46 protein-coding genes, 2 tRNA genes and 3 pseudogenes (1 of these 51 cut by a window edge) are annotated in these 57,671 nt (G+C 72.7%); 43 read left to right on the plus strand and 8 right to left on the minus strand.

What is annotated here, in order from left to right; all coding sequences use genetic code 11:
• Positions 1-34: 34 nt before the first annotated feature.
• From rplU to ACH4E8_RS10630, 11 genes are all read left to right on the plus strand, one after another.
• The gene (gene rplU / locus ACH4E8_RS10580) at positions 35-355 is read left to right on the plus strand and encodes a 50S ribosomal protein L21 (RefSeq protein ID WP_361965498.1); all 321 of its coding nucleotides are present in this window, start codon (positions 35-37) and stop codon (positions 353-355) included.
• A gap of 14 nt (positions 356-369) precedes the next feature.
• Complete coding sequence (gene rpmA / locus ACH4E8_RS10585) at positions 370-624, plus strand: 50S ribosomal protein L27 (RefSeq protein WP_361532186.1); 255 nt, start codon at positions 370-372, stop codon at positions 622-624.
• Positions 625-823: 199 nt separating this feature from the next.
• Positions 824-2,263 (plus strand): GTPase ObgE, encoded by a 1,440-nt coding sequence (gene obgE, locus ACH4E8_RS10590; protein ID WP_398446450.1) that lies wholly within the window; start codon positions 824-826, stop codon positions 2,261-2,263.
• 254 nt (positions 2,264-2,517) lie between these two features.
• A complete protein-coding gene (locus tag ACH4E8_RS10595; protein WP_398446452.1) occupies positions 2,518-4,677 on the plus strand; it encodes a glycosyltransferase family 4 protein in 2,160 nt (719 codons plus the stop codon).
• A gap of 204 nt (positions 4,678-4,881) precedes the next feature.
• The gene (locus ACH4E8_RS10600) at positions 4,882-6,381 is read left to right on the plus strand and encodes an SDR family NAD(P)-dependent oxidoreductase (RefSeq protein ID WP_398446454.1); all 1,500 of its coding nucleotides are present in this window, start codon (positions 4,882-4,884) and stop codon (positions 6,379-6,381) included.
• A gap of 114 nt (positions 6,382-6,495) precedes the next feature.
• A complete protein-coding gene (locus ACH4E8_RS10605; protein WP_398446456.1) occupies positions 6,496-8,655 on the plus strand; it encodes a hypothetical protein in 2,160 nt (719 codons plus the stop codon).
• Positions 8,656-8,889: 234 nt separating this feature from the next.
• Positions 8,890-10,017: a glutamate 5-kinase gene (proB, locus tag ACH4E8_RS10610; protein WP_398446458.1), complete on the plus strand. Its 1,128-nt coding sequence runs from the start codon at positions 8,890-8,892 to the stop codon at positions 10,015-10,017.
• 164 nt (positions 10,018-10,181) lie between these two features.
• Positions 10,182-10,760: a hypothetical protein gene (locus ACH4E8_RS10615; protein ID WP_398446460.1), complete on the plus strand. Its 579-nt coding sequence runs from the start codon at positions 10,182-10,184 to the stop codon at positions 10,758-10,760.
• A gap of 144 nt (positions 10,761-10,904) precedes the next feature.
• Complete coding sequence (locus ACH4E8_RS10620; RefSeq protein WP_398446462.1) at positions 10,905-12,197, plus strand: glutamate-5-semialdehyde dehydrogenase; 1,293 nt, start codon at positions 10,905-10,907, stop codon at positions 12,195-12,197.
• A 135-nt stretch (positions 12,198-12,332) separates the two neighbouring features.
• The gene (locus ACH4E8_RS10625; RefSeq protein WP_398446464.1) at positions 12,333-12,998 is read left to right on the plus strand and encodes a hypothetical protein; all 666 of its coding nucleotides are present in this window, start codon (positions 12,333-12,335) and stop codon (positions 12,996-12,998) included.
• 112 nt (positions 12,999-13,110) lie between these two features.
• Positions 13,111-14,502 (plus strand): hypothetical protein, encoded by a 1,392-nt coding sequence (locus ACH4E8_RS10630; protein WP_398446465.1) that lies wholly within the window; start codon positions 13,111-13,113, stop codon positions 14,500-14,502.
• An 8-nt stretch (positions 14,503-14,510) separates the two neighbouring features.
• On the opposite strand, the gene ACH4E8_RS10635 is transcribed toward ACH4E8_RS10630, so the two are convergent.
• Positions 14,511-15,671, minus strand: a complete 1,161-nt coding sequence (locus ACH4E8_RS10635) for a M48 family metallopeptidase (RefSeq protein WP_398446467.1) — start codon at positions 15,669-15,671, stop codon at positions 14,511-14,513.
• Positions 15,672-16,061: 390 nt separating this feature from the next.
• Here ACH4E8_RS10635 and ACH4E8_RS10640 point away from each other — a divergent pair, with 390 nt between their 5' ends.
• The 6 genes from ACH4E8_RS10640 to ACH4E8_RS10665 all read left to right on the plus strand — a co-directional run bounded on the left by ACH4E8_RS10640 (position 16,062) and on the right by ACH4E8_RS10665 (position 20,073).
• Positions 16,062-16,211, plus strand: coding sequence for a hypothetical protein (locus ACH4E8_RS10640; RefSeq protein WP_398446469.1), 150 nt, complete (start codon positions 16,062-16,064; stop codon positions 16,209-16,211).
• A 47-nt stretch (positions 16,212-16,258) separates the two neighbouring features.
• Positions 16,259-16,903, plus strand: a complete 645-nt coding sequence (gene nadD, locus ACH4E8_RS10645) for a nicotinate-nucleotide adenylyltransferase (protein WP_398446471.1) — start codon at positions 16,259-16,261, stop codon at positions 16,901-16,903.
• 19 nt (positions 16,904-16,922) lie between these two features.
• On the plus strand, positions 16,923-18,659 hold the full coding sequence (locus ACH4E8_RS10650; protein WP_398446473.1) for an LCP family protein: 1,737 nt from the start codon (positions 16,923-16,925) through the stop codon (positions 18,657-18,659).
• A gap of 156 nt (positions 18,660-18,815) precedes the next feature.
• Positions 18,816-19,247, plus strand: a complete 432-nt coding sequence (rsfS, locus tag ACH4E8_RS10655) for a ribosome silencing factor (protein ID WP_398446475.1) — start codon at positions 18,816-18,818, stop codon at positions 19,245-19,247.
• Positions 19,248-19,285: 38 nt separating this feature from the next.
• Positions 19,286-19,900 carry a histidine phosphatase family protein gene (locus ACH4E8_RS10660; protein WP_398446477.1) on the plus strand — a complete coding sequence of 205 codons (615 nt, stop codon included), beginning with the start codon at positions 19,286-19,288 and terminating at the stop codon, positions 19,898-19,900.
• Between the two features lie 100 nt (positions 19,901-20,000).
• Positions 20,001-20,073 (plus strand) — tRNA-Ala (locus ACH4E8_RS10665).
• A gap of 120 nt (positions 20,074-20,193) precedes the next feature.
• On the opposite strand, the gene ACH4E8_RS10670 is transcribed toward ACH4E8_RS10665, so the two are convergent.
• Positions 20,194-21,132: a helix-turn-helix transcriptional regulator gene (locus ACH4E8_RS10670; protein WP_398447273.1), complete on the minus strand. Its 939-nt coding sequence runs from the start codon at positions 21,130-21,132 to the stop codon at positions 20,194-20,196.
• A gap of 111 nt (positions 21,133-21,243) precedes the next feature.
• Between ACH4E8_RS10670 and ACH4E8_RS10675 the strand changes: the two genes are divergently transcribed.
• The 4 genes from ACH4E8_RS10675 (at position 21,244) to ACH4E8_RS10690 (ending at position 23,389) form a co-directional block, all read left to right on the plus strand.
• Entirely contained in the window at positions 21,244-22,704 is a 1,461-nt protein-coding gene (locus ACH4E8_RS10675) for an MFS transporter (protein ID WP_398446479.1), read from the plus strand.
• 71 nt (positions 22,705-22,775) lie between these two features.
• A complete protein-coding gene (locus ACH4E8_RS10680; RefSeq protein ID WP_398446481.1) occupies positions 22,776-22,940 on the plus strand; it encodes a hypothetical protein in 165 nt (54 codons plus the stop codon).
• A 3-nt stretch (positions 22,941-22,943) separates the two neighbouring features.
• Positions 22,944-23,177: a hypothetical protein gene (locus ACH4E8_RS10685; RefSeq protein ID WP_328400676.1), complete on the plus strand. Its 234-nt coding sequence runs from the start codon at positions 22,944-22,946 to the stop codon at positions 23,175-23,177.
• 139 nt (positions 23,178-23,316) lie between these two features.
• Positions 23,317-23,389 (plus strand) — tRNA-Ala (locus ACH4E8_RS10690).
• Between the two features lie 140 nt (positions 23,390-23,529).
• Here the strand turns inward: ACH4E8_RS10690 and ACH4E8_RS10695 are convergent.
• Entirely contained in the window at positions 23,530-25,134 is a 1,605-nt protein-coding gene (locus ACH4E8_RS10695) for an NADH-ubiquinone oxidoreductase-F iron-sulfur binding region domain-containing protein (protein WP_398446483.1), read from the minus strand.
• Complete coding sequence (locus tag ACH4E8_RS10700; protein ID WP_398446485.1) at positions 25,131-26,321, minus strand: hypothetical protein; 1,191 nt, start codon at positions 26,319-26,321, stop codon at positions 25,131-25,133. The genes ACH4E8_RS10695 and ACH4E8_RS10700 overlap by 4 nt, the downstream gene beginning before the upstream one ends.
• A 511-nt stretch (positions 26,322-26,832) precedes the next feature.
• Between ACH4E8_RS10700 and leuS the strand changes: the two genes are divergently transcribed.
• The 7 genes and pseudogenes from leuS (at position 26,833) to ACH4E8_RS10735 (ending at position 37,108) form a co-directional block, all read left to right on the plus strand.
• Positions 26,833-29,703, plus strand: coding sequence for a leucine--tRNA ligase (gene leuS / locus ACH4E8_RS10705; protein ID WP_398446487.1), 2,871 nt, complete (start codon positions 26,833-26,835; stop codon positions 29,701-29,703).
• Between the two features lie 209 nt (positions 29,704-29,912).
• The gene (locus ACH4E8_RS10710) at positions 29,913-30,701 is read left to right on the plus strand and encodes a hypothetical protein (protein ID WP_398446489.1); all 789 of its coding nucleotides are present in this window, start codon (positions 29,913-29,915) and stop codon (positions 30,699-30,701) included.
• Between the two features lie 111 nt (positions 30,702-30,812).
• Positions 30,813-31,658 (plus strand): DegV family protein, encoded by an 846-nt coding sequence (locus ACH4E8_RS10715; protein WP_398446491.1) that lies wholly within the window; start codon positions 30,813-30,815, stop codon positions 31,656-31,658.
• A 148-nt stretch (positions 31,659-31,806) separates the two neighbouring features.
• Positions 31,807-31,986: pseudogene (locus ACH4E8_RS10720) on the plus strand (RNA polymerase subunit sigma-24); the annotation flags it as partial.
• A gap of 733 nt (positions 31,987-32,719) precedes the next feature.
• Positions 32,720-33,496: a helix-hairpin-helix domain-containing protein gene (locus tag ACH4E8_RS10725; RefSeq protein WP_398446493.1), complete on the plus strand. Its 777-nt coding sequence runs from the start codon at positions 32,720-32,722 to the stop codon at positions 33,494-33,496.
• Positions 33,493-36,147 (plus strand): annotated as a pseudogene (locus ACH4E8_RS10730) (ComEC/Rec2 family competence protein); the annotation flags it as partial. The gene ACH4E8_RS10725 and the pseudogene ACH4E8_RS10730, both read left to right, overlap by 4 nt.
• 163 nt (positions 36,148-36,310) lie before the next feature.
• A complete protein-coding gene (locus ACH4E8_RS10735; RefSeq protein WP_398446495.1) occupies positions 36,311-37,108 on the plus strand; it encodes an arylamine N-acetyltransferase in 798 nt (265 codons plus the stop codon).
• A 35-nt stretch (positions 37,109-37,143) separates the two neighbouring features.
• Here ACH4E8_RS10735 and ACH4E8_RS10740 read toward each other — a convergent pair whose 3' ends face one another.
• Complete coding sequence (locus tag ACH4E8_RS10740; protein WP_398446497.1) at positions 37,144-37,392, minus strand: hypothetical protein; 249 nt, start codon at positions 37,390-37,392, stop codon at positions 37,144-37,146.
• 194 nt (positions 37,393-37,586) lie between these two features.
• On the opposite strand from ACH4E8_RS10740, the gene holA reads away from it, so the two are divergent.
• A complete protein-coding gene (gene holA, locus ACH4E8_RS10745; RefSeq protein WP_398446499.1) occupies positions 37,587-38,585 on the plus strand; it encodes a DNA polymerase III subunit delta in 999 nt (332 codons plus the stop codon).
• A 217-nt stretch (positions 38,586-38,802) separates the two neighbouring features.
• On the opposite strand, the gene rpsT is transcribed toward holA, so the two are convergent.
• Positions 38,803-39,069 (minus strand): 30S ribosomal protein S20, encoded by a 267-nt coding sequence (gene rpsT, locus ACH4E8_RS10750; RefSeq protein ID WP_398446501.1) that lies wholly within the window; start codon positions 39,067-39,069, stop codon positions 38,803-38,805.
• Positions 39,070-39,332: 263 nt separating this feature from the next.
• On the opposite strand from rpsT, the gene lepA reads away from it, so the two are divergent.
• The 4 genes from lepA to ACH4E8_RS10770 all read left to right on the plus strand — a co-directional run bounded on the left by lepA (position 39,333) and on the right by ACH4E8_RS10770 (position 45,932).
• Entirely contained in the window at positions 39,333-41,201 is a 1,869-nt protein-coding gene (gene lepA, locus ACH4E8_RS10755) for a translation elongation factor 4 (RefSeq protein WP_398446503.1), read from the plus strand.
• Between the two features lie 284 nt (positions 41,202-41,485).
• On the plus strand, positions 41,486-43,426 hold the full coding sequence (locus tag ACH4E8_RS10760; RefSeq protein WP_398446505.1) for an AMP-dependent synthetase/ligase: 1,941 nt from the start codon (positions 41,486-41,488) through the stop codon (positions 43,424-43,426).
• Positions 43,427-43,561: 135 nt separating this feature from the next.
• Entirely contained in the window at positions 43,562-44,794 is a 1,233-nt protein-coding gene (hemW, locus tag ACH4E8_RS10765; protein WP_398446507.1) for a radical SAM family heme chaperone HemW, read from the plus strand.
• Between the two features lie 337 nt (positions 44,795-45,131).
• Entirely contained in the window at positions 45,132-45,932 is an 801-nt protein-coding gene (locus ACH4E8_RS10770) for a HEAT repeat domain-containing protein (RefSeq protein ID WP_398446509.1), read from the plus strand.
• Between the two features lie 36 nt (positions 45,933-45,968).
• Here ACH4E8_RS10770 and ACH4E8_RS10775 read toward each other — a convergent pair whose 3' ends face one another.
• Positions 45,969-46,784: a DUF3097 domain-containing protein gene (locus tag ACH4E8_RS10775; RefSeq protein ID WP_398446511.1), complete on the minus strand. Its 816-nt coding sequence runs from the start codon at positions 46,782-46,784 to the stop codon at positions 45,969-45,971.
• A gap of 10 nt (positions 46,785-46,794) precedes the next feature.
• Positions 46,795-47,517: an MBL fold metallo-hydrolase gene (locus ACH4E8_RS10780; RefSeq protein ID WP_398446513.1), complete on the minus strand. Its 723-nt coding sequence runs from the start codon at positions 47,515-47,517 to the stop codon at positions 46,795-46,797.
• Between the two features lie 210 nt (positions 47,518-47,727).
• On the opposite strand from ACH4E8_RS10780, the gene hrcA reads away from it, so the two are divergent.
• The 10 genes and pseudogenes from hrcA to ACH4E8_RS10830 all read left to right on the plus strand — a co-directional run.
• On the plus strand, positions 47,728-48,756 hold the full coding sequence (gene hrcA / locus ACH4E8_RS10785; protein WP_398446515.1) for a heat-inducible transcriptional repressor HrcA: 1,029 nt from the start codon (positions 47,728-47,730) through the stop codon (positions 48,754-48,756).
• Positions 48,757-49,896: a molecular chaperone DnaJ gene (gene dnaJ, locus ACH4E8_RS10790; RefSeq protein ID WP_398446517.1), complete on the plus strand. Its 1,140-nt coding sequence runs from the start codon at positions 48,757-48,759 to the stop codon at positions 49,894-49,896.
• 151 nt (positions 49,897-50,047) lie between these two features.
• Complete coding sequence (locus tag ACH4E8_RS10795) at positions 50,048-51,142, plus strand: nitronate monooxygenase (protein ID WP_398446519.1); 1,095 nt, start codon at positions 50,048-50,050, stop codon at positions 51,140-51,142.
• Positions 51,139-51,882 (plus strand): 16S rRNA (uracil(1498)-N(3))-methyltransferase, encoded by a 744-nt coding sequence (locus tag ACH4E8_RS10800; protein ID WP_398446521.1) that lies wholly within the window; start codon positions 51,139-51,141, stop codon positions 51,880-51,882. The genes ACH4E8_RS10795 and ACH4E8_RS10800 overlap by 4 nt, the downstream gene beginning before the upstream one ends.
• A gap of 458 nt (positions 51,883-52,340) precedes the next feature.
• A complete protein-coding gene (locus tag ACH4E8_RS10805; RefSeq protein ID WP_398446523.1) occupies positions 52,341-52,946 on the plus strand; it encodes a hypothetical protein in 606 nt (201 codons plus the stop codon).
• 52 nt (positions 52,947-52,998) lie between these two features.
• On the plus strand, positions 52,999-53,358 hold the full coding sequence (locus ACH4E8_RS10810; protein ID WP_398446525.1) for a histidine triad nucleotide-binding protein: 360 nt from the start codon (positions 52,999-53,001) through the stop codon (positions 53,356-53,358).
• A 13-nt stretch (positions 53,359-53,371) separates the two neighbouring features.
• A complete protein-coding gene (locus ACH4E8_RS10815; RefSeq protein ID WP_398446527.1) occupies positions 53,372-54,280 on the plus strand; it encodes a ribonuclease Z in 909 nt (302 codons plus the stop codon).
• 56 nt (positions 54,281-54,336) lie between these two features.
• Complete coding sequence (locus tag ACH4E8_RS10820; RefSeq protein WP_398446529.1) at positions 54,337-55,344, plus strand: adenosine deaminase; 1,008 nt, start codon at positions 54,337-54,339, stop codon at positions 55,342-55,344.
• 123 nt (positions 55,345-55,467) lie between these two features.
• A pseudogene (locus tag ACH4E8_RS10825) lies at positions 55,468-56,561 on the plus strand (enolase C-terminal domain-like protein).
• Positions 56,562-56,766: 205 nt separating this feature from the next.
• Positions 56,767-57,671, plus strand: the 5' portion of a protein-coding gene (locus ACH4E8_RS10830; RefSeq protein WP_398447275.1) for a carbohydrate kinase family protein. 139 nt of this gene lie beyond the right edge of the window; 905 of the gene's 1,044 nt are visible here — the first part of the coding sequence; it begins with the start codon at positions 56,767-56,769; its stop codon lies beyond the right edge, outside the window.

The raw sequence follows: 57,671 nt of genomic DNA on the forward strand, positions 1-57,671 counted from the left end.
AGGGGCTTCCGTTCCGAGCGAGAGTGAGTTCCGCGTGTACGCCATCGTGCGCAGCGGTGGTCGCCAGCACAAGGTTGCTGTCGGCGACATCGTCGAGGTTGACAAGATTTCCACCGCCCTGGTTGGCGACACGGTAGAGCTCTCTACCCTGCTCGTTGTCGACGGCGACGCCGTGACCAGCGACCCGTGGGTGCTGGCCGGCATCAAGGTCCAGGCCGAGGTCGTGGACCACCACAAGGGCGCCAAGATCGACATCCTGCGGTACAAGAACAAGACCGGTTACCGCCGTCGCCAGGGCCACCGCCAGCAGTACACGGCGATCAAGGTCACCAGCATCCCCACGGCTGCGAAGTAAGGGACTGAGGAGAGATGGCACACAAGAAGGGCGCATCGTCCACCCGGAACGGTCGCGACTCCAACGCTCAGCGGCTCGGCGTGAAGCGCTTCGGCGGTCAGGTCGTGAACGCCGGTGAGATCCTGGTCCGCCAGCGCGGCACCCACTTCCACCCCGGCAAGGGCGTCGGCCGCGGCGGCGACGACACCCTGTTCGCGCTGCAGCCCGGTGCGGTCGAGTTCGGCCGTTTCCGTGGCCGCAAGGTCGTGAACATCGTTCCGGTCGCCTGATCCGATCTTTCTGATCGAGGCGCCGTAACACGGTTCTCTTCGCGAGGGCGGACCTCACTTCCCGTACCGGGCCCGGGCATCCGGAACCGGTACGGGAAGCGGGTCCGCCCTTCGCGTGTTAACGAGTAAGCAGATCCCGGCAGCGAGCGGTGCGACCGTCCCTGCCCCCGAAACCGGCAGTGACCCTGGAGGACATCCCATGACCACCTTCGTGGACCGCGTCGAGCTGCACGTCGCCGCGGGTAACGGAGGCCACGGCTGTGCCTCCGTCCACCGTGAGAAGTTCAAGCCGCTCGGCGGACCCGACGGCGGCAACGGCGGCCGCGGCGGCGACGTGATCCTCGTCGTCGACCAGTCCGTGACGACGCTGCTCGACTACCACCACAGCCCGCACCGCAAGGCCACCAACGGCCAGCCGGGCGAGGGCGGCAACCGCTCCGGCAAGGACGGCCAGGACCTGGTCCTGCCGGTGCCGGACGGCACGGTCGTGCTGGACGGGCAGGGGAACGTCCTCGCCGACCTCGTCGGCCACGGCACCACCTTCGTCGCCGGCCAGGGCGGTCGCGGCGGCCTCGGCAACGCGGCGCTCTCCTCCGCCCGCCGCAAGGCCCCCGGCTTCGCGCTGCTCGGCGAGCCCGGCGAGAGCCGCGACGTGGTGATGGAGCTGAAGACCGTCGCGGACGTGGCCCTCGTCGGCTACCCCTCGGCCGGGAAGTCCTCGCTGATCTCGGTGCTCTCCGCGGCCAAGCCGAAGATCGCGGACTACCCCTTCACCACCCTCGTGCCGAACCTCGGCGTGGTCACCGCCGGCTCCACCGTCTACACCGTCGCCGACGTCCCCGGGCTGATCCCCGGCGCCAGCCGCGGCAAGGGCCTCGGCCTGGAGTTCCTGCGGCACGTGGAGCGCTGTTCCGTGCTCGTGCACGTACTGGACACGGCGACCCTGGAGTCGGACCGCGACCCGCTCTCCGACCTCGACGTCATCGAGGAGGAGCTGCGGCAGTACGGCGGCCTCGACGACCGGCCGCGCCTGGTCGTGCTCAACAAGATCGACATCCCGGACGGCCAGGACCTCGCCGACCTGGTCCGCGCCGACCTCGAAGCCCGCGGCTACCAGGTCTTCGAGGTGTCCGCGGTGGCCCGCACGGGGCTGAAGGAGCTGTCGTACGCGCTCGCCGGCATCGTCGCCGAGGCGCGTGCCGCCAAGCCCAAGGAGGAGGCGACCCGGATCGTCATCCGTCCCAAGGCCGTGGACGACGCCGGCTTCACGGTCACCCGTGAGGACGGCGACCTGTACCGGGTGCGCGGCGAGAAGCCGGAGCGCTGGGTGCACCAGACCGACTTCAACAACGACGAGGCCGTCGGCTACCTCGCGGACCGGCTGGCCCGCCTCGGGGTGGAGGAGGAGCTGATGAAGGCCGGGGCCCGCGCGGGCGACGGCGTCGCCATCGGCCCCGAGGAGAACGCGGTCGTCTTCGACTGGGAGCCCACCGTCATGGCGGGCGCCGAGATGCTCGGCCGACGGGGCGAGGACCACCGCCTCGAAGCCCCCCGGCCGGCCGCGCAGCGGCGCCGGGACCGCGACGCGGAGCGGGACGAGGCCCAGCGCGCCTACGACGACTTCGACCCCTTCCAGTAGTCGACCGGTGGCCCACGAGGGCGCTGAGGAGGGGCGGACGACCACCGTCCCCCTCGGCGCCCGTCGGATGCCGAGCCCGTTCCGAGCCCGTTCCGTGACCGAGGCGTGAAAATTCCCTCACCCGGAACGGAAACTCTCGGTGGCCGACGAGCGTCTTACAATCAGGTCTCAAATCGTCGGCGGACGTTGTGATTCCGGGGTGCCGGCCGTGAGACAGTGCCGCTTCATCGCCCTGGAAACCGAACGGAGCCTTGATGAAGATCTCCTTCCTCATACACACGGTGTACGGCATCGGCGGCACCATCCGCACCACGGTGAACCTCGCCGAGGAGCTGGCCGTCCGGCATGAGGTGGAGATCGTCTCGGCGTTCCGGCACCGCGACGTCCCGTTGTTCCCGATCGACCCGCGCGTCAAGCTGTCGTACCTGGTCGACACCCGCCCCAAGTCGCCGACGTACGAGAAGGGGCACCCGGACCACCAGCAGCCCGCCGAGCACTTCCCCCGGCACGAGGCCCGCTACAAGGAGTACAGCAAGCTCACCGACGAGCGGGTGCGCGCGCACTACGCGGACTCGGACGCCGACGTCGTCATCGGCACCCGCCCCGGCCTCGTCGCCTACCTCGCCCAGTTCGCCCCTCAGAACGCGGTGCTCATCGGCCAGGAGCACATGACGTTCAACCACCACAAGGCGGCGCTGAAGGAGGAGCTGCGCCCGCACCTGGAGACGATGGACGCCTTCGTCACCGTCTCCGAGGGCGACGCCGCGGTCTGGCGCGAGCAGATGCCGCTGCCGGACACCCGCCTCCTGTGCATCCCGAACAGCGTCCCCGGGCCCCTCCTCGCCCCCGCCGACCTCTCCCAGAAGCTGATCGTCGCGGCCGGCCGGCTCTCCAAGGAGAAGCAGTACGACGTGCTGCTGAAGGCGTTCGCCAAGGTCGTCGCCGTCCACCCCGACTGGTCCCTGCGGATCTGCGGCTGGGGCCCCGACCGGGACCGCATCCGCCGCGTGCTGCACCGGCTGCGGCTGCACGACAGCGTCCAGCTGATGGGCCCGCGCTCGCCGATCGAGCCCGAGTGGGTCAAGGGCTCCATCGCCGTCTCCACCTCCCGCCAGGAGTCCTTCGGCATGACGCTCGTCGAGGCGATGCGCTGCGGACTGCCCCTGATCAGCACCGACTGCGACTACGGGCCGCGGGAGATCGTCAAGGACGGCGAGGACGGCCTGCTGGTCCCCGTCGGCGATGTCGCCGCCCTCGCCGCGTCCATGCTGAAGCTGATCGAGGACGAGTCCCTGCGCCGCACCATGGCCGAGGCCGCCCTGCGCAACTCCCGCCGCTACGACCCCGCCGCCGTGGCCAAGCAGTACGCGGACCTCTTCGCCGAACTCGGCGCCGGCTCCGCCCAGCGCAGCCGCTCCTTCCTCTCCTCGACCGCCGGCGCCCCGGACCCGTCCCCGACCCCGGTCGCGGACTGCGTAGCCGAGGCCGACGGCTCCCTGACCGTGACCGTCGTCTCGCCCGAGGCCGCCGCGCTCAAGCACCCCGGGCTCCAGCTCGTGTGGACGCACGCCGAGGGAGCGGCCGAGGAGCGGGCGTACCCCCTCGCGCCGAACGGCACCTCCGTCGTCCCGGCCGGCGAGGACTTCGCGGACGGCGTGTGGACGTGCCACACCGACAGCCCCCTCACCGGCCGCCGCACCGAGGTGATCGCCCGCTCCGTCGACCAGCGCGGCGCGATGAACGTCGCCGAGCGGATGCGCACCGACTGCGGCGTGCGCCACCTCGTTCCCTACCGCCAGCAGTTCGAACACCGGCTGGTGCTGCGCTCCTGGGTGCGTCCGGTGCACGTGGAGTCCGGCGACGTCACGATCCTGGAGCGCCGGCTGGGCACCGTCGTCGAACGTCGGTTGGCGCTGACCGGGCGGATCGTCGGGCCCGTGGAGCCCTCCGGCGAGCCCACGCTGGTGGTGCGCCGCGCGGGCACCGGCAGACCCTCGGCCACCGCAGACACGACTGCACCGGACGGCACCGGTGCCACTGATGCCACCGGCGGCACGGACGCCTCGGGCGACGAGATCACCTTCCACGGCACCCGCGAAGGCACCCGCGGCTTCTCGGCCGTCATCGACTGCGAGTCCGTCGCCGCCCTCCAGCGCAGCGGCGACGAGCAGTGGGAGCTGTGGCTCCGCTTCGCCCCGGACCACGAGCCGGTCCAGGTCGCCAGGCTCCTTGACGACGTAGTCCAGAAGAGTGATGTCCGCGTCTACCCCGAGGTGCTGGTGCACAAGCAGCGCCCCCTCCTCTTCGCCCGTCGCGTCATCCGCAAGCTGCGGCGACAGAACCAGCGCCTGGTCAAGCTGCGACTCGCCTTCGACGACACGAACCGCCTCGTGCTGCGGGTGCAGGATCGATGACCGGTCCCGCCGTGCTCAGCCCCGATCGTCACTCTCCGTGTGCCCCGGCTCCACGAGCCCTCCACGGAAATCTCGGCGTAGTTGTACACAGTGTGAAATCACAGTGTCCTCACAGTGTTTGCCGGGCCGTACTCACCTTGCGGGACGGTCACGCAGAGTGCGACCATCGCCCCGTTCCCCTCTTCCTCCTAGGTAGGTCTCCCTGTGTCCGCACCGCGTGAAGCCAAGCCCCGTACCACGGCAGTCGTGCTCGCGGGTGGCACCGGCCAAAGAGTGGGACTCGCGATCCCGAAGCAGCTTTTGAAGATCGCCGGCAAGGCCGTCATCGAGCACACCCTGTCGACCTTCGAGCAGGCCGACTCGGTCGACGAAGTGATCGTCCTGATGGCGCCGGGCTTCGTGCCGGACGTCGAGCGGATCGTCGCCAAGGCCGGCCTCACCAAGGTGCGCCGGGTCATCGAGGGCGGCGCGACCCGCAACGAGACCACCCGCCGCGCGATCGCCGCCCTCGGCGAGGGCCTCGCCGACGGCGAGGACCCGAACGTGCTCTTCCACGACGCCGTCCGCCCGCTGCTGTCCCAGCGCGTCATCCAGGACTGCGTCGACGCCCTCGACCGCTACCAGGCCGTGGACGTGGCCATCCCGTCCGCGGACACCATCATCGTCACCCGCACCCACGGCGAGGACGGCGAGTTCATCACCGACGTCCCGGACCGCTCCCGGCTCCGCCGCGGCCAGACCCCGCAGGCGTTCAAGCTGTCCACCATCCGCCGGGCGTACGAGGTCGCCGCCGGCGACCCGAACTTCCAGGCCACCGACGACTGCTCGGTGGTCCTGAAGTACCTGCCGGACGTCCCGATCCACGTCGTCGCCGGCGACGAGTACAACATGAAGGTCACCCAGCCGGTCGACGTCTTCATCGCGGACAAGCTCTTCCAGCTCGCCTCCACCGCCGCCCCCCGCCAGGCCGACGAGGCCGCCTACCGCGAGCTGCTCGACGGCCGCACCCTCGTCGTCTTCGGCGGCTCGTACGGCATCGGTGCCGACATCGCCGCGCTGGCCGAGAAGTACGGCGCCAAGGTGTACGCCCTCGGCAGGTCCACCACCGGCACCCACGTGGAGAACCCGGAGCACGTCGACGACGCCCTCTCCCGCGCCTACGCCGAGACCGGCCGCATCGACTACGTCATCAACACCGCGGGCGTGCTGCGCATCGGCAAGCTGGCCGAGACGGACAACAGCACCATCCAAGAGGCCCTCCAGGTCAACTACCTGGCCCCGGTCCAGATCGCCCGCGCCTCCTACAAGTACCTGGCGGAGACCCGGGGACAGCTCCTGCTGTACACCTCCTCCAGCTACACCCGCGGCCGCGCCGAGTACAGCCTGTACTCCTCCACCAAGGCCGCCATGGTGAACCTCACCCAGGCCCTAGCGGACGAGTGGGCCGCCGACGGCATCCGGGTCAACTGCGTCAACCCCGAGCGGACCGCGACCCCGATGCGCACCAAGGCGTTCGGCACCGAGCCCGCGGGCAGCCTGCTCTCCTCCGAGGCCGTCGCCCGGACCTCGCTCGACGTCCTGCTCTCGGAGCTGACCGGACACGTCATCGACGTCCGCCAGCAGGACCCGACCCGCGGCGCGAGCGAAGCGTCCGACTTCGAGCAGGCGCTCGCCGCGGTCCTCGATCGCGAGGGGGACGTGTGACGCCGTAGCCGCGTCCCCCTCCTCCCCCCGCCACCCCCGCCCGACCCCGGTCCTCCGCCTCATTTCGCTTGTGCTCGTGTGAGATCGACCCGCACCGTTTGGAGCAGGTTCCCCGTGATTTCGACCGTCATTCGTCTGGTACGCGTCGGCAGCAAGTCCGAGTTGGTCGCAGCGCTCCTCATCGGACTCGGCTACCCCGCCGCCCTGCTCGGTGCGCTCCTGCCGAGCATCCCGGTCTTCGTGGGAGCGGCCGCCGTGACCTACGCGGCGGACGCCTACCTGCACCAAAGAGGCAGTTATCTGATCAACCGCCTCAACAAGGTCCGGGTCGGCCTCCCGATCCGCTTCCTGCTGCGCCAGCTCCTGGTCGTGCTGCTGCTCGCCCGCGAAGGACTCGCCGAGACCTCGCTCTTCTACACCGCGGTCGCCGGCTTCCTCGTCTTCTACGGCCTCCAGGCCCCGCACGGCGCGCTGACCACCTTGATCCGGCTGCGCCGCACCCTGCCGGTGGTCACCCGCAACGTGGACCTGCACGGCGTCCGCATCCCGGACGCCCCGCCGCGGTCGCTGATGCGCCGCTCCGCGGAGAAGATGCTCCACCTCGACCTGCCCGCCATGGCCGGCGTCCTGGTCGCCGCCGCCACCGGCAGGTACCTCGTCGGATACGCCGGCGTCGCCCTGAGCGTCGCCCTCGGGCTGCTCTACACCGCGGTCCTGGTGCCCTGTCTGCGCAACCGCCGGGTGCCGCCCGCCGCCACCGTGCTGAAGGCCGTCAACACCTGGCTGCGCGAGTACCGCCCCACCGTCGTCCTGTACTTCTCCGGCGGCAGCGAGTCCGCGTACCAGGTCAACATGTGGCTGGAGACCATGGAGCAGGTCGACGGCCGCCCGCTGATCCTGATGCGGGAGCGCGAACTGGTGCCCAAGCTGAACGTGACCACCGTGCCGGTGCTCTGCGTCCCCGGCGGCACCCACACCATGAACCTGGACCTGGCCACGGTCCGCGTCGCGCTCTACCCCGCCAACGTCGGCAAGAACATCCACATGCTGCGCCAGCCCGGCATGAAGCACGTCTTCATCGGCCACGGCGACAGCGACAAGCTCGCCAGCGTCAACCCGTTCAGCAAGGCGTACGACGAGGTGTGGACGGCCGGCCGCGCCGGTCGCGACCGGTACGCCCTCGCGGACGTCGGCGTGCGGGACGAGGACATCGTCGAGGTCGGACGTCCCCAGCTCGCCCCCATCCAGACCTGGACGGGCACCCCGAAGAACCCCGTCCCGACCGTCCTGTACGCCCCCACCTGGGAGGGCTGGGACGACAACCCGGGCAACACCTCCCTGCTGCTCGCCGGCGAGAACATCGTCCGCCGGCTGCTGACCGCCGAACAGCCGGTCCGTCTCGTCTACAAGCCGCACCCCTTCACCGGCATCCGCAAGAAGGAGGCCAAGGCCGTCCACGAGCGCATCGTGGCCATGGTGAAGAAGGCCGCGGCCGAGCGCGGCACGGACCCGCGCTGGGCCGCCGAGGTCGCCGCGTCCGCGTCGGACCGGGAGAAGGCGCGCACGGAGCTGTCCGCCGTCGAGGCGGAGCTGGCCGCGCTGACCAAGCCGGGGCGCGCCGGCGGCGACGAGGCCGAGCAGTCCCGCGTCTCGCTGGCCGACCCGGTGAAGCTGGAGCGCATCGCGGCGCTGCGGGCCGCGTGGAACGACGCGTACTGGCGCTCGGTCGGCTGGTGGGAGCACCGGATCGTGACCGGCCCGGAGCCGCGGCTGTACGACTGCTTCAACGAGGCCGACGCCATGGTCTCCGACATCTCCAGCGTCGTGTCCGACTTCATGGCCAGCGGCAAGCCCTACGCCGTGACGGACTCCGCGGGCGTCGGCACCGAGGAGTTCCAGCGGCAGAACACCGCGGCGCGGGCCGCGGTCGTCCTCACCAACGGCGCGCAGGACCTGGACAAGCTGCTGGCCGCGGTCGGCTCCACGGAGCGGGACTCCCTGGCCGGCGCCCGTCGCGAGCTGAAGCAGTACCTCCTCGGGCCGGACCGCCCCACCTCGATGGAGCGCTTCAACGCGGCCGTACGGACGCTCCAGACCGTCGCCGAGGCCCGCAACCGGCGCGTGGAGCAGCGCATCGGCGAGCAGGCCGGCGCACCGCTGCTGCCGGGCACGGCCGCCCGTGCGCCGCACGGCACCGGCGGGGAGCGGGGCGAGGGCGCCGAGGGCAGCGACACCGACGAGACCAACGGCGCCGAGGCGCGGTTGGCGCGCTGAGGCGCGGTCGGGCGTAGGGACGGGCCCGGGGCCCGTGGGGATTCGTCCGCCACGGGCCCCGCGCCGTTCCTGCCGCGGCGCCCGGCACCGTTCTCGCCAGGGCCCCGCACCGTTCCCGTCGCGGGCCCGGGTCATTCCCGTCACGGCGCCCGGCCGTGTCCGGTCTTCGTCGCGCTGTGTCCAGCCGATGAAATGCCGGGGCACGGGGGCCGCGCCCTGGCATAGATTCGGGCTGTGACAGTGGCTAGACAGCAGGTAGTGCAGGCCCGCAGGATCGTCGTCAAGGTCGGTTCGTCCTCCCTGACCACCGCGTCGGGCGGACTCGACGCCGACCGGGTGGACGCCCTCGTCGACGTCCTCGCCAAGGTCCGCAGCGGCGGGGAGAAGGAGATCGTGCTGGTCTCCTCCGGGGCGATCGCCGCCGGGCTCGCCCCGCTCGGCCTCGCCCGCCGCCCCAAGGACCTGGCCCGGCAGCAGGCCGCCGCCAGCGTCGGCCAGGGGCTGCTGGTGGCCCGTTACACCGCGTCCTTCGCCCGGTACGGCGTACGCGTCGGCCAAGTGCTGCTCACCGGCGACGACACCAGCCGCCGGGCCCACTACCGCAACGCCTACCGGACCCTGGACCAGCTCCTGACCATGGGCGCGGTCCCGGTGATCAACGAGAACGACACCGTCGCCACGGACGAGATCCGGTTCGGCGACAACGATCGGCTCGCCGCCCTCGTCGCCCACCTCGTCCGCGCCGACCTGCTCGTCCTGCTGTCGGACGTGGACGGGCTCTACGACGGGGACCCGGCGAAGCCGGGCGCCACCCGCGTCGACGAGGTGCGCGGCCCCGCCGACATCGCGCACGTCCAGATCGGCAGCGCGGGCCGGGCGGGCGTCGGCACCGGCGGCATGGTCACCAAGGTGGAGGCGGCCCGGATCGCCTCCGCCGCCGGGGTGCCCGTCGTCCTCACCTCCGCCGTCAGCGTCGCGGACGCCCTCGCCGGCCGCGCCACCGGCACGTACTTCCACCGCACCGGCCGGCGCTCCGCCGACCGGCTGCTGTGGCTCGCACACGCCTCCACGCCGCGGGGCGCCCTGGTCCTGGACGACGGCGCGGTGCGGGCGGTCGTGGAGGGCCGCAAGTCGCTGCTGCCGGCCGGGATCGCCGCCGTCGAGGGCGAGTTCACCGCGGGCGACCCGGTCGAGCTGCGGGACGCGACGGGCCGCCCCGTGGCCCGGGGCCTGGTCAACTTCGACGCCAGGGAACTGCCCCGACTCCTCGGCCGCTCCACCCGCGACCTCGCACAGGAGCTCGGTCCGGCATACGAGAGAGAGGTCGTACACAGGGACGATCTGGTCGTCCTGCACCCCTGAATCGGCTGAAACTGCCGTCAACCAACAGGGACCTTTACTAAAACCGCCCCACGTCCCGTCCGGGACTGGTCAACTTTGTTGCGGGGGGTCGGACGGGGGTCCCGCCGCGCGCCGGGGCGCGGCCAGGGCAGGGCACCAGGACACATGCAAACAGGAGGCCGCTGGTGACACGAGCGCGCCCAGGGGACTTGTCCCGAGGGAACGATGGCGTCCCCCGTCTGCGCGGGTTGGCGGGCGGGGAACGGTCCGCGGCCCTCGACGCCGCCGCGGCCACGGTCACGGCCAGGAGCGCGGCCAGGGCCCGCTCCGAGCGGCCCCTGACGAGCGTCGACGCGTCCGGGGGCGGTCCCCGCGACGACCGGTGCGACGAAGGCGGCGCGGGCGGCGGGGACGAGGGCAGCCAGTCGAAGCTGTGGCACATCACGCTCAGCGTCTCCGGGGCGAAGGCGCCGCTGACCGAGGTCCGGCGCGGTCTGGAGCAGTTGGCGCACGATCATCCGTTCCTGCTGACCAGCCGGTACGCCAACGACCACGCAGAGATCCGCTACTGGGAAGAGGCCCGCGACCTGCACGACGCGGCCGCGGTGGCGCTGCGGCTGTGGGGGGAGCACCGCTCGTCGGCGAAGCTGCCGCCGTGGACGATCGTCGGCCTGGAGGTCATCGACCGCCAGACGTACCACCAGCGCATCGCGGAGGGCTACGGTCCGCCCCCGGCGTCGCCCGTCGGCATCCACCCCTTCTGACCGCTCGCTCGCTCCCTTTGGCCAGGTCGCACGGGGTTTGCGGGGGATCGCACGGGCTCGTCCCGGTGCGGGGCGGTCCGTGGGGGCGTCTCGGAGTGCGGGATGTGCGAGGGGTCGTTCCGCCCGGCGCACTACCCTGCGGGTATGACGACGTCATCGCCGCTCTCGCCGTACGACAACCTCTCTCCGGTCGCCCGCGCCGCCTACCGAGCCCGGGCCGCCGCGGCCGACATCGCGCCGCTGCCGCGCTCGGTCAAGGACGACGCGCTGCTGGCGATCGCGGACGCCCTGGAGGTCCGTGCCAACGAGATCGTTTCGGCCAATGCCGAGGACGTCGCCCGGGCCCGCGAGGCGGGCACCGGCGAGTCGATCGTCGACCGGCTGACCCTCACCCCGGAGCGGGTGCGGGCCATCGCGCACGACGTGCGGGACGTCGCGGCGCTGCCCGACCCGGTCGGCGAGGTGGTGCGCGGCTCCACCCTCCCGAACGGCATCGACCTGCGACAGGTCCGGGTCCCCCTCGGCGTCGTCGGGATCATCTACGAGGCCCGGCCGAACGTCACCGTGGACGCCGCGGCCCTCTGCCTCAAGTCCGGCAACGCCGTCCTGCTGCGCGGCTCCTCCTCCGCGTACGCCTCCAACACCGCGCTGGTGCGGGTCATCCGCGACGCGGTCGGCGGCTCGGGGCTGCCGGCGGACGCGGTGCAACTCGTGCCCGGCGAGTCGCGGGACTCCGTGCAGGAGCTGATGCGCGCCCGCGGGCTGGTGGACGTGCTGATCCCGCGCGGCGGCGCCGGGCTGATCCGGACCGTGGTGACGGAGTCCACCGTCCCGGTCATCGAGACCGGCACGGGCAACTGCCACGTGTACGTGGACGCGGACGCCGACCTCGACATGGCGGTCTCCATCCTGGTGAACTCCAAGGCGCAGCGGCCCAGCGTCTGCAACGCCGCCGAGACCCTCCTGGTCCACCGGGACATCGCCGACGCCTTCCTGCCGCGGGCGCTGGACGCGCTGGCCGAGGCCGGGGTGACCGTCCACGGCGACGAGCGGGTGCTCGGGTACGCGGCCGACAGCAAGGCCACGGTCGTGGAGGCCACCCCGGACGACTGGGAGACGGAGTACCTGTCGTACGACATCGCCGCGGCCGTGGTGGACTCGCTGGACGCGGCGGTCGCCCACATCCGGCTGTGGTCCTCCGGCCACACCGAGGCGATCGTGACCTCCTCGCAGGCGGCGGCCCGACGGTTCACCCAATTGGTGGACTCCACCACGGTCGCCGTGAACGCCTCCACCCGCTTCACGGACGGCGGCCAGTTCGGCTTCGGCGCGGAGATCGGGATCTCGACGCAGAAGCTGCACGCCCGGGGGCCGATGGGGCTGCCGGAGCTGACGTCCACGAAGTACATCGTGACGGGCGACGGCCACACCCGCTGACGCCCTGGGGCGCCCCCCGGGGCGGTTTGGGCGGGGGAGCGGGGGGGCGATGGTACGGGTGGGGTGTCGGCCACGGCCGCGGCTGACTTCTTCCGGCGTCTGCCCAAACCCATCGCCCAGGTCTACTCTGAAGGCGTGCCGGACGACGTGGGGGGCAGGCCGTTCCCGGACGGCTCGGAGCCTGACGACGACCGCGGAGGCGCGGACGAGGACTTCGCCTCCGTGGTGTTCGACGAGGACTTCGTCAGGTCGGCCGAGGTCCACGAGCCGACCGCCGTCGAGCGGCTGCTGGCGGCGGCCCAGGCCAGGGCGGAGGCCGAGGCGGCCCGCGCCGGCGCGGGGATGGGCGCCCCGGACGACGATCCCTACCGGGACGGTTACGAGGCGTACGACCGCGACCGGCCCCGCGCCCCCGACGGCGCCGTCGACGACGGGTGGTCCGCCAACTACAGCCCCTACGACGGTGCCCTGCGGCCCTACCGCAGCACCGCCCGCTGGCACCGGCCGGTCGCCTGGGTGCTGGCCCTGCTGATGGGGATCGGGATGGTCGCCCTGGCCTTCACCGCGGTCTACCGGGGCGCCGCCGGCAACCGCCAGGACCAGGTCCCGGCGCCCGCGACGACCGGCGTCGACAGCACCCGGTCGAACCCGGCCCCGGCTCCTGGCGCGGGCACCCCCGGCACCCCCGGACCGCCGGGCTCCGCGGCCGACCCGAACGCCCTGCGGGACCGCGTCGCCGTCTCATCCGCGCCGCCCGACCGCCCCGCCGCACCGGTCCCGATGGACCCGCGCACCCCCTGACCTGCCCCCTCCGTCGAACGCCGGTGCCCCAACGGGCACGGAGTGACGCGCCGTCAAACTTTGCCCTGCGAAGGCGCGTTTACTGAACGGCCGGCAGACCTACTCTGAAGGTATGGCTGGGCGCGGAGATCCACCCGGGGAGACCCCCGGAGGGACACCCGAAGGACCTCCCGGCGATGGGGAGGACGAGTACCGATCCGTCGTCTTCGACGAATCGTTCGTACGCGCTGCGCGGCTCCAGGAGTACTCCGCGCGGGAGCGCCTGGGCAGCCCCGCCCGCGCCGTCCGCACCCTGCCGCCCTGGCACGGCACCCCCCGCCGCAGCGGCGGCGCCCTCTCCGCACTCGTCCTCGCGCTGTTGATCGCGATCGCCCTCGGCACCGTGATCTACCTGGGCGTACGCCACCCCCATCGGGCCCCGGTCAGCCAGCGGGCCGACGCCCTGCGGATCTCGATGATTCCGCTCGTCCCCTCCGGCCCGGTGCCCGGCGGGACGCCCGAGGAACTGTTCCGTAACAGCCCCGCCGCCCAGCACCGCATCGGCGCCTCCGGCATCCCCCTGCCCGGCGCCCGGCGCACCGGAAGCTTCTCCGAGAGCGACGTGCTCGCCGCGCTCACCATCGCCAAGAACTACCTCGTGGTCTCCTCCCTCTATCCGGAGGTGCTCACGGGCGGCGCGGTCCGCCCGGTGCGGGTCCTGCTCGACCCCGACCAGTTCGACCAGTTCGACCGGAGCATGGCCACCCCGGCGCCCGACGGCCGCCACGCGGCCGCGGGCTGGCTGATCCGCTTCGACCCGGCGAAGGTCGCGCTGGCCGACCCCGGCGTCCGGGTGCACGGCACGCTCAGCTACTCCACCGCCGGGTCGGACACCCTGGAGGTCACCTCCAACCACTCCTTCACCTACGCCCTGCGCCCCGCACGGCCCCCCGGCGCGACCCCACAGCCGGACCCCGCTGCGCCACCCGCGAAACCCCAAGCGGCCGCGGGAGCACGACCGGACGCGCAAGCCCAGGCGGCCCCGGACCCGGGACACCAGTCCGGCTCGAAGGAGCCAGACGCGGGGCAGGCGGGCTCGGGACAGCCGGCCTCAGGGCCGCAGGCTGCTGGAGCGGGGCAGTCGGGCCCAGAGAGCCAGGCGGGCGCAGGGCAGCAGACCGGCTGGGGGCGGCCGTCGGGTGAGGCGGGCACCGCCCAGCAGGCGGACTCGGCGAACCGGGGCGCGTCCCTCTTCGTCATCCGCCGTGAGCTACGGCTCCGCTTCGACCACGACGACCTGCCGCACCGCCGCGCCGAACTCGTCTCCAGCAGCATCCAGGCGGGCCCCCAGAGCTGCCCCCAAGACGGCTCCGGCACCCTGCGGCCCCTGCTGTCCGGCGAACGAGCGGCCCTCGGGGTCCCGGCCGGCACGGATCCTTACACCACGGCCGAGCCGACGACGGCGCTGTGCGGCTCCCTCTCCCCGGCCGCCCAACCCTCCCCCTCGCCGTCCAAGGGGCGGTGAGGGGCCCGTCAGCCTTCGCTGCCGGAGCCACTGCCTCCCGAACCGCTGCCTCCCGAGCCACTGGCGCCCTTGCCGTCGCCGTCCGCACTGCCACCGTCCGCACCGGCACCGGCGTCCTTGCCGCCTCCGGACGAACCGCCACGGCTGCCGTTGCCCGTGAACTTGTCGCGGAGCTTGCCGCCGAGGTCGCCCGCGCCGCCGGCTATGTCGCCCACCAGCTTCATCAGGGGATCCTTGCTGGTGCGCACGGTGTCCGCGTAGTGGGAGGCGGACTCGCGGAAGGAGTCCGTCACCGAGGTGTCCTTGTCCTCGTCCCGCTTGGGGTAGTGCCCGTCCATGATGCGCTGGAAGTCGCGGCTGTCGGCCCACTTCTTCAGCTCCGCGGCGCGCACCGTGGTGAACGGGTGCGAGCGGGGCAGCACGTTCAGGATCTTCAGCACGGAGTCGCGCAGGTCGCCGCCGGCCTCGTACTCCTCGGCCTGCTTGAGGAAGGCGTCCACGTTCATCTGGTGCAGGTGGTTGCCGCCGGCGATCTTCATCAGACCGCGCATGGACGCCTGGAGGTCCTGTCCCACCAACAGCCCCGCGCGGTCCGCGGACAGCTCCGACTTGCGGAACCACTCGCGCAGTGCCGTGACGATCGCCATGATCGCCACATTGCCCAGCGGTATCCAGGCGACCTTCAGCGCCAGATTCGTCAGGAACAGCAGGATCGTTCGGTACACCGAGTGGCCCGAGAGGGCGTGGCCCACCTCGTGGCCGACGACGGCCCGCATCTCCTCCTCGTCCAGCAGCTCCACCAGGCCCGTGGTCACCACGATGATGGGCTCGTCCAGGCCGATGCACATGGCATTGGGGCGCGGGTCCTGCGTCACGTACATCGCGGGGACCTTCTCCAGGTCGAGGATGTAGCAGGCGTCCCGCAGCATGGCGTGCAGATGGGCGAACTGTGCGTCGCTCACCCGAACGGAATCGGAGAGGAAGAGGAGGCGCAGACTGCGCTCCGGCAGCAGTCCGCTCAGTGACTTGAAGACGGTGTCGAAGCCGCTGAGCTTGCGCAGTGCCACCAGCGCCGAGCGGTCCGCGGGATGCTCGTACGCCCGGGAGGAGATCCCGGGGAAGCGCCGGCGCTGCCTGCTCGGCACTTTGTCTTGACTGCTTTCGGTCATTCCAGCCCCCTGTGTGAACCGATGGTGCGTGTGATCGTGCTCGTGCATGCGTACGTCTGTTACGTGTACGTCCGTTACGCGTATACGCGAACGTCCGTGCGAAGGCGACGGATGTGCGAACGGACGGCTCGCCCCCCTGACGACATCCAGCGTAGGCGCTGGCGTCCAGGTCCGCCGAAGCCTGTGGATAACTTCGGATCGCCGGTCCCCGAGGGGGCATTGGCATCCGAAATTGCCCGGTCGCCCCGCCCGCTCCCCACCCGCCGGCACCGCATGGACGACGCCGTGACGATGACAACGACTGAGTCGGCGTGAGCGTGCCCGACCCGCCCGCATACGATGTGCCCGAAGTCCCTCCGCCCCGCAACCGATCGATTGGTCCCGCTGAAGATGAGCCTCACAAGCACCGCCACCGACCTGGTCACCCTTGCCGAGGGGGGCGGCCACGAAAGCCTGAGCCCGCTCCTGGTCGGCGGCTGCGCCCTCGCCGCGCTGCTCCTGTTGCTGTGGATCACGACCCGCTTCAACCGGGACCGCTGAGTCCCGACCGGGTGCTCCGCACGAACGTGCCAGTAGGCTCTGCACGCATGGGAGAGCAGGAAGTGGCCAACGCAGCCGGGCCCGGTGCCTCGGGCTCCGGCCCGGCCCGTCGTCGACTCGGCGTGATGGGCGGGACGTTCGACCCGATCCACCACGGTCACCTGGTGGCGGCCAGCGAGGTGGCCGCCCTGTTCCACCTCGACGAGGTGGTGTTCGTGCCGACGGGGCAGCCGTGGCAGAAGACCCACAAGACCGTGTCCCCGCCCGAGGACCGCTACTTGATGACGGTCATCGCCACGGCCTCCAACCCCCAGTTCTCGGTGAGCCGGATCGACATCGACCGGCCCGGCCCGACGTACACCATCGACACGCTGCGGGACCTGCACGTCCTCAACGCGGACTCCGACCTCTTCTTCATCACCGGAGCCGACGCGCTCTCCCAGATCCTCGGGTGGCGGGACGCCACCGAGCTGTTCTCGCTCGCCCACTTCATCGGGGTGACGCGTCCGGGGCACGACCTGACGGACGACGGACTCCCCGAGGGCAAGGTCTCCCTGGTGGAGGTCCCCGCTCTGGCGATCTCCTCGACCGACTGCCGGGCGAGGGTCGCCCAGGGGGATCCGGTCTGGTACCTGGTGCCGGACGGTGTCGTGCGCTACATCGACAAGCGCCAGTTGTACCGCGGCGACTGAGCCGCGGAGAGGGGCCCCGGTGAACGACCAGCAGCAGCCGTACGACCCGTATTACCCACCTCCGCAGATCATCGGTTACGACGAGTACGGGCAGCCGGTCTACCAGCAGCCCCAGCAGCCCCAGCAGCCCCCCGGATACGACCCGTACGCCCAACAGCAGTACGGCTACGACCCCTACGCACAGCAGCAGCCCCAAGGCCCGCACCCCGCGGACGTCGGCCCAGGTCAGGCCCCGGGTCAGGGGTACGACTACGGAGCCCCCGACCCGTACGCCACCGGGAGCCACGACGCCGGCGGCTACCCCGCGGCCGGCTACGCCCCCGCCGCGTACGACTACGACACCGGCCAGCAGCCCGCCGCCGTCGACACCGCGCAGCAGTGGAGCGTCCCCCCGCAGCAGGCCGCGCCCGACCAGCGCCCCGGGCCGCCCGAAACGCCGCCGCCCGCCGAGACCCCGCTCGCCGTGCCCGGCCAGCGCCGGGCCGGGGACGAGCCCGCGGGGGAGCGGGACTACCGCACCGAGCAGTTCTCCTTCATCGAGGAGAACGCCGAGTCCGAAGACGTCATCGACTGGCTGAAGTTCACTGAGAGCCGTTCCGAGCGGCGCGAGGAGGCCAGGCGCCGCGGCCGGTTCCGGATCATCGCGCTCGCCGTGGTCCTCGCGCTCTTCGCCGTGGGCGGCGTCGGCTACCTCTGGGCCGCGGGCAAGCTGCCCGGCCTGTCCGACGACGGTGAGAAGAGCACGGCGGGCGGCCCGCAGAAGCGCGACGTGATCGTGGTGCACCTGCACAACACCAAGAAGAAGGGCACGTCCACCGTGCTCCTCGTCGACAACGTCACCGCGGGCCGGGGCACCACGGTGCTGCTCCCGAACGCCCTGGGCGTCGCCGGCGAGGACGGTGCGGCCACCACTCTGGGCAAGTCCGTCGACGAGGACGGCTCGGTCGGCACCCGGGAGGCCGTCGGCGCCCTCTTCGGCGCGAAGATCAGCGGCACGTGGCGGCTCGACACCCCCTTCCTGGAGAACCTGGTCGAACTCGTCGGCAGCATCGACCTGACGACGGACGCCGAGGTGCCCGGCGCCAAGAAGGGCGCCGCACCGCTGGTGCCCAAGGGCGAGAACCAGACCCTGAACGGCCGCGCGGCCGTCGCGTACGCCACCCACCTCGGCCCCGGAGAGTCCGAGGCCCAGCAGCTCCAACGCTTCGGCCAGGTCATGCTGGGCGTGCTGAAGAAGTTCCCGAGCGACGCGCAGTCCGCGACCGTCACCGTGGAGACCCTGGCGCAGATCCTCGACCCCTCCCTGACCGAGAAGGACCTCGGCGCCTCGCTCGCCAAGCTCGCCGACCACGCCAAGGGCGGCGACCACACCACGACGCTGCTGCCCGTCCAGCCGGACGGCACCCTCAGCGAGCAGGCGTCCGTCGACGTCGTGAAGAACGTCCTGGGCGGCTCCGTCACCGCTCCCGAGCAGGGCGCAGCCGTCCGGGTGGGCATCAAGAACGCCACCGGGGGCGCCGCGGCCACCGAGAAGGCCAGGATCTCGCTGGTGAACGCCGGCTACGCGGTCGTCGACGGCGGCAAGGCGGACACCGCCGCCGCATCCCAGGTCACCTACGGTGACGAGGCGCGCAAGGCGGAGGCCGCGGAGATCGCCAAGACGCTGGGCCTGCCGGCCGACGCGGTGAAGCAGGGCAAGGCGCTCCCCAACGCCGACGTCGCCGTGGTCCTCGGCAAGGACTTCCGCACGGGGTGATCCACCGCACCCGCCGACCCGTCGCCCGGCTCTGACCTGGCCCCTTCCGAAGGGGCCAGGTCGGGCCCGCGGGGGCCGGCAACAAAAGGGGGCGGGGGTTGTCAGCGGTCCGTGAGACCCTTGGGTGGTATCCGACCGTCGAAGAAAGCCAGCTTTGTGACCGCTACGGACCGCTCCATCGAGCTCGTCAACGCCGCCGCGCAGGCCGCGGCCGACCGGCTCGCGCACGACATCATCGCGTACGACGTCAGTGACGTGCTGTCCATCACGGACGCCTTCCTCATCGCCTCCGCGCCCAACGACCGCCAGGTCAAGTCGATCGTCGACGAGATCGAGGAGCGGCTGCAGATGGAGCTGGGGGCCAAGCCGGTGCGCCGCGAGGGCGACCGCGACGCCCGGTGGATCCTCCTTGACTACGTCGACATCGTGATCCACGTCCAGCACAGCGAAGAACGCGTCTACTACGCCCTGGAGCGCCTGTGGAAGGACTGCCCCGAGCTGCCGTTGCCCGAGGACGCCGCGAAGACCCGCGGCAAGGGCAAGGAGCACGCGGAGCTGACCGGCGGCTCGGACGGTGAGTTGAGCTGAACGAGGACGCCTACAAGCGCTCCGGCCGCCGCATCGTCATGTGGCGGCACGGTCAGACCGCGTGGAACCTGGAGCGCCGCTTCCAGGGCACCACGGACATCGCGCTCACCGACACCGGCATCGCCCAGGCCCGCCGCGCCGCCCGGCTGCTCGCCTCGCTCAAGCCGGACGCGATCGTCGCCTCCGACCTGAAGCGGGCCGCTGCCACCGCCGCCGAGCTGTCCGACGTGACGGGGCTGCCGGTCCAGCACGACGAAGGTCTGCGCGAGACCTACGCGGGCGTCTGGCAGGGACTGACCCACCAGGAGATCATCGAGCGCCACCACGAGCAGTACGCGGCGTGGAAGCGCGGCGAGCCGGTGCGCAGGGGCGGCGGCGAGCTGGAGACCGAGGTCGCCGACCGTGCCGCGCCCGTCGTCCTGGGGCACGCCGAGAAGCTGCCCGAGGACGGCACCCTGGTCGTCGTCAGCCACGGCGGCACCATCCGCACCACCATCGGCCGCCTGCTCGGCCTGGACTCCCACCACTGGGAGAGCCTCGGCGGCCTCTCCAACTGCTGCTGGTCCGTCCTCGGCGAGGGCGCCCGCGGCTGGCGCCTGCTGGAGCACAACGCCGGCACCCTGCCCGAGCCGGTCCTGGGCGACGACACCTGACCCGGCCCGCTCGCCCGGCCCCGCTCCACCGGATTTCACTTTCCGGCTGGTCGCAGGCTAAAGTTCTTCTTGTTCGCAGCGCCGAGCGTGAAGAACACCAGGGGCTATAGCTCAGTTGGTAGAGCGCCTGCATGGCATGCAGGAGGTCAGGAGTTCAATTCTCCTTAGCTCCACACCCCGAGATCCCGTCCTCATCCGAGGGCGGGATTTCTCGTTGCACCGCCCGTGCCCGGAGCAAAGCGCCCTCGGGGCTGCCTCCGCCCCGAGCACCCGGCCGCGCCCGCCGCTACGCCTCACAGCGCCCCCTGCTCGTCGAGCTTCCGGAGCCCGTCCAACCGCTGCCCGCTCTCCTCGTCGCCCGGGGAGTACACCACCAGCCGGCACTCGGGCATGCCGTTGATCTCCATCGACACCGAGGACATCCGCATCACGCCCACGGCGGGATGGCGGAACGTCTTGATCCGCGGCCCCGGCAGCACGACGTCCCCACTGCGCCACAGCTCCGCGAAGTGGCCGCTGGCCTTCGACAGCTCCTTGACGAACGAGTCCCATGCGGGCTCGCCCACGTGCCGTCCGTACGCCCCGCGGAACTGCGCCACCATCAGCGGAAGCTCCACCTCCGGGTAGAGCACCGGACACTCGTCCCACCCCGCAGCGACGAAGAGCGTCCACAGCACGTTCCCCCGGCCCTTGCCCACGAACAGCTCGCTCTGGAACAGCCGGTCGTAGCTCCGATTGCTCGCCAGGACGTCGTACCGGGGGTTGTAGACCACGCTGGGGCGGGGGTCGAGGGCGTCGAGGATGCCCTGAACCTCGGGCCCCACGCCGGTGGGGTCCTCCCGCACCTTCTGCTCGTACGGCACCTGTGCCAGGTGGTACAGGTGCTGGCGCTCGGACGGGCCCAGCCGCAGCGTGCGCGATATCGCGTCGAGGACCTGGGGCGAAGCATTGATCGGCCGCCCCTGCTCCAACCACGTGTACCAGGTCACGCCGACGCCGGAGAGCTGGGCGACCTCCTCGCGGCGCAGCCCCGGCGTCCGCCGTCGGACGCCGGGCGGCATGCCGACGTCGGCCGGCGTCACCCTGGCCCGACGGCTGCGCAGGAAGGCGGCCAGCTCCGGTCGGCGGCGGCAGGCGCGTCCGCCGACGTGTCGCCCCGCGCCGGCCGTCCCGTCCGCCCTGCCCGTCCCGTCCGCGTCGGTGGTCCCGCCCGTGCCGTCGGCAGTCGTCATCGTCGTCACACCCCCATGGTCGACGCCGCTGCTGCACCGTGCCAGGTGCTGCCAGTACCAGTATCAGCGGGCTCTCAGTACCCGTACCGGAGTGCCGGCAGGCTCCCCGTCATGTCGACCACCTCCTCCCGGCCGCCGAACCCCGGTGACCTCCGTACGCCCAGTAAAGGGCCCGGCACTGACAATCGCCGCGGCGGGCGGCCCGCCCTGCTGCTGGTGGCCCTGTTGGGCACGCAGTTCATGGCGCTGCTGGACACGTTCATCGTCAGCACGGCGCTCCCCACCATGCGCGCCGATCTCGACGCGTCCGGTGCCGGGCTGCAACTCGTCGCCGCCGGCTACACCATCGCGTACGCCGTGTTCCTGGTCACCGGCGCCCGGTTGGGCGCCCTGATCGGGCACCGGCGGGTCTGGATCGGCGGGCTGGCGCTCTTCACCGCGGCCTCCCTCGCTTGCGGACTCGCCGCGGACACCGGCCAATTGATCGGCTTCCGACTGGTCCAGGGAGCGGGGGCGGCCCTGTTGATCCCCCAGGTGCTCAGCCTGATCCAACGCAACTTCACCGGCGAGGCACGCGCGCGCGTGCTCGGTGCGTACTCCGCGGTGCTCGCCCTCGGCGCGGTCTCCGGACTGGTCGTCGGCGGAGTACTGGTCGGCGCCGACCTGTTCGGACTGGCGTGGCGGCCGGCCTTCTTGGTGAACGTCCCGATCGGAGCCGTGCTGTTGCTGCTGGGACTGCGGGTGCTGCCGCACGACCGCGGCGACCGGTCCGCGCGCGGCCTCGACCTGCCGGGCCTCGTCCTGCTCGGCGCCGCCGTCTGCCTGTTGACGGTTCCTCTGGTGCTGGGCCACGAGACGGGCTGGCCCACGTGGACCTGGGTCGGGCTCACGGCGTCCGCCGTCGTCTTCGGCGCCTTCCTCGCGTACGAGTCACGGCTCGCCCGGCGCGGCGGGGCCCCGTTGGTCTCCCCGCGCGTCCTGCGGATCCCGGGCATGGGCCGGGCCGCCTTCGGCATCGCCGTCGCGATGGCCGTGAACGCCGGCTTCGTGTTCGCCGCCGCGCTTCACGTGCAGGACGGACTCGGTTACGGAGCCCTGCACGCCGGACTCCTGTTCGCGCCGACGGCCCTGGCCTTCGGCCTGGCCGGACTGACCTGGCAGCGCTGGCCGGCCCGGCTCCAAGCGGTCCTGGTCCCCGCGGGGTTCGCCCTCGCCGGGCTCTCCACGGCCGTCTGCGGGCTCCTGTGGCGCGAGGGCGGGGACGGCGGCCTCCTGCTGCTCCCCGCGCTCGTCTGCCTCGGAGCGGGCCTGTCGTGCGCCTTCAGCCCCGTGCTCGCCGGCGCGTTGGCGACCGTGCGCCTAGAGGACGCGCCCGACGCCAGCGGGCTGTTGGTGACCGTCACCCAACTGGGACAGGTCCTGGGGGTCTCCGCCTTCGGCACGTTGTTCCTCAGTCAGCGGACGACGACCGGAGCGGCGGGGTCCGCCGACGGCTGGTGGTGGTGTTCGCTCGCGCTGGCCTTCGTGTCGCTCCTGGGCGCCGCGGCCCATCTCGTGCGCGCACGGCGCTGACCTGCCGGCCTTGGTCGTGGCAGAATCGGACGGCCGGAGGGGACACCGGCCGGAACGGGAAGGAGTGCACGATGTCCGCCACCACGGGCCAGGACGGTGACGCCCTGCTCGCCGCGGTGGATGCGCGTGCCCTCCTCAGTTGCCCGTCCTGTGGATCCGCGCATGTCGCCCAGGTCCTCGGCGACAACGGTGGAGTCTCTTACGTGTGCACGTCCTGCGGCCACTGCTGGAGCTGACTGATGGGGGCACACAGGCGTAAATGCGACTGGTGCGGCAGCGGTACGCCCATCGTTCGCGACATGGACCCGATCAACCCCGACTACCAGTACTGGTGCGAGGAATGCGCACGGGCGCTGATCATAAAGGGCGACCCGATCGAGACGTACCGGGAGCTGGAAGGCGAACCGATCTACGGCCGCCTGCTGGATGAACACTGCACGCTGAAGCGCTTCTACTCCTTCGCCACGGCGTAGCCGTGACCGGCGTCGAGCCCGGGGACGGCCCTGCGGGCGGGGCGCCGGAAACGGATTTGGTGAAGCGCCCTGATGAGCGTTAATGTTGTCGACGTCGCCGCGACCCGGAGAACGAAACGAGCCGGGTGACATCTCGCAAGGGGCTATAGCTCAGTTGGTAGAGCGCCTGCATGGCATGCAGGAGGTCAGGAGTTCAATTCTCCTTAGCTCCACAGCATCCGTCTCGAAGAGGGACGGAATCAAAGATCCCGCCAGGACCGATCGGTCCGGCGGGATTCTTCTTTTGCCCCGCTCGGGTTTGCCCCGCCCTTGACTGTTCCGTTAGGGCCCGGTCGTAGCTGCGTACGGGACCTCATCGCAGACCGTGCTGCGGCCCGCTGCCCAGCTCCCTGCGGTGTGTGGCGGGCAGCGCCGGTCGTGGTGCCCGGTCCGGTTCAGGTAGGTCCGTCTGCTCGATCCGCATCGCCAGCGCGGGGCACCGGCGCACGGCACGCTGCGCACGCCCCCGCAACTGCACCGGCACCACTGCGTCCGCCACCGAGGGATATCCGTCGGGATTGATCCGGATCAGCTCCGGCACGACGTCCGCGCACAGGCCGTGGCCCTGGCACAGGGTCCAGTCGATGACGATCCGCTCGCTGCTCTGCGTCAGCTCCGCCGCGTCCCGGTGGTCCGGCAACGGCAGCGGGAGCACGCCCTGCGTCTCCCGCCCGCAGCCGCCGTACAGCACGTGGGCGGCCAGGTCGTCCGTGAACGCGGACAGCGTGGAGGCGAAGAACCGGGCCGAGCCGTCCGGGTGCTTGCACGCCCCCCGCCCCTTGAGCGCCCGGGTCACCTCGCGCAGGGCCTCCAACGCGGTCGGACCACCGCCGTTGATCACGTCCGCCAGCCCACCGGCCGCGGCGGGCAGGCCCAGCCGGCACGGTCCGCATTGGCCGGCCGACTCCGCGGCGAGCCAGTGCGCGACCCGCAGCGCCTCGCCCAGCGGACAGGTGTCAGGACCGATCGGCAAGATCGCGCCCGCACCGAGCGAGCCGCCCACCGAAGCCAGGGACTCGCGGGAGACCACCGCTTCGTGGACGGCTGCCGAGCCGATCCACTCGCCGTGGTAGCCGCCGGTCAGCACCCCCTCGGGCGCGGGCGGGGCGCCGGCGAGCTGCAGTACGTACCGCAGCGGGACGCCCGTGGGCACCTCCACGACCATCGGCCGCGCCACGGCCCCGGAGATCGTCAACAGGACCGTGCCCGGCTCGGCCGCCGTGCCGGTGCGGCTGTAGCGCCGCGCGCCGATCCGGGCGGCGACCGCCAGCTGAGCGAACGTTTCGGCGTTGGAGAGCAGCGTCGGCGCGCCCCCCACGCCGCTCTCGGCGGCCCGCACCCGACGGCCGGGCGGAAGTGCGGGACCGCCGTTGATCGCCCGGACCACCGCGGACGCCTCGCCGGAGACCATGCGCTCCGGGGTCCGCACGACCCGGGCCCGCATCCGTTGTCCGCGGCGGTCCGACAGGCCGCGCTCGGCGAGCGCCGCCCGGGTCGAGATCTCGGTGGGGTCCCGGGTGACCGCGACGACCAGGGTGCGGGCGCCGAGCGCCTCGGCGGCCAGCAGGGCCCCGTCGAGGACCAGGTGCGGCGAACGGTTCAGCAGGACGGTGTCCTTGCGGCAGGCCGGCTCGCCCTCGCTGCCGTTGACCACGACGACGGGCCGCACCCCGCGCCGTATCGCCGACGCGGCCACCGCACGCAGCTTCCGTCCGAAGGGGAAGCCCGCGCCGCCCCGGCCGCGCAGGGAGATCTCCTCGGTCAGCCGCGCCAGCAGCTCGCCGGCGATCGGTTCGAGCGGGCCGTGCACCTTCAGGTGCAGACCGAGGTCCAACCGTTCGACGAGGTCGAAGCCCTGGGTGAGCTGGGGGAGGCCGACGACGCGGACCTCCGGGACGTCGGGGAGGGGGGCGTTCACGGTCGGTCTCCAACGGGCGCGCCCCAGGGCTCGCCGGCCCACGGAGGGTGGGGCCAGGGCTGCGCGCCGGCGGCGTCGGTGTCGTACGGGGAGGGTGGTGCGGTCGGCACGTCCGGGGCCTGGTCGGCGTACGGGGCTGGGGTGTCGTGGTCGTACGGAATGGGCTGCCGGGGCGGCACCGGGGGGTGGCCCGGCACGTACGGGGGCGCCGTTCCACCGCTCCCGCGCGCGCGGGTGACGGCCCTATAGGCGGCGGACATCCCGGTGCCGGTGAGGGAACCGGCTCCGAGGTCCCTGCCGTGTTCCGCGGGCTCGGCGGTCGGGGGCGGTGCCTCGTACAACTGCGGGAACGGTGGCGCGAGCCGCTGCCCGTGCCCGTGCCCGTCCAGCGCTGAGTGCCCGGGCCGTGCGTCGGGGCGCCACGCCGCCGTCCGTACGTCCTGTGATGCGGCCGGAGCGGTGCGGTGTCGATCGGCACCCGCCTTAGGTGCCGGCGGCGCTTCTTTTGTTCGGCCTTCCCGATCGCCGTCCGTCAGCACGGCGATCCCGGCGGCCAGTCGACGCTGTACGGGGCGCGGCAGCAGCCGCAGGGAGAGGGCGCCCGCGACGGCGAGCAGCGCCGTGCCGTACGCCGCCACCACCCAGGTCGGCGCCGGGCGCCCGGCGAACAGCCCGTGCACCAGCGCGAAGCACCAGGCGGGGTAGGCCAGCACGTGCAGGGACCGCCAGCGTCCCGCGGCCCGGACGTTGCCGGCGAGGGTGCTGCGGAGCGCCCCGGTGGCGCCCGCGGCCACCACGAGGACCCCGGCCAGCGCGCCGAAGCCGATCAGGCCCTCCGTGCTGGTCACCCCGAGCCCGAAGGGGACCAGCGCGCCGAACAGCGACACGTGCCCGAGCGACACCTTCACGGCGGCGTGCAGCAGCAGGAAGCCGAGCGCCCCCGCCGCGGTCGCCCGGTGCACGGCCTGGGCGACGAGGCGGTGGCGCGGGGAGAGCAGCAGCCGTTCGGTGGCGAGCAGCCCCCAGGCGATGGACGCGGTCAGCGCCACCAGGGAGAGCACACCGGTGGTGGAGTCCAGCGCGGTGCGGACCTCGTCGCCGCTGCCGACGGCGAGCAGCGGAAGGCATGCGGTCGCGGCCAGCAGCAGCCCGCCCCGCACCGCGCGACTGGGCCCTGCACGAGGCACCGGCGACGAACGTCTCTTGCGGTGGGGCTTCATGGGCGGCTCCGAGGGTGCGGGAAGTGCGGTCCCGGTGGTCGCATGCTAGGTCGACGCACACCGAGCGGATCGGGGTTTGCCGGTATCGGGAAGTTGGATGCGTCGTTGGTCATGTCGATTCCGTCGTTGGGCATGCCTTTGGACGGGCATGCCCTTGGATACGGTGGCGGCATCCGCTCGTCTCGATCCCCCGCGCGTCGGCCCCATCACCGGTTTCCTCGACGGGTTTCGTGCGGCACTGCGCGCCCCGTACCCGCGCGCGTCCGCGGGGCCCACTGCGGTACCCTGGCGCCATGCGTGCCGTACGCCTTCTGCTTAGCGAGCCGCGCTGATCAGTCCCGACGGATGAAGAATCCGGTCGGAATCGGCGCGGCGTCCCCTCCTGTGCGAGGGGTCCTTTTGTTTGTGGGCCACTCGACGGTGGGCCACGAGCCCTTCCCGACCGCAAGCAGAGACGATCGATGGAGCTTTGAGGACCATGAGCGAGACGAATTCCGCCGCTGCCGCATCTGCTGCGCAGGTGGCCGCGCCGCACCGGTACACGGCAGCCATGGCCGCCGACATCGAGGCGCGCTGGCAGGACGTCTGGGAGGCGGAAGGCACCTACGAGACGCCGAACCCCAGTGGTGACCTGGCCGGCGACGCGGAGGTGGTGGCCCGGCCGCGCAAGTTCATCATGGACATGTTCCCGTACCCGTCCGGCGCGGGGCTGCACGTCGGGCACCCGCTGGGCTACATCGCCACCGACGCGTACGCCCGCTACCAGCGCATGACGGGCCACAACGTCCTGCACACCCTGGGCTTCGACGCCTTCGGCCTGCCCGCCGAGCAGCACGCCATCGCCACCGGCACGCACCCCCGGGTCTCCACCGAAGCCGCCATGGAGAACATGAAGCGGCAGCTGCGCCGGCTGGGCCTGGGGCACGACCAGCGCCGTTCGATCGCTACGATCGACCCCTCGTACTACCGCTGGACCCAGTGGATCTTCCTGCAGATCTTCAACTCCTGGTACGACGAGGAGGCGGGCCGGGCGCGGCCGATCGCCGAGCTCGTCGCCCAGTTCGAGGCGGGGCGCGCGGTGCCCGGCACGTCGCGCGCGTGGGGCGAGCTGAGCGCCGCGGAGCGCGCGGAGGTCCTGGGCGGGTTCCGGCTGGCGTACGCCTCGGACTCCCCGGTCAACTGGTGCCCCGGCCTGGGCACCGTGCTGGCCAACGAGGAGGTCACCGCCGACGGCCGCTCCGAGCGCGGCAACTTCCCCGTCTTCAAGGCCAACCTGCGCCAGTGGAACATGCGGATCACCGCCTACGCGGACCGGCTGCTGGACGACCTGGACGCGCTGGACTGGCCGGACGCCATCAAGCTGCAGCAGCGCAATTGGATCGGCCGGTCCGAGGGCGCCCGGCTGGACTTCGCGGTCGACGGCCACGAGGACGCGGCCGTCACGGTCTTCACGACCCGCCCCGACACCCTGTTCGGCGCCACCTACATGGTCCTGGCGCCCGAGCACGACCTGATCGACGCCATCCTGCCCGCCGAGTGGCCGCAGGGCGTCAAGGAAGCCTGGACGGGCGGCGCCGCGACCCCGGCCGACGCCGTGGCCGCGTACCGCAAGCAGGCGCAGAACAAGAGCGACGTCGAGCGGCAGACCGAGCACAAGGACAAGACCGGCGTCTTCACGGGCGCGTACGCGGTCAACCCGGTGTCGGGCACCCGCGTCCCCGTCTTCGTCGCCGACTACGTCCTGATGGGCTACGGCACCGGCGCGATCATGGCCGTGCCCGGGCAGGACGAGCGGGACTGGGAGTTCGCCGAGGCGTTCGAGCTGCCGATCATCCGGACCGTACGGCCGCCGGAGGGTTGGGAGGGCGAGGCGTACACCGGCCAGGGGCCCGCCATCAACTCCGCCAACGACCGGATCTCCCTGGACGGCCTGGAGGTCGCCGAGGCCAAGGCCAAGATGATCGGCTGGCTGCGCGAGGAGGGCATCGGCGAGGGCACGGTCACCTACCGGCTGCGCGACTGGCTGTTCAGCCGACAGCGCTACTGGGGCGAGCCGTTCCCCATCGTCTACGACGAGGACGGCGTCGCGCACCCGCTGCCCGAGTCGATGCTGCCGCTGGAACTGCCCGAGGTGGACGACTACTCGCCGCGCACCTTCGACCCGGACGACGCGGACACCGAGCCGGAGACCCCGCTGTCGCGCAACGAGGACTGGGTGAACGTCACCCTGGACCTGGGCGACGGCCCCCGCCGGTACCGCCGCGAGACCAACACCATGCCCAACTGGGCGGGTTCGTGCTGGTACGAGCTGCGCTACCTGGACCCGGACAACGACCGCGAACTGGTCGCGCCGGACGTCGAGCGGTACTGGATGGGGCCGACCGAGGAGAAGCCCCACGGCGGCGTCGACCTGTACGTGGGCGGCCAGGAGCACGCCGTACTGCACCTGCTGTACGCGCGGTTCTGGTCCAAGGTGCTGTTCGACCTGGGCCACGTCTCGTCCGCGGAGCCGTTCCACCGGCTGTTCAACCAGGGCATGATCCAGGCGTACGTCTACCGGGACGCCCGCGGGTTCCCGGTGCCGGCCGTTGAGGTGGAGGAGCGGGACGGCGGCTTCTTCTACCAGGGCGAGCGCGTCAAGCGCGAGCTGGGCAAGATGGGCAAGTCCCTGAAGAACGCGGTCACTCCGGACGAGATCTGCGCCGAGTACGGAGCGGACACGCTGCGCCTGTACGAGATGGCGATGGGTCCGCTGGACGTCTCGCGACCGTGGGACACCCGTGCCGTCGTCGGTCAGTACCGGCTGCTGCAGCGGCTGTGGCGCAACGTCGTCGACGAGGCGACCGGCGAGGTGACGGTCGCGGACGCCGGTACGGCCGACGAGGCGACGCTGCGGGCGCTGCACAAGGCCATCGACGGCGTCGGGCAGGACATGGCGGGGCTGCGCTTCAACACCGCCATCGCCAAGATCACCGAGCTGAACAACCACCTGACCAAGACGGGTCGGGCCGTGCCGCGGGACGTGGTGGAGCGGCTGGTGCTGCTGGTCGCGCCGCTGGCACCGCACGTCGCCGAGGAGCTGTGGCGGCGGCTGGGCCACACCGATTCGGTGGTGCACCGGCCCTTCCCGGCGGCCGATCCGGCGTACGTCGTGGACGAGGCCGTGACCTGCGTGGTCCAGATCAAGGGCAAGGTCAAGGCGCGTCTGGAGGTGCCGCCTTCGATCTCGGAGGCGGAGCTGGAGGCGTTGGCGCTGGCGGACCCGGCAGTGGTGGCGGCGCTGGACGGCGCCGGCATCCGGAAGGTGATCGTCCGGGCGCCGAAGCTGGTCAACATCGTCCCTGCGTAACACCGCCGTCGCGGAGCGCGTCCCGGGTGGCACCGTTTTGGGCGGTGCCACCCCTGGGGGCGTCCTCAGGGGGTGTCTCCGCTCCGGGTTGCTTCTCCGGGGCCAATCAGGGGTCTTCCTAAGGGCAGGCTGAGGGTTCTGCTGGAACCCGCGGCCTGCCCGTTCCGTTTACCGTTGGAAGAACCACAACCGATGTCGAAGGGCCGCCCATGGAAGCCGTGATCTTGATTCTGGCGCTGCTCTTCTTCGCCTTTATTGGTTTGGGTGCTTTTGTCACCGTCAAGGCCGTGGGCGCGGCGAAGCGCGGCGTGGAGCGCACCGTCACGCAGGCGCGGCGCACGGTGGAGGAGACCACCCTGCGGGCCAAGAGCCTCGGCCAGGTCGGGGTCGCTGGGGAGCTGGCCCAGCTCCGGCTGTCGCTGCGGACCTCGATGCGGGCCACTCAGGACGCGCTCCGGGCCGGCGTGGCGGAGGACTCGGGGCTGGCGGAGTCGCTTGCCCTCTTCGAGCGGCTCAGTGTGCACGGACACGAGTTGGACGACGAGCTGAAGCGCCTGGAGCGGGAGCCCGACCGGAGCACGGTGGCCGCGCGGCTGCCGGAGTTGCGGGAGCGGACGGAGCGGATCGTGCACTCGGCGGAGTCGCTGCGGTGGGCCGCGCGTGACCGCGCGCAGAAGTTCGCCGACGACGATCTGGACGTGCTGAGCTCGCAGATCGACATGGAGGCGGGTGCGCTGCGGCACTGGACGGAGAGCCCGGCACCGGGCTCGTCCCCGGGGCGCTCTTGGTCGGAGGACGGCGCCGGCCAGTCGGCGCCGCCGGCTGCTGGCGCGGGGGCCGCTGCTCAGACAGGGTCTGGTGCTGGTGCTGGTGCTGGTGCTGGTGCTGGTGGCGCGGAGCGGGAGGCCGAGCCCGAGCCGCCGGCGATCACTGCGCGGGATCCGCGTCAGGAGCACTATCCCTGGCAGAAGGCGCCCCGTCCCGAGGCCACCAACTGACGTCGAGGGCCGCGGTGCTGCGACCGTGGTGCGCCGTGGTGCGCGACGGGTGTCGAGGGCCCCGAGGGGTCGGACTGCCGTCCCGCGTCCCTGACCGGTAACCTCCCGGTCATGTCCCCCCATGTCGCGATCGTCACCGATTCAACGGCCTACCTGCCTCCGCCGGCCGTGGAGCACCACGGCATCGTGACGGTGCCGTTGACCGTGGTCCTGGGCGATCAGGCGTTGGAGGAGGGAACGGAGATCTCGGCGCGCTCGCTCGCCGCCGCCCTCCAGAAGCGGTGTCCGGTGACCACGTCCCGGCCGAGCCCGGAAGTCTTCGCCGAGACGTACCGCAGGTGCGCGGCGGAGGGGGCGAGCGGCATCGTCTCCCTCCATCTGTCCGCCGAGCTCTCGGGCACGTACGACGCGGCCGTGCTCGCCGCCAAGGACGCTCCGGTGCCGGTGCGGGTGGTCGACACGGGCATGGTGGCGATGGCCCTCGGGTTCTGCGCGCTGGCCGCGGCGGAGACCGCGGAGAGCGGCGGCACGCTCGACGAGGCGGTGGCCGCGGCGGAGAAGCGGGCCGCCGGCACTGCCGCGTACTTCTACGTCGACACCTTGGACTTCCTGCGGCGCGGCGGTCGGATCGGGGCCGCGCAGGCGCTGCTGGGCTCGGCGCTCGCGGTGAAGCCGCTCCTCCAACTCGACGGCGGTCGGATCGAGATGTTGGAGAAGGTGCGGACGGCGTCGAAGGCGATCGCCCGGCTGGAAGAGCTGGCCGTCGACTGCGCGGGCGCGGGCGGCGTGGACATCGCAGTGCACCACCTGGCCGCCCCGGAGCGGGCCGCCGCGCTGGCCGAGCGGCTGCGCGAGCGGGTGCCGGGGCTGGCGGAGCTGCACGTCAGCGAGGTGGGCGCGGTGATCGGGGCGCACACGGGGCCCGGCCTGTTGGGCGCGGTGGTCTCACCGCACTGAGCTGCCCTGGGGCGGGCGCGGTCGGGTTGCGCACGGAGCGGGACGAGCCTGGCGGCGACGCGGGCAACTGCGTTCCGGCGAGCCCTGATTCAGGTGTGTCGCGCATCTCGTCCGGTCCGTGTCCCGTCCAGGTCGCCTCCTTCCATCTGCCGAGCTCGTGGAGATCAACGGGGCGCCGGGCACCGTGTTCAGCGCGCCGGGGCGCGTGATCGCCACCGTCACCTTCGACTTCGACGCCGACGGTCGCATCACCGTCATCCACAACGTGGCCAACCCGGACAAACTCCAGGCCGTCGCCGACGGCACCGCATACGACATCGGAACGCAGTGGGCGTCGTCACCGCACGCTGCTGCCGGGTGCGACGATCTTGCCCGGCCTCGCTCCGGCGGCAGCCCACCGGGCCCGGGGCTCGGGGCTCGGGGCCGACAGCGGCTTGGTGTCGGCTGTCGTTCCGACGGTCCGATCCTCGATGCACGAGCCGATGACGGTCCCCGTACGGGTGACGGAGTTATCCACAACACGGCAGTTGTCCACGGAATTTGGGTGAGTTCAGCAGGATTTTCCGAAGGTGCCTACCGTCGTACGCATGGCTCTTCGAACACGCTCTGTAACGAGTGGGCCGGGTCGCGGCCCGATGTCCGACGGTCGCGCTCGTCCACGACGCCGACCGGTCACGGTCCCTGCCCGGGCCCCTGCGCAGGGCCCCGCTTCCGGCGCCGGCGCCAGTGCGGGTGCGGGCGCGGGTACGGGCGCGGGCGTGGATACGGGCGGGGGCTCGGGTACGAGTTCGGCCACGGTCCGTGTCGTCGGTTCGGGTTCGTTGGGCGCCGGCCAGGGGCCGGGGCGGGGCAGCCGAGCGGTCCACCCGTTGCGGTTACGTGCCGGGCGCCATGCGTCAGGTCCCGCCGCTGTCGGGCCCGCCCGCGCGAGGGCGGACGCATTTCTGCTCGCTGCCCAGGCCCCTGGTGGCTCGGCGCGCACCGGGTTGCCGGCTGACGGGCCGGTTGCCGACGCGGGCTCCGGTCTTCGCCCGGGGGTCCGGCCTGCGGTCGAGCCGGGCGTGCGGGGCGATGGGCTGCGCCGCGCCGGGCTCGCGCTGCGGGACCGGCTGCCGGTCTGGTTGCAGCTCAGATGTGGGCTTGAGCCGAGGTCCCTCGCTGCGCTGACCGTTGTGCTGGTGGTGGCCGCGGCGTTCGCGGCGTACCACTTCTGGCTGGGCCGGCCCGAGACTGTCAGCGCTCCCGAACTGGTTCGGCAGGGGGCGCCGTTGGTGAGGCCGCCCGAGTCGTCCTCGTCCGAACTGCCCGTGTCCGACTCGTCTTCGTCTGAACTGCCCGTGCCCGGGGCGACGTCGCCGACCGGAGCGGGGCCGGACGGTCGGATCGTGGTGGACGTGAGCGGCAAGGTGCGGCAGCCGGGGGTGCTCAAGCTGCCCGCGGGCTCCCGGGTCGCCGACGCCCTCATGGCCGCGGGAGGTCCCAAGGAAGGAGCCGACCTGACCGGGCTCAACCGCGCACGGGTGCTGATGGACGGGGAACAGGTCCTGGTCGGCGTGCCGCTGCCGCCGGGCGCGGCACCACCCGGCGGGCCGCACGGTGATCCTGCCGGAGCTGCGGCGGGATCCGGCTCGGGAGCGCGACCGCCCGGCCCGGTGAGCCTGAGCACCGCGACCGTGCAGCAACTCGACACCTTGCCCGGCGTCGGCCCGGTGCTCGCGCAGCACATCGTCGACTACCGCACGGAGCACGGCGGTTTCAGGTCCGTCGACGAACTGCGCGAGGTCGACGGAATCGGCGCCCGACGCTTCGCCGACCTCAAGCCCCTCGTACGGCCATGAGGCGCCCAGCGGTCCACGCCACCTCCGGTCACCGGCTGGGCGCGTCCCACCCCCGTCGGGAGGGCCCGGTCGATCTGCGCCTGGTGCTGCCGGCGGTGGCCGCGTGGGGAGCCGCGGGGCTGGCCGTCGGGGCGCCCGAGCGGTGGATCGTGCCGTGTGCGGCGCTCTGCCTCGCGGCGGCGGCCGTAGTGCTCGTGCCGATGGCCGCCCGATGGCTACGGGCACGGGGCAGCGGAGCTCGGGCCGGCCGGGTGCTCGTCAGCCCGCGGCGTCGCCCCGAGCCGGACCGCACCGAGACGTTCCAACGGCCCGCACCCGAAGCGCGAGATCCCCGGGCCCAACAGCCGCCCTGGCGGCGGCGGTCGGGGGCGGGTGCCACCGGCCGGTGGCACGGGCAGCATGCGACCGCGCTCGCAGCCGTCCTGCTGTGCGCGGGCGCGGGCATCGCCGCCGCCGGGTTGCACGGCGCGGACCCGCACCGCGGACCGCTGCCTGGGCTCGCGGAGCGATACGCCCACGCCACCGTGGAGCTGTCTGTCACTGCGGACCCGAGGCCCACCCGTCCGCGCGGGAGCGGCGCCGGCGGCGGGGTGCCTGACCGCCCGCTGGCCATCGAAGCCGATGCGCTACGGGTCGTTGGTGCCGGTGGGGCGACCGAAGCCGTCCGTACCCCCGTGCTGCTCCTGGTACGGCCCCAAGGGGCACCCGAGGCCCTCGCGCGCTGGCGGGAACTGCTGCCGTCGACCCGGCTGAAGCTCGCCGCGAGACTCGCTCCGCCGATGGACGACGAGACCCGGTTCGCGGCAGTGATCGCGATCGGTGCGGACCGGCCGCCCGACGTCGTCGGCGCCCCGTCCGCCGTGCAGCGCACCGCTGGCGGGCTGCGCGCCGGGTTGCGGGCGGCCACCGAAGGACTGCCCGAGGACGCCCGTGCGTTGGTCCCCGGGCTCACCGTCGGCGACACCTCACGGATCGCGCCCGAACTGCGTGCGGCCTTCGAAGCGACCGACCTCACGCATCTGCTGGCCGTCTCGGGGAGCAACCTCACCATCGTGTTGATGCTCTTGATCGGACCACCGAGCAGGGCGGGCCGCGCGGAGCGGGGCGGCCTCGCCCCTCGGCTGGGGATCCCGCTCCGTCAGACGGCGCTCGTCGGCGGGGGACTGACATTGGCGTTCGTCGTGGTGTGCCGGCCCGAGCCGAGCGTGCTGCGGGCCGCGGTCTGCGGCGCCATCACCCTGCTCGCCATCGGCACGGGTCGCCGACGTTCGCTCCTGCCCGCCCTCGCGGCTGCCGTGCTGCTGTTGGTGCTCTACGACCCCGGGTTGGCCCGGAACTACGGCTTCGCGCTCTCCGTTCTTGCGACCGGCGCGCTGCTGGTCGTCGCCCCGGGGTGGAGCGCGGCCCTGGTGCGCAAGGGGGTGCCGCCGAGGCTCGCCGAGGTGCTGGCTGCGGCCGGGGCGGCCCAGGCCGTGTGCGCTCCCGTGGTCGTGATCTTCGCCGCGAAGGTCAGTCTGATGGCCGTCCCCTGCAATCTGGCCGCCGAGTTCGCGGTCGCCCCGGTCACCGTCCTCGGCTTCGCCGCGCTCGCTGCTGCCACGGTGTCGATGCCCGTGGCCGAAGTGCTGGCCGCGGGCGCCGGGTGGCCCGCCGAGTGGATCGCGGACGTCGCCCGCACCGGCGCCGGACTGCCCGGGGCGCAGGTGGACTGGCCGGGCGGCTGGCGCGGAGGGCTGTTGCTGGCCGCTGCCACGGGCATCGCCGTCCTGCTGATGCGCCGCCTGCCCCGTCGGCCCTGGGTGGCCGCGGCCGGCGCGCTGCTGCTCCTGTGCGCCCTGGTCCGCCCCGCTCCGTTGACCCGCGTCCTCACGGGCTGGCCGCCGCCCGACTGGTCGTTCGCGATGTGCGACGTGGGGCAGGGGGACGCGGGAGTGCTGGCGGCCGGCGCGGGGTCCGCCGTGGTGGTGGACGTCGGCCCCGATCCCGAGACAGTCGACCGCTGCCTGCGTGAACTCGGCGTCACCAGTGTTCCCCTGGTCGTGCTGACGCACTTCCACGCCGACCACGTGCGGGGGCTGCCCGGGGTGTTCCGGGGCCGGGCGGTCGGCGCCGTGCAGACCACCCACCTCGACGAACCGCGCGAGCAGAGCGCCTTCGTGCGCCGCGCGGCGCAGCAGGCCGGTGTGCCGCTGCTGCCCGCGGCGCAAGGGGAGCGGCGCACCGTCGGACGGCTGAGCTGGCAGGTCCTCTGGCCCGCCGCGCCCACCACGGCCGCGGGGGCGCCCGATGGTCCCAACGACGCGAGCGTCACCCTCCTCGTCCGTGTCGCCGCCGGCCCCACCCTGCTGTTGCTCGGCGACCTCGAACCACCCGCCCAGCGCGGCCTGTTGCTGGCCCATCCCGCCCTGCCCCGGGTGGACGTCGTCAAGGTCGCCCACCACGGCTCCGCCCATCAGGACCCCGGCCTGTTGCGCGCGTTGCGCCCTTCGCTCGCGCTGATCTCCGTCGGTCGGGACAACGGCTACGGCCATCCCGCGCCCCGTACGGTCCGTGCGCTGCGGGCCGGGGGAGCGGTCGTGCTGCGCACCGACGAGCACGGCCCGATCGCGGTGACGGGCGAGGGCCAGGGGCTGCGCGCGACCCTGCGCGGCTCGCGCAGACCGGGGCCGCGCGGCCGCTGTCGGGGCGGGCCACGGGCCCTCCGCCGCCGGACGGAGACGCCGCTGGGTCGCTGGTCCCCGTCGGCTCGGACCTTGGGACCAGGTCGGGCGGCAGACGGTGCGGCGCGAGGCGGGCCGGGGTCACACTGTCCCCATGGACGCTTATCTCGCTCGACTGGGGATGGACCGCCCGCGGCACGCGGACGCCGCGCACTTGAACGAGCTCCAGCTCCGCCACCTACGGACCGTGCCGTTCGAGAACCTCTCGGTGCACCTCGGCGAGGAGATCCTGCTGGAGGAGAAGCTGCTGCTCGACAAGATCGTGGGGGCGGGGCGCGGCGGTTTCTGCTACGAACTCAACGGCGCCTTCGCCGCGTTGCTGAAGGACCTCGGGTACGCCGTCACCCACTTCCAAGCGCGGGTCTTCGACGGGGACGGACGGCTGGGCATCCCCTACGACCACCTCGTGCTGCTGGTGGAGACGGAGGACGCCGCCGGGCGCTGGCTGGTGGACGTCGGCTTCGGGGACCACACTCACTACCCGCTCGCGTTCGACCTGCGCGAGGAGCAACAGGACCCGGCCGGGGCGTTCCGGCTGGTCGAGACGGGGGAGCACGGGGACCTCGACCTGTACCGGGACGGAAAGCCGCAGTTCCGCATCGAGACCCGGCCGCGCGTGCTGGCGGACTTCGCGGCGGGCGCCTGGTGGCACAGCACGTCGCCCCGGTCCCACTTCACCCAGTCGTTGGTCTGCTCCCGGTTGACCGAGGACGGGCGGATCACTCTCAGTGGTCACACCCTGGTCACCACCGTGCACGGCGAGCGGCACAAGGAAGAGCTGTCCGACGACGCCGCGGTCCTCGCGGCGTACCGCGACGTCTTCGGGATCGTGCTGGACCGGCTGCCCGTCGATCCGCGCGATCCGCACCGCCCGCGCGACTCGCGGAGCTGACCCGCGGCGCCGTTCGCAGCGCCGTGGCGGGGGCGTCAGCGGGGTGCTTCGAGCCAGCCCTCGTACTCGGCGGCGAAGTCGTCGAGGGCCGCGGGGTCGAGGCGGGCCGCGGGGTCCTCCACCACGACCAGCCACTGGGCGTCCTCGGCGTCGTCCTCACCCGCGAGGGCGTCCCGTACGAGCTGGGGCTCGTCGGCCACTCCGAAGCGGTCGGCCAGTTCCTGCGCCACCTCCTCGGCGGCGTCGCGGTCCGGCAGCACCAGCACGTGTCGTCCATCGTTCACCCGCTCATTGTCCGTCAGCGGCTCCCGCTCCGGCGCCGCCCCCGGCACCGGCCGGCTCGGCCCCGCCCCGGGCGGACCGCCCTGTCACCGGCTCCCGCCCTGCCCCGCGCCCGGTTCCCCGGGGCGCCACTGCCCCGCCTCCGTACCGTCACCCGGGCCGGCGTTGTCGGTGCACCGTGGGATGCTGGAGCGCGATGGCCACCAGGAAGAACTCGACAGACGACCCGCTCGCTCCGGTCACCCTCGCGGTGGGGCAGGAGGACCTGCTCCTCGACCGTGCGGTGCAGCAGGTGGTGGCGGCGGCGCGGGCCGCCGACGCCGACACCGACGTGCGCGACCTCACCGCCGACCAGCTCCAGCCAGGCACCCTGGCAGAGTTGACGAGCCCGTCGCTCTTCGCCGAGCGCAAGGTCGTGATCGTGCGGAACGCGCAGGACCTCTCCGCCGACACGATCAAGGACGTCAAGGGCTATCTCGGCGCGCCCGTCGAGGAGATCACCTTGGTCCTGCTGCACCCCGGCGGTGCCAAGGGCAAGGGGCTGCTGGACGCGGCCCGCAAGGCGGGCGCGCGGGAGGTCGCCTGCCCCAAGACGACGAAGCCGGCGGAGCGGCTGACGTTCGTGCGGTCCGAGTTCCGCGCGCTCGGGCGGTCCGCCACGCCCGAGGCGTGCCAGTCCCTCGTCGACGCCATCGGCAGCGATCTGCGGGAGCTGGCGAGCGCCGTCTCCCAACTCGTGGCGGACGTCGAGGGCACGATCGACGAGGCCGTCGTCGGGCGCTACTACACGGGCCGCGCCGAGGCGTCCAGCTTCACGGTCGCCGACCGCGCCGTGGAGGGCAGGGCGGCCGAAGCACTGGAGGCACTGCGCTGGTCGCTGTCGACGGGCGTGGCCCCCGTGCTGATCACCAGCGCGCTGGCGCAGGGCGTACGGGCCATCGGCAAGCTCTCCTCCGCCCGCGGCGGACGCCCCGCCGACCTGGCGCGGGAGCTCGGGATGCCGCCCTGGAAGATCGACCGGGTGCGCCAGCAGATGCGGGGCTGGACGCCGGACGGCGTGGCCGTGGCGCTGCGCGCCGTGGCGGAGGCGGACGCGGGCGTGAAGGGCGGCGGCGACGACCCGGAGTACGCCCTGGAGAAGGCCGTCGTCGCCATCGCCCGCGCAGCCCGCTCCGGCCGCGGCACCCGCGCCTAGACCTACGAGCGAGCCCATGCCGAAGGCCCCGAGCGGGGAGCTCGGGGCCTTCGGCTACTGCTGGGTGGGCCCGCACCTGCGTGGCGAACGCAGGACCAAGTGCGGGTCCGAAACGTCGACGGGGAGCGGATGAGAGAGGGCCCGCTCGGATCCACCGACGATCAAGTCTTCCGGTCGCCGTCCGCGCGGGACGTCACCGGAGGTGGTGCCTGGGTGATCAGCCCTGCAGGGTGGCAGCCTTCGACGCCAGCGCCGACTTCTTGTTGGCGGCGGCGTTCTTGTGGATGACGCCCTTCGAGACGGCCTTGTCGAGCTTGCGGCACGCCTCACGCGTGGCCGCGGTGGCCTTCTCGACGTCGCCGGCGGCGACGGCCTCGCGGGCCTTGCGGATCGCGGTCTTGAGCGAGGACTTGACGGCCTTGTTGCGCAGGCGCGCCTTCTCGTTCGTCTTGTTCCGCTTGATCTGGGACTTGATGTTCGCCACGAAAGAGCCTTTTCAGGTTCGATGATCTTTGATGAGCGCGTCCCCTGCGCCGGGCGGTACGAACGGCCCCCGCAGGTGACCTTGGGGAGCGCCCGCCCGTCGGGCACGAGACACAGCTGACCACGTTACCAGCCGGCCTCCGAGCGGCCCAAACCGGGCGCAGTCCCGTTCGCGTGGGACGATAGAGGCTACGTATCGATCCGCCATCGCCCGAGACGAGACGCCCGGCGCCGCCGGGAGCGTCTCAAGAATCAGGACCCTGCGTGCCCGCGACTCCTCCCAACGTGCCCGAGCCGAGCCGTACCGACCCGGCGCTGATCCGCAACTTCTGCATCATCGCGCACATCGACCACGGCAAGTCGACGCTCGCCGACCGGATGCTCCAGCTGACCGGGGTGGTCGAGCAGCGGCAGATGCGCGCCCAGTACCTCGACCGGATGGACATCGAGCGCGAACGCGGCATCACGATCAAGTCCCAGGCCGTCCGTCTGCCGTGGGCGCCCACCGAGGGCGAGGGCCAGGGCCGGACGCACATCCTGAACATGATCGACACCCCGGGCCACGTGGACTTCACCTACGAGGTCTCCCGCTCCCTCGCCGCCTGCGAGGGCACGGTCCTGCTGGTGGACGCGGCCCAGGGCATCGAGGCGCAGACCCTCGCCAACCTCTACCTGGCGATGGAGAACGACCTCGCGATCGTTCCCGTCCTCAACAAGATCGACCTGCCGGCCGCCCAGCCGGAGAAGTTCGCCGAGGAGCTGGCGAACCTGGTCGGCTGCGAACCGGACGACGTGCTGAAGGTCTCGGCCAAGACCGGTCTGGGCGTCGAGGCGCTGCTGGACCGCGTGGTCCGCGAGGTGCCCGCGCCGGTCGGCGTCGCCGACGCCCCCGCCCGCGCGATGATCTTCGACTCGGTCTACGACTCCTACCGCGGCGTCGTGACCTACGTCCGGGTCGTCGACGGCCAGCTCGGCAAGCGCGAGCGCATCCGGATGATGTCCACCGGCGCCACCCACGAGCTGCTGGAGATCGGCACCAACTCGCCCGAGATGCTGCCGGCCGACGGCCTCGGCGTCGGCGAGGTGGGCTATCTGATCACCGGGGTGAAGGACGTCCGCCAGTCCAAGGTCGGCGACACCATCACCCAGCAGCACAAGGGTGCCGAAGAGGCCCTCGGCGGCTACAAGGACCCCAAGCCGATGGTGTTCTCCGGCCTCTACCCGCTGGACGGCTCGGACTACCCCGAGCTGCGCGACGCCCTCGACAAGCTCCAGCTCAACGACGCCGCCCTGGTCTACGAGCCGGAGACCTCCGCCGCCCTCGGCTTCGGCTTCCGCGTCGGCTTCCTCGGCCTGTTGCACCTGGACGTGATCCGCGAGCGACTGGAGCGCGAGTTCGGGCTCGACCTGATCGCCACCGCGCCGAACGTGGTCTACCGCGTCCTGATGGAGGACGGCGCCGAGCACACCGTCACGAACCCGAGCGAGTTCCCCGAGGGCAAGATCGACGAGGTCTACGAGCCCGTCGTGCGGGCCACGATCCTCGCCCCCAGCGAGTTCATCGGCTCGATCATGGAGCTCTGCCAGAGCCGTCGCGGCACGCTGCTCGGCATGGACTACCTGTCCGAGGACCGGGTGGAGATCCGCTACACCCTCCCGCTCGCGGAGATCGTCTTCGACTTCTTCGACCAGCTGAAGTCCAAGACCCGCGGCTACGCCTCGCTGGACTACGAGCCCACCGGCGAGCAGTCGGCCCAGCTCGTGAAGGTCGACATCCTGCTGCACGGCGACAAGGTCGACGCGTTCTCCGCCATCACGCACCGGGACCAGGCGTACGCGTACGGCGTGCGGCTGGTCGCCAAGCTGAGGGAGCTGATCCCGCGGCAGGCGTTCGAGGTGCCCATCCAGGCCGCCATCGGCTCCCGCGTCATCGCCCGCGAGACCATCCGCGCCATCCGCAAGGACGTCCTCGCCAAGTGCTACGGCGGTGACATCTCCCGGAAGCGGAAGCTGCTGGAGAAGCAGAAGGAGGGCAAGAAGCGGATGAAGATGGTCGGCAGCGTGGAGGTGCCGCAGGAGGCGTTCATCGCGGTCCTCTCCAGTGACGACAGCGGCGGCAAGGCCAAGAAGTAGCCGCCGTGACGGGTCGCGGGGACGGCGTCTGCCACCCCCGCGACCCGCGCCCCACCCACCCCACCAGCACCCCGGCGCTCCGGACCCGCATCCGGCGTCGCCGAGAAGCGGTCGGCTCCGTCCCCTTACGCAGCGGCCACGGCGCGTTCTAATGTGAGCGCGGCTCGATAGTTACTCGCCAGTTAGATACAGCCGTCGTGCGTTAAACACAGCCCGTAGTGCACGGTCGTGCAGTGCTCGTGCAGCGCTGCCGGTGCCGAGCTGCCGCCCGCCCGGAGGACGTCTTGAGCGACACCCAGACCATGATCGAGAACCGCCCGCCCTCGGTGGCGACCCTGTTCACCCAGCGCGTGGACGCGACGCCGGACGCCGAGGCATTCCGCTATCCGCTCCCCTCGACGACGGCCGACGGCCCCTCCGAGTGGGCGTCGCTGAGCTGGCGGGAGACCGCGGACCGGGTGTACGCGATCGCCGCCGGCCTGGTCGCGCTCGGCGTGCGCTCCGAGGACCGGGTCGCCGTGCTGTCCACGACCAGGATCGAGTGGATCATCGCCGACCTGGGCGTGATGTGCGCAGGCGGTGCGACGACGACGGTCTACCCCTCCACGAACGCCGAGGAGGCGGCGTACATCCTCGCCGACTCCGGCAGCAGGGTGCTGGTCGCCGAGGACGCCACCCAGCTCGCCAAGGCCCTCGCCCACCGTGCCGACCTCCCCGAACTCCAGCACGTCGTGGTCTTCGACGCCGAAGGCGTCGACGCCGTCATCGAGGCCGGCGCTGGTGCGGACGACGGCGGTGCGGACGACGGCGGTGCGGACGGTGACGAGGCCGGCTTCGTCCTCACCCTCGACGACCTGGAAAAGCGCGGTCGGGCCCACCAGGAGGCCCACCCCTCGGCCGTCAAGGACCGGATCGACGCGATCACCGCCACCCAGCTCGCGACCCTCATCTACACCTCCGGCACCACCGGCCGTCCCAAGGGCGTCCGGCTGCCGCACGACAACTGGTCGTACATGGCCAAGGCCATCGCCGCGACCGGGCTGATCACGCGGGACGACGTGCAGTACCTGTGGCTGCCGCTCGCCCACGTCTTCGGCAAGGTGCTGACCTCCGGGCAGATAGAGGTCGGCCACGTCACCGCCGTCGACGGCCGCATCGACAAGATCGTGGAGAACCTGCCGGTCGTCCAGCCCACCTACATGGCGGCCGTCCCCCGCATCTTCGAGAAGGTCTACAACGGCGTGTCGGCCAAGGCGCGCGCCGGCGGCCCCGCCAAGTACAAGATCTTCCAGTGGGCGGCCGGCGTCGCCCGCGAGTACGCCAAGGTCACCCAGGACAACTTCCGGCGCACCGGCACCGCGTCCGCCCCCTTCCGGCTGACCGCCCAGCACAAGCTGGCCGACACCCTCGTGTACGGAAAGCTGCGCGAGGCGTTCGGCGGCCGGCTGCGCGCCGCGGTCTCCGGCTCGGCCGCGCTCTCGCCCGAGATCGGCTACTTCTTCGCCGGCGCCGGCGTCCACGTCCTGGAGGGGTACGGACTCACCGAGTCCAGCGCCGCGTCCTTCGTGAACCCCGGCGAGGCGTACCGCACCGGCACCGTCGGCAAGCCGCTGCCCGGCACGGAGGTGCGGATCGCGGAGGACGGCGAGATCCTGCTGCGCGGCCCGGGCATCATGGACGGCTACCACGGCCAGCCGGAGAAGACCGCGGAGGTCCTGGAGGCCGACGGCTGGTTCCACACCGGTGACATCGGGGAGCTGTCCAACGACGGCTACCTCACCATCACCGACCGCAAGAAGGACCTGATCAAGACGTCGGGCGGCAAGTACATCGCGCCGACGGAGGTGGAGATCCAGTTCAAGGCGATCTGCCCGTTGGTCTCCAACCTGGTCGTCGTCGGCGCCGGCCGCAACTACTGCAGCGCCCTGATCGCGCTGGACGAGGCGGCGCTCCTCGGGTGGGCCGCGGAGAACGGCCTGGCGGGCAGGGCGTACGCGGAGGTGGTGGCCGCCCCCGCCGTCACCGAGCTGATCCAGGGGTACGTGGACCAGCTCAACGAGGGCCTCCAGCGCTGGCAGACGGTGAAGAAGTTCCGGATCCTCCCGCGCGACCTGGACGTCGAGCACGGCGACCTCACGCCCAGCCTCAAGCTGAAGCGCCCGGCCGTCGAGCGCGAGTTCCAGGGGCTGATCGACGAGATGTACGCGGGCCAGAACGAGCGGTAGCCGCCGCAGCCGGGCCTGGCCGCCGCCCCTGGAGGCGGCCCGGCCCGTCATCGGGGCCGGCCGACCACCCGGGCCGGCCCACCACCGCGCCCGGCCCGGCTCCGGACCGGTCCCGGGTGTCGGACAATGGGACGCATGCCTTCCGTACTGCCCGACGGCGAGCCCGTGCCCGACGACGGGACGCTGCCCGCTTCCGCGCTCGCCGGGGCTGCCGACCGCCCCCTCGCCTTCTACCTGCACGTGCCGTACTGCGCCACGCGCTGCGGGTACTGCGACTTCAACACCTACACGGCGACGGAACTGCGCGGATCCGGCGGAGTGCTCGCGTCCAGGGAGAACTACGCGGCGACCCTCGCCGAGGAAGTACGGCTGGCGCGCAAGGTCCTCGGCGACGACCCGCGCCCGGTGCGCACCGTCTTCGTCGGCGGCGGCACCCCGACCCTGCTCGCCGCCGCGGACCTGGTGGCGATGGTGGACGCGGTCCGCAGCGAGTTCGGGCTCGCGGACGACGCCGAGATCACCACCGAGGCCAACCCGGAGTCCGTGGACGCCGCCTATCTGACGGAGCTGCGGGCCGGCGGCTTCAACCGCATCTCCTTCGGCATGCAGAGCGCCCGCCAGCACGTCCTGAAGGTGCTGGACCGCACGCACACCCCCGGCCGCCCCGAGGCGTGCGTCGCCGAGGCCCGCGCCGCCGGCTTCGAGCACGTGAACCTCGACCTGATCTACGGCACCCCCGGCGAGTCGGACGACGACTGGCGGGCCTCCTTGGAAGCGGCCCTGGGCGCCGGGCCCGACCACGTCTCGGCGTACGCCCTGATCGTCGAGGAGGGCACCCAGCTCGCCCGGCGCATCCGCCGCGGCGAGGTGCCCATGACCGACGACGACGTCCACGCCGACCGCTACCTGATCGCCGACGAACTGCTGTCCGGCGCCGGCTACTCCTGGTACGAGGTCTCGAACTGGTCGACCACCGACGCCGGCCGCTGCCTGCACAACGAGCTGTACTGGCGCGGCGCCGACTGGTGGGGCGCCGGCCCCGGTGCGCACAGCCACGTCGGCGGGGTCCGCTGGTGGAACGTGAAGCACCCCGGCGCGTACGCCGCCGCCCTCGCCCAGGGCCGTTCGCCCGGCGCCGGCCGCGAGGTCCTGACCGCGGAGGACCGCCGCGTCGAGCGCGTCCTGCTGGAGCTGCGGTTGCGCGAGGGCGTCCCGCTCTCCCTGCTGCGCCCCGCCGGGCTCGCCGCGGCGGCGCAGGCGCTCTCGGACGGGCTGCTGGAGCCGGGGCCGTACGAGGACGGGCACGCGGTGCTCACCCTGCGCGGGCGCCTGCTGGCGGACGGCGTTGTCCGCGACCTCGTCGACTAAGGGGTGTCCCGTCATTCCTGGCGGGCGTGCGACGACAGCTACGGCACTCCCCCTGTGCCCTGCGGGCACGGTGGGACCCCCACGCTGCGTTGCCGGAGCGTCCGCATACATCCAGCATGCGAACACCCCGACGCCTTGCGACGCACCGCATCTGACGCCGCACGCTGATCCACCAGGGATGACGGGACACCCCTTGGCCGACCGAACCCCAGACGATCCCCGACGGTTCTCCGGGCGACCGGCGACCGGCGACCGGCGACCGGCGACCGGCGACCGGCGGCCGTGGGCCGTCATCGCGCGGCCGATGCCGGGGGCCGGTCGCCTACGATCCCGTGTCATGGCGATGTTCGTGCACATGACCTCGGCGGCGAACGCGTCGCGCATCCGGCGGTCGGGGATCCGGGCAGTCAGCCACGGACAGGGCGGCGCGCGGGGCGTCTACTGCTTTCCGGTGCTGCCGTCGTACGCCCTCACCCACCAGTGGCTGCGCGAGTTGGCCCGCTTCGGCAGCCGGGGCGGGCTGGTGGCCGTCCACGTGCGGCTCGACGACACCGAGGACGTGCTGGTCGGCCGCTATGCCGACCGGGTGCGGGACGCCCAGGCGACCGTCCCCGCGGCCCAAGCGGTGCGGCGGATCGCGACGCTGGACGATCCGCGCGGGTGGGAGGTGTTCGTCCCGCGGGCCATCCGGCCGCGCGAAGTGCACCGGGTCCGCGCCGTGCCGCAGGTGGCTGGCTGGCGCTACGTGCCAGGCGCGCACGGCGCGCGCCCCTGCACGTGCGTCGGGTGCCGCGTGCGCGGCGGGTACGGGGCGCGGCGCCTGCGCGAGCGGTTGCCGCACCCGCTGGACGGTCCGCCGCCGCCCGTCAGGGTGCTGCTCGCCCGGGTTGCAGCCGCCGACCCGGGGGACCCGGCCGCGCTGCGGGACGCGTTGTACTGGTTCGGCACGCGTCGGCGCGGCCCGCTCGCCCAGCTGAGCCGCCTCGCCGCCCACTCCGCCCCCGAGGTGCGGGAGGGGCTGGTGTGGGCGGTCTACCGCTGGTCCACCCCGGGGGTCGCCGAACTGCTGGACGGCCTCGCCGACGACCCGCACCCGAGCGTCCGGGAGGCGGTGGAAGAAGTCCGGGCCCTGCAATGACCACCTCCCGGACCGCGACGGAAGGGGCCGGCCGCGTCACTCGCCCGTGACGAAGTCGATCAGCTCCTCCACCCGCCCCAGCAGCTCCGGCTCCAGGTCCTTGTAGGAGCCGACCCGGGACAGGATGTGCTGCCAGGCCGCGCCGGTGTTCTCCGGCCAGCCCAGCGCCCGGCACACGCCCGTCTTCCAGTCCTGCCCCCGCGGCACCGACGGCCAGCCGGGGATGCCGAGCGCGGCCGGCTTCACCGCGCCCCACACGTCGACGTACGGGTGCCCCACCACCAGCACGTGCGGATCGGTCACCGACGCCGCGATCCGGGACTCCTTCGAACCGGGCACCAGATGGTCGACCAGCACCCCGAGGCGGGCGTCCGGCGCCGGGCGGAATTCGGCCACGATCGCCGGCAGGTCGTCGATGCCCTCCAGGTACTCCACGACGACCCCTTCGATCCGCAGGTCGTCGCCCCACACCCGCTCCACCAACTCGGCGTCGTGCCGACCCTCCACGTAGATGCGGCCGGCGCGCGCCACCCGGGCCCGCGCCCCCGGGACCGCCACCGACCCCGATGCCGTGCGCGCCGGTCGGGCCGGAGCGCCCGTCCCCGGCCGCACCAGCGTGACCACCTGCCCGTCCAGCAGGAAGCCGCGCGGCTCCATGGGGAAGACCCGATGCTTGCCGAAACGGTCCTCCAGGGTCACCGTCCCCGCCTCGCAGCGCACCACCGCCCCGCAGAAGCCCGTGCTGACCTCCTCGACCACCAGGTCGGGGTCGGCGGGGTCGGCCGCCACCTCCGGCGCCGGCGCCGGCTTCTTCTTCCAAGGAGGTGTCAGATCAGGGCTGTAGCTGCGCATTCGCCCGACGCTACGACACCCCGAACCGCTCCGCCAGCGCGGCCCGCTGGGCCCGTACGAACGCCGCGTCGACCACCGCGCCGTGCCCCGGCACGTACGCCGCGTCCGCGCCGCCGAGCGCCAGCAGCCGGTCCAGCGCGGCGGGCCAGCGCGCCCCGACCGCGTCCGGCCCCGCCTGCGGCTCGCCCGACTCCTCCACCAGATCGCCGCAGAACACCACCCTCGGCTCGCCCGGCACCACCACCGCCAGGTCGTGGCCGGTGTGCCCGGGGCCGACGTTCGCCAGCAGCACCTGCCGCCCGCCGAGGTCCAGCGTGCGCTGCCCCGAGACCAGGCGGGTGGGCGCCACCAGCACCTCGGCCGCCGCAGCCGCCTCGTCCGCCGGCACCCCGTGGCGCACGGCGTCCGAGCGCAGCACCGCCGCCTCCTGCTGGAGCAGCGCGTCCACGCCGACCGCGCCGAACACCTCGGCGCCCGGGAAGGCCGCCGTTCCCATCACGTGATCGAAATGCGGGTGGCTGAGTGCGATGTGCGTCACTTCGCGGCCGGACAGCAGCGCCCCGACCTGGGCGCGCAGCTCGGCGCCCTCGCGGAGCGTGGACCCGGTGTCGTACAGCAGCGCGCCCTCCCGACCCACGACCAGGCCGCAGGTTGCGTCCCACCCCGGCAGCCGGCGCCGCCCCACCCCGTCCGCAAGCCGCTCCCAGCCGAGGTCTTCCCAAGTGACGTTCATACGGCGACGCTACTGCCAGGGTCAGTGAGGGCAGCGCCGGCCGGGAACCGACCAGGAGGGGCGCGGCGCACGGTAGCGTGATCGGTCGCCCTTGCTACGGCCGTACCCGTCGGCCGTACACTGGCACGGGAAAATCCTGGCACTCGGACCCGGGGAGTGCCAGGCGGCCATCGAGGCACGACCGAGAGACACCCGCTGGAGGTGCGCGCGATGCTGAACGAACGCAGACTCAAGGTCCTGCGCGCCATCGTCCAGGACTACGTGGGCACCGAGGAGCCCGTCGGCTCCAAGGCGCTCACCGAGCGGCACCAGCTCGGCGTCTCCCCGGCCACCGTGCGCAACGACATGGCGGTGCTGGAGGACGAGGGCTTCATCGCCCAGCCGCACACCAGCGCCGGCCGCATCCCCACCGACAAGGGGTACCGCCTCTTCGTCGACCGGCTCGCCGGGGTCAAGCCCCTGTCGGCCCCCGAGCGACGCGCCATCCAGGGCTTCCTGGAGGGCGCCGTCGACCTCGACGACGTCGTGGGGCGCACGGTGCGGCTGCTGGCGCAGCTCACCCGACAGGTCGCCGTCGTGCAGTACCCCTCGCTGAACCGCTCCACGGTGCGCCACGTGGAGCTGCTGTCCCTGGCGCCGGCCCGGCTGATGCTGGTGCTGATCACCGACACCGGCCGCGTCGAGCAGCGGGTCATCGACTGCCCCGCGCCCTTCGGCGAGGCGTCCGTCGCCGATCTGCGGGCCCGGCTGAACGGCCGGGTGGTGGGTCGACGGTTCGCGGACATCCCGCAGCTCGTGCAGGACCTCCCCGAGTCGTTCGACGAACCGGACGACCAGGGCACGGTCGCCACCGTGCTCTCCACCCTCCTCGAAACCCTCGTCGAGGAGACCGAGGAGCGGCTGGTGATCGGCGGCACCGCCAATCTCACCCGCTTCGGACACGACTTCCCGCTCACCATCCGGCCGGTGCTCGAAGCCCTTGAGGAGCACGTGGTGCTGCTCAAGCTGCTCGGCGAGGCCACGGAGTCGGGCGGCATGGGCATGACCGTGCGCATCGGTCACGAGAACGCCCATGAGGGACTCAACGCAACGTCCGTCGTTTCCGTCGGTTACGGTTCGGGCGGCGAGGCAGTTGCCAAACTCGGCGTGGTCGGACCGACCCGCATGGACTACCCCGGAACGATGGGAGCGGTACGCGCAGTGGCACGTTACGTCGGACAGATCCTGGCGGAGTCGTAAGTGGCCACGGACTACTACGCCGTACTGGGCGTACGCCGCGACGCGTCGCAGGACGAGATCAAGAAGGCGTTCCGCCGCCTCGCCCGCGAACTGCACCCGGACGTGAATCCGGACCCGAAGACCCAGGAGCGGTTCAAGGAGATCAACGCCGCTTACGAGGTGTTGTCGGACCCGCAGAAGAAGCAGGTCTACGACCTCGGCGGCGACCCGCTGTCCCAGGCCGGCGGCGCCGGTGGCGCGGGCGGCTTCGGCGCGGGCGGCTTCGGGAACTTCTCCGACATCATGGACGCCTTCTTCGGCACCGCGTCCCAGCGCGGTCCGCGCTCGCGCACCCGCCGCGGCCAGGACGCCATGATCCGGCTGGAGATCGAACTCAACGAAGCGGCCTTCGGCACGACCAAGGACATCCAGGTCGACACCGCCGTGGTGTGCACCACCTGCTCCGGCGAGGGCGCGGCGCCCGGCACGTCCGCGCAGACCTGCGACATGTGCCGCGGCCGCGGCGAGGTCTCCCAGGTCACCCGCTCCTTCCTGGGCCAGGTCATGACGTCCCGGCCCTGCCCGCAGTGCCAGGGCTTCGGGACCGTGGTCCCCACCCCCTGCCCGGAGTGCGCGGGCGACGGCCGGATCCGCTCCCGGCGCACCCTGACGGTGAAGATCCCCGCCGGCGTCGACAACGGCACCAGGATCCAGCTCGCCGGCGAGGGCGAGGTGGGCCCCGGCGGCGGCCCCGCGGGCGATCTGTACGTCGAGATCCACGAACTGCCGCACTCGGTGTTCCAGCGCCGGGGCGACGACCTGCACTGCACCGTGACCATCCCCATGACGGCGGGCGCGCTCGGCACCAAGGTGCCGTTGGAGACCCTGGACGGCATGGAGGAGGTCGACATCCGGCCCGGCACCCAGTCCGGCCAGTCGATCCCGCTGCACGGCCGCGGCGTGACGCACCTGCGCGGCGGCGGCCGCGGCGACCTCATCGTGCACGTCGAGGTCACCACGCCCAGCAAGCTCGAACCCGAGCAGGAGCGGCTGCTGCGCGAGTTGGCGAAGCTGCGCGGCGAGGAGCGGCCCCAGGGGCAGTTCCAGCCGGGCCAGCAGGGGCTGTTCTCCCGGCTGAAGGACGCGTTCAACGGCAGGTGACGGCACGGTGGGCCGACCGGCGTGACGCGCCGGTCGGCAGACCGGGGGTCGTGCGCGTGCGCTACGCGCGTGGACCCGCCGAGGGGGCGGGGGCAAACGTCGCAGCGGGGTCGATTCGTGGCGGGCCGGCCCGCGGTGGCACGATGCAGGCATGTCCTCCTCGCCCTCCATCCCGAGAACCCCGTCCGATCTCTGCCACCACCCCCTGGTGCAGGCCCCGATGGCCGGCGGCGCCTCCGGGCCCCGGCTCGCGGCGGCCGTCTCCGAGGCGGGCGGGCTCGGCTTCCTCGCGGCCGGCTACAAGACCACCGGCGGGATGTACCAGGAGGTCAAGGAGATCCGGGCGCTGACCTCCCGGCCGTTCGGCGTGAACCTGTTCATGCCGCAGACCCGGGCCGCCGACCCCAGCGCCGTCGAGGTCTACCGACAGCAACTCGCCGGCGAGGCCACCTGGTACGAGAGCGAACTCGGCGACCCGGAGACCGGCTGGGACGACGGCTACGAAGCCAAGCTGGCGATCCTGCGCGACGACCCGGTGGCGGTGGTCTCCTTCACCTTCGGCTGCCCCACCCCCGAGGTGCTCGCCTCCTTCCGCGAGGTCGGCACGTACACCGTCGTCACCGTCACCACTGTCGACGAGGCGCAGGCCGCCGCCCGCGCCGGGGCGGACGCGCTCTGCGTCCAGGGGATCGAGGCCGGCGGACACCAGGGCACCCACCGGGACGACCCCGCGGCCGACGGCAGCGCGGTCGGGCTGCTCACCCTGCTCGCGCTGGTGCGCCAAGCCGTGGACCTGCCCCTCATCGCGACGGGCGGGCTGATGCGGGGCAGTCAGATCGCGGCCGTGCTCGCCGCGGGGGCGTCCGCGGCGCAGCTCGGCACCGCGTTCCTGGTCTGCCCCGAGTCAGGGGCGCACCCGCTGCACAAGCAGGCCCTGACGAACCCGCTGTTCGCCAGGACCGAACTCACCCGCGCTTTCACCGGGCGGCCGGCCCGCGGGCTCGTCAACCGCTTCCTGCGCGAACACGGCCCGTACGCGCCCTCCGCGTACCCCGAGGTGAACCATCTGACCAGCCCCGTGCGCAAGGCCGCCGCGGCGGCGGGAGACGCCCAGGGCATGGCGCTGTGGGCCGGCCAGGGCCACCGGTTGGCCCGTGCGCTGCCGGCGGCCGAGCTGGTCGACGCCCTCGTCGCCGAGATCGCCGAAGCCGGCGAGCGCTTCGTCCGCCCGGAGGAGTCCCGGTGACCGCGCCCGTCTTCGTCGTCGACTCCCTCGAAGGCGTCGGGCCCGGCGCGGTGCTCACGCTGGAGGGGCCCGAGGGCCGGCACGCCGTGTCCGTGAAGCGTCTGACGGCCGGCGAGGAGGTCGTCCTCACCGACGGCCGCGGCCGGGGCGCGGCCGGCGTCGTGCTGCGCACCGAGGGCAAGGACCGGCTCGTGGTGGAGCCGGTCGCCTTCCCCGAGGAGCCCGTGCCCGCGCCCCGCATCACCGTCGTCCAGGCGCTGCCCAAGGGCGACCGGGGGGAGGTCGCCGTCGAGACCATGACGGAGACCGGCGTCGACGCGGTCGTGCCGTGGGCCGCTGCGCGCTGCATCACCCAGTGGCGGGGCGAGCGGGCGGCGAAGTCGCTGGCGAAGTGGCGTGCCACCGCCCGAGAAGCGGGCAAGCAGTCCCGCCGGCTGCGCTTCCCCGAGGTCGCGGAGGCGGCCACCACCAAGCAGGTGGCGGCGCTGCTCGCGGACGCGGACTTCGCGGCCGTGCTCCACGAGGAGGGGGCGCAACCGCTGGCGACGGCGGAGCTGCCGACGGCCGGGTCCATCGTCGTGGTGGTCGGCCCGGAGGGCGGGGTGTCGCCGGAGGAACTCGCGGCCTTCGAGGCGGCGGGGGCGCGGCCGTACCGGCTGGGCCGCAGCGTCCTGCGGACCTCGACGGCGGGCACGGCGGCGACGGCGCTCCTCCTCTCCCGCACGGGCCGCTGGTCCTGACCCGATCCCCCTCCGGACCGGTCCCCTGACGTCCTCGCCGCTGCCGTGCGGGAGCGTTGGTTTCTGCGGCCTGGTGGTGGGTTGTTCGCGCAGTTCCCCCCCTACGCCCAAAGGGCGTGGGGGACCTCCAAGGTCACCCGATTCGCTGCCCCGAGACTCAAGTGCGAGCTGGAACCTGGTGTTTAGGGGCGCGGGGAACTGCGCGGGCAACCCACCACGGACCGCAGAGACCAACGCGCCCGCAGGGCAACGGCGGGCGCGTCCAGGGGCGCGGGGAAGTGCGCGAGCAACCCACGGCGGTCGCGGAGGGCAGCGCACTCGCAAGGGCCTGGAGAAGGTGTCCTGAGACGGCGTTCGGGCGGCCCGGGCCGGGGGTGGTACGCCGAACGGGTGATCTCTGACCGCAACCGACCTTCCGCTCCCCGCCCCTCGGTGCCACTCTTCCGAGCATGCCGGGTATGAGACGCAGAACGACGGTGCGGGCCGCTACGGCCGGCTTGGTGGGCGCGGCGCTGATCGCGCTGACGGCGTGCGAGCCGACCGCGCACGAACTCTCCGCCAACTCCGTCTCGCTGACGACCGACCAGACCGCGACGAACACGCTGGAGCGGATCGGCTTCGACGTGCGCTGGTTCAACTGCACCGCCACGGTCGAGCGTACGGACGGGGCGAAGGACGGCTACGGCGCGAAGGACGACGCCGGGGGCGCCAAGAACGGCGACGTGGACGTACGGGGCGACGGCACCGCCGACCCGGCGCCCGGCGGGGCCACCGAGCCCGCCACCGTCGCCTGCGAGGGCAAGACCCGCAAGGGCCAGCCCATCACCCTCAAGGGCAAGGTGACGGACGAGATCGCCGGTGCGTGCGTACGCGGCGACCTGGACGCCCGGGTCGACGGCCAACTCGTCTTCGAGGCGCGCTACCTCGGGAACTGCGCGGGCGGACCGTCCGGCACCACCACCACCCGCGACGCGTCCCCCCGCCGCCCCGCCGCGGACGGAAGGGCCCGCCCCACCGTCACGGTGACGGTCACCGAGACCGTCACCGCGCCCCCGCAGAAGTGACGGATACGATGGCGGCGCAGCACACCAGCGACCACCCCGAGGAGGAGCCGGCATGGCCGGAGAGGCCCAGGCGGACTGCCTGTTCTGCAAGATCGTCGCGGGGGAGGTGCCCGCGACCCTGGTGCGGGAGACCGACACCGTCGTCGCGTTCCGGGACATCAATCCGCAGGCGCCCACGCACGTCCTGGTGATCCCCAAGGCCCACTACCCGGACGCCGCGTCGCTCGCCGCCGAAGCCCCGCAGGTGGCCGCCGACGTGCTGCGCGAGGCCGGCGAGGTCGCCGCCGAGGAGAAGCTGGACGGCACCGGGTACCGGGTCGTGTTCAACACGGGCTCCGGCGCCGGTCAGACCGTCTTCCACGCGCACGCCCACCTCCTGGGCGGACGCGGCCTCGAATGGCCGCCCGGATAGCACCGGCCAGCACGTGTCCGTACGAGAACTCGTGGTCCTCGGCACTGCGAGCCAGGTCCCCACGCGCCACCGCAACCACAACGGCTACCTGCTGCGCTGGGACTCCGAAGGCATCCTGTTCGACCCCGGCGAGGGCACCCAGCGGCAGATGCTGCGCGCCGGGGTCGCCGCGCACGACATCAACCGGATCTGCATCACGCACTTCCACGGCGACCACTCCCTGGGGCTCGCCGGGGTCATCCAGCGCATCAACCTCGACCGGGTCCCGCACGAGGTCACCGCGCACTACCCGGCGAGCGGCCAGCGGTTCTTCGAACGGCTGCGGTACGCCACGGCGTACCGCGAGACCGTCTCGCTGACCGAGGCCCCGCACGCGGCGGACGGGGTGCTCGCGCGCACCCCCGCGTACGCCCTCCACACGCACCGGCTCTCGCACCCCGTGGAGTCGTACGGCTACCGCCTCGTGGAGCCGGACGGCCGGCGCATGCTGCCGCGGAAGCTGGCCGAAGCCGGCATCCGCGGGCCCGCCGTGGGGCTGCTCCAGCGCACCGGCGAGGTCGACGGCGTCACCCTGGACGAGGTCAGCGAGCACCGCCCGGGGCAGCGCTTCGCGTTCATCATGGACACCCGGCTGTGCGACGGGGTGTACGCCCTCGCCGACGGCTGCGACCTGCTCGTCATCGAGTCCACCTTCCTCGACGAGGACGAGCGCCTGGCCTCCGACCACGGGCACTTGACCGCCGGGCAGGCGGCCCGGGTCGCCCGGGACGCCGGCGTGCGGCACCTGGTGCTCACCCACTTCTCGCAGCGCTACCCGGACGCCGAGGAGTTCGAACGACAGGCGCGGGCCGCCGGGTACGAGGGCGAACTCACCGTCGCCCGCGACCTGCTGCGGGTGCCCCTGCCCAAGCGCACGACCTGACCCACCCGACCCTTATCACCAGCACCACCTGCACCAACGCGAGCGAGGACCCGACCGTGCCGCTGCCCAAAGCCGAACTCCACCTCCACATCGAAGGCACCCTCGAACCGGAACTCGCCTTCGCGCTCGCCGCGCGCAACGGCGTCGCCCTGCCCTACCGGGACACCGAAGAACTGCGCCGCGCCTACCTCTTCGATGACCTCCAGTCCTTCCTGGACCTGTACTACGGGCTGATGGCGGTGCTGCGCACCGAGGACGACTTCGCCGAGCTCGCCGACGCCTACCTCGCCCGCGCCGCCGCGCAGGGCGTGCGGCACGCCGAGATCTTCTTCGACCCGCAGGCGCACACGGCGCGCGGCGTGCCCATCGGCACCGTCGTCGGGGGCCTGGCCCGCGCGCTGGACGCGGCCGAGGAGCGGCACGGCGTCTCCACCCGGCTGATCATGTGCTTCCTGCGCGACCGGCCCGCCGCCGAGGCGATGGAGACCCTTGAGGCGGCCCGGCCGCACCTGGACCGCATCACGGCCGTCGGACTGGACTCCGCGGAGGTGGGGCACCCGCCGTCGAAGTTCCGCGAGGTGTACGAGGCCGCCGCCGCCCTCGGGCTGCGCAAGGTGGCGCACGCCGGCGAGGAGGGCCCGGCCGCGTACGTCGCCGAGGCGCTGGACGTGCTCGGCGTGGAGCGCGTGGACCACGGGCTGCGCTGCATGGAGGACGCAGAGCTGGTGGCGCGGCTGGCCCGCGAGCGGGTGCCGCTGACGCTCTGCCCGCTGTCGAACGTACGGCTGCGGGCGATCGACACCCTGGAGGCCCACCCGCTGCCGCGGATGATGGACGCCGGGCTGCTGTGCACCGTGAACTCCGACGACCCCGCCTACTTCGGCGGCTACGTCGGCGACACCTTCCACGCGGTGCACGAGGCGCTGGGGCTGGACCCGGAGCGGCTGCGCGAACTGGCGCGCAACTCCTTCGTCGCGGCCTTCCTGGACGACGACGAGGAGCGCAGGGCCCGGCTGATCGCCGAGGTCGACGCGTACGACTTCGCCGCCGACGACGCCGGGTGAGCCGGTCGGGCGGGTGGTCGGACGCGCCGCTGACCCGGTGCGCAACGACCCGTTGACGGGCCTCAGTTCACCTATCCAGCCTCGATTCCCGAATGCGCACGCGAGCGGGTGGGAGGGCGACGCCTGCTCCGGGGCCTGAAGGTCAGCGACGTACGACTCACCCCCGTCCTGGTCGCCGACCCACCGCTGCTGAACGTCCAGGGCGTCCACCAGCCGTACACGCCAAGGCTGATCGTCGAGGTCAGCACCGCCGACGGGGTCGACGGCGTCGGCGAGACCTACGGTGACGCCGCCTATCTGGAGCTGGCCGCCCAACTGGCCGAGTCGCTGCCCGGACACCGGATCACGGACGTGAACGGACTGCACCGGCTCGCCGAAGTGGTGTGCCGCGCCCGCAGCGCGGAGGAGGCGGGCTCGGTGGACGCCGCCGGCCAGCGGGGCGTGCGCACCAGCGAGAAGTTACGGCTCTCGGTCGTCTCGGCCTTCGAGGTGGCCCTCCTGGACGCCTTCGGCAAGAGCCTCGACCTGCCCGTGCACGCCCTGCTCGGCGGGAAGGTCCGCAACCGGGTCGAGTACAGCGCGTACCTCTTCTACCGGTGGGCGGCCCACCCGGGCGGCGGCGAGCCGGACGGCTGGGGCGCCGCCCTCGACCCCGCCGGCGTCGTCGCGCAGGCCCGTCGCTTCGCCCGCGACCACGGCTTCCGCTCCTTCAAGCTCAAGGGCGGCGTCTTCCCGCCGGACGAGGAGGTCGCGGCGGTCCGCGCGCTCGCGGACGCGTTCCCCGGGGCACCGCTGCGGCTGGACCCCAACGGCGCCCGGTCCGTGGAGACCGCGGTGCGCGTCGCGGACGAACTGCGGGACGTCCTGGAGTACCTGGAGGACCCCACGTCGGGCTCGCCATGCACTCCAACACCCACCTGGGCATCAGCCTCGCCGCGATGACCCACGTCGCCGCGGTCGTGCCCAACCTGGACTACGCCTGCGACAGCCACTACCCCTGGCAGACCGAGGACGTCATCACCGAGCGGCACGTCTTCGCAGGCGGCGCGCTCCCGGTCGACGTCCGGCCCGGGCTCGGAGTGGACGACCACGACCGGCTGCGCGCGCTGCACCAGCGGTGGCTGGACGACGACGGTGCGCTGCGGGACCGCGACGACGCCCGGGCGATGCGCGCGAATGACCCCTCGTGGACGGTGCCGACCGTGCCGCGCTGGTAGTCGCGGCCCGTCGGGGGGATGCGGCTTTCCCAACGCCGGGCGGGCGTGGATTTGGCAGACTGACCGAATCTGCACCACGCACAGGAGCGCCACGGTGACCACGCGACACGGCACGCAGCACCCTCAACCCCGGCACGCCCACTCCCACGCTCACCCCCATCCCCACCCCAACCGGCACGCCAGCCTCCTCGACCCGCTCGCGCCGCTGCGCGCGCCGGACGACCCGTACTACGACGTGTACCTGACGGGGACGGTGTTCCTCGACATCATCCTCACCGGCCTGGACTGCGCGCCGGTGCGCGGCACGGAGTCCTGGGCCCGCGGCATGGGCTCCAGCCCCGGCGGCGTCGCCAACATGGCCACCGCGCTCGCCCGGCTCGGCCTGCGCACCTCGCTCGCCGCGGCCTTCGGCGACGACCACTACGGCGACTACTGCTGGGACGCCCTGGAGCAGGGCGAGGGCATCGACCTGAGCCTGTCGCGCACCGTGCCCGGCTGGCACTCGCCGGTGACCGTGTCCATGGCGTACGAGGGCGAGCGGACCATGGTCTCCCACGGCCACGAGGCCCCGCCGCCGGAGCCCGCCCCCGACCGCCCGCCGCGCAGTCGCGCCGCGGTGGCCTCGCTGGAGCCCGACGGCTCGCCGTGGATCGCCGAGGCGGCGGCCGGCGGCACCAGGATCTTCGCGGACGTCGGCTGGGACGAGACCGGCCGCTGGGACCCCGCACGGCTGGCGGACCTGGCGCACTGCGAGGCGTTCCTGCCGAACGCGGAGGAGGCCATGCGCTTCACCCGCACCGAGTGCCCGCGGGCCGCCGCGCGGGCGCTCACCGCGTACGTGCCGACCGCGGTCGTCACCCTCGGCTCGGAGGGGGCGTACGCGGTGGACGCGGGCACCGGCGAGGCCGCGGAGGTCCCCGCGATCGCGGTGGAGGCGCTGGACCCCACCGGCGCGGGGGACGTCTTCGTCGCCGGCTTCGTCACCGGCACCCTCGCCGGTTGGCCGCTCGCCGACCGGCTGGCCTTCGCCGGGCTGACCGCGGCGCTCTCCGTGCAGGAGTTCGGCGGCTCGCTCTCGGCGCCGGGCTGGTGCGAGGTCGCGGCGTGGTG

This window comes from Streptomyces sp. NPDC017979 (genome assembly GCF_044328175.1).
Lineage (GTDB): Bacteria > Actinomycetota > Actinomycetes > Streptomycetales > Streptomycetaceae > Streptomyces.

Excerpts from the sequence above, each read along its gene's own strand:
- ACH4E8_RS10775 (WP_398446511.1), bottom strand. The coding sequence starts at position 46,784 with ATGCGCAGCTACAGCCCTGATCTGACACCTCCTTGGAAGAAGAAGCCG.
- obgE (WP_398446450.1), top strand. The coding sequence starts at position 824 with ATGACCACCTTCGTGGACCGCGTCGAGCTGCACGTCGCCGCGGGTAAC.
- ACH4E8_RS10715 (WP_398446491.1), top strand. The coding sequence starts at position 30,813 with ATGTCCCCCCATGTCGCGATCGTCACCGATTCAACGGCCTACCTGCCT.
- ACH4E8_RS10635 (WP_398446467.1), bottom strand. The coding sequence starts at position 15,671 with ATGACCGAAAGCAGTCAAGACAAAGTGCCGAGCAGGCAGCGCCGGCGC.
- ACH4E8_RS10810 (WP_398446525.1), top strand. The coding sequence starts at position 52,999 with ATGGCCGGAGAGGCCCAGGCGGACTGCCTGTTCTGCAAGATCGTCGCG.
- ACH4E8_RS10620 (WP_398446462.1), top strand. The coding sequence starts at position 10,905 with ATGACGACGTCATCGCCGCTCTCGCCGTACGACAACCTCTCTCCGGTC.
- hrcA (WP_398446515.1), top strand. The coding sequence starts at position 47,728 with ATGCTGAACGAACGCAGACTCAAGGTCCTGCGCGCCATCGTCCAGGAC.
- ACH4E8_RS10805 (WP_398446523.1), top strand. The coding sequence starts at position 52,341 with ATGAGACGCAGAACGACGGTGCGGGCCGCTACGGCCGGCTTGGTGGGC.
- ACH4E8_RS10710 (WP_398446489.1), top strand. The coding sequence starts at position 29,913 with ATGGAAGCCGTGATCTTGATTCTGGCGCTGCTCTTCTTCGCCTTTATT.
- ACH4E8_RS10675 (WP_398446479.1), top strand. The coding sequence starts at position 21,244 with ATGTCGACCACCTCCTCCCGGCCGCCGAACCCCGGTGACCTCCGTACG.
- ACH4E8_RS10595 (WP_398446452.1), top strand. The coding sequence starts at position 2,518 with ATGAAGATCTCCTTCCTCATACACACGGTGTACGGCATCGGCGGCACC.
- leuS (WP_398446487.1), top strand. The coding sequence starts at position 26,833 with ATGAGCGAGACGAATTCCGCCGCTGCCGCATCTGCTGCGCAGGTGGCC.
- ACH4E8_RS10670 (WP_398447273.1), bottom strand. The coding sequence starts at position 21,132 with ATGACGACTGCCGACGGCACGGGCGGGACCACCGACGCGGACGGGACG.
- ACH4E8_RS10795 (WP_398446519.1), top strand. The coding sequence starts at position 50,048 with ATGTCCTCCTCGCCCTCCATCCCGAGAACCCCGTCCGATCTCTGCCAC.
- ACH4E8_RS10780 (WP_398446513.1), bottom strand. The coding sequence starts at position 47,517 with ATGAACGTCACTTGGGAAGACCTCGGCTGGGAGCGGCTTGCGGACGGG.
- ACH4E8_RS10735 (WP_398446495.1), top strand. The coding sequence starts at position 36,311 with ATGGACGCTTATCTCGCTCGACTGGGGATGGACCGCCCGCGGCACGCG.
- ACH4E8_RS10770 (WP_398446509.1), top strand. The coding sequence starts at position 45,132 with ATGGCGATGTTCGTGCACATGACCTCGGCGGCGAACGCGTCGCGCATC.
- nadD (WP_398446471.1), top strand. The coding sequence starts at position 16,259 with ATGGGAGAGCAGGAAGTGGCCAACGCAGCCGGGCCCGGTGCCTCGGGC.
- ACH4E8_RS10640 (WP_398446469.1), top strand. The coding sequence starts at position 16,062 with ATGAGCCTCACAAGCACCGCCACCGACCTGGTCACCCTTGCCGAGGGG.
- ACH4E8_RS10685 (WP_328400676.1), top strand. The coding sequence starts at position 22,944 with ATGGGGGCACACAGGCGTAAATGCGACTGGTGCGGCAGCGGTACGCCC.
- ACH4E8_RS10630 (WP_398446465.1), top strand. The coding sequence starts at position 13,111 with ATGGCTGGGCGCGGAGATCCACCCGGGGAGACCCCCGGAGGGACACCC.
- rpmA (WP_361532186.1), top strand. The coding sequence starts at position 370 with ATGGCACACAAGAAGGGCGCATCGTCCACCCGGAACGGTCGCGACTCC.
- holA (WP_398446499.1), top strand. The coding sequence starts at position 37,587 with ATGGCCACCAGGAAGAACTCGACAGACGACCCGCTCGCTCCGGTCACC.
- hemW (WP_398446507.1), top strand. The coding sequence starts at position 43,562 with ATGCCTTCCGTACTGCCCGACGGCGAGCCCGTGCCCGACGACGGGACG.
- ACH4E8_RS10680 (WP_398446481.1), top strand. The coding sequence starts at position 22,776 with ATGTCCGCCACCACGGGCCAGGACGGTGACGCCCTGCTCGCCGCGGTG.
- ACH4E8_RS10660 (WP_398446477.1), top strand. The coding sequence starts at position 19,286 with ATGTGGCGGCACGGTCAGACCGCGTGGAACCTGGAGCGCCGCTTCCAG.